This window comes from Streptococcus sp. FDAARGOS_192, from assembly GCF_002073815.2.
Taxonomy (GTDB): Bacteria; Bacillota; Bacilli; order Lactobacillales; family Streptococcaceae; genus Streptococcus; species Streptococcus salivarius_H.
Map to the genome: position 1 here is coordinate 805233 of NZ_CP020431.2, position 57671 is coordinate 862903.

Sequence of the window (57671 nt, forward strand, 5' to 3'; positions counted from 1 at the left end):
AAACTCTTTCATAAAGTTTAGGCATATCACTCATAGCTACCAAAACATTACGCAAATCCCCTGGAGGTGTCAGTTGCATGATATCACGCAAATCTCCTGAAGAACCACCATCATCAGCTACAGTTACCACAGCAGTGATATCAACATCCTTATGGCGTAAACTACGAAGAATGACTGGAATACCAGTTCCCCCACCTATTACTGTAATTCTTGGTTTTTTCATGAACGATTCACCGTCTCCTTACGTCGATCCTTATCACGATGTGTTTCATTGACTGTCCAATCATTTTTTAGATCTTGGGCTAGACGATGTGCAAAAGCTACACTACGGTGTTGACCACCTGTACACCCAACAGCAATAGTAAGAACTGACTTACCTTCTTTTTTGTAGCCAGGTAAGATTGGTTTAATAAGCTGTGTCAAATGATTGTAAAAGTCTTCTGATTCCGTATGCTTCATGACGTAATCAAAAACCTCTTTATCCAAACCTGTGAGGTTACGAAGGGCAGGATCATAATAAGGGTTTGGCAAAAAACGGACATCAAAAACCAGATCTGCATCCAATGGCAGTCCATATTTAAAACCAAAACTCAAAACTTCAATACGGAAAGAAGATTGGTCTTGCTCAGATGAAAACTGTTCAGAAATAGCCTTACGAAGTTGACGCGGAGTCAATTCTGTCGTATCAACTACGTTTTGACTCAAACTCTTAAGCGGTGACAAAAGCTCACGCTCTAACTTGATGCCATCCAAAACACGGCCATCTGCCGCCAGTGGGTGACTACGACGTGTCTCTTTGTAACGAGAAACCAATTCACCATCCGTAGCGTCCAAGAAAAGAATCTTGAAATTAAGTTCCTCATTGCTTTCTAATTTATCCAAAATATCGTTGATTTCATCGAAGAACAAGCGACTTCGCATATCAACGACAAGAGCAATCTTATCTGTCTCTTCACTATGTTTTACCAATTCGATAACCTTTGGCACCAAAGAAGGTGGCATATTATCAATAGTGAAGTATCCAATATCCTCAAAGGATTGAATCGCTACAGTCTTACCTGCCCCGCTCATCCCTGTTACAACAACTAAATTAATTTTTTTCGTTCCCATGAGACTCCCTTTCTAGTCTTTCTTCTTTCAAGACACGAATATCGTCTGACATTTTTTCAACTTGTTGGCTAACCCCCATAATCATTTCTGTCTGCAATTTTTGAATAGTAAGCAAATCTGATTGGTCTTGTTGCACCAAGTGATCAATTTTTTCATGTAAAAGTCGGATTTCTGCCTTTGATTGCTTATTGACGTTATAGTCATTTCGTGCTTGCAATCGATCGTAATCCGATGCCCGATTCTGACTCATCATAATCAATGGTGCCTGAACGGCAGCTAGAGTGGACAAGGCCAGATTCAACAGAATAAAAGGATACTTATCAAAGGCAATCCCAAAGGGTTGGATGACGTTTAACCCCATCCAAATAGCCATAAAAGCAATGAATGACAAGATAAAAGTCCAAGATCCACCAAATCTGGCCACTTCATCCGCCACTTTCTGTCCAAAAGTAATTCGACTATCCAATTGTTCCTGGACATCCTGGTCCTCGTAGAACAAAGTCTTGGTCACATCATGAACTGTTTCACGCACGTGCTCATTTTTCTCATTAGCATTTGCGATAATCTCGTCGAGAAAAACTAACCTATAATCCAAAAGGCTAATATTACTAATGAAATCATGTCCTTGTAAATCAGGGTAATCTTTTTTCAAAAGCACCTGCAAACGACTATTTAGTCGTTCGAAATAGGAGCCATCGGTTTCATCGAACCACTCTTTAGAGATATAATCCTGAACTCTCTTAACCTGCATATTTTCGCCTTCTTTCTAGGCTCTATTATACCATATTGAAAGCTTAAACGTTCAATAGATAAAGGAAAAGAGTCCAGGACTAACCTCAGACTCCTCCATTATTGGGACAATTAATTTAACATCTTCTTATTGGTAATTCAAAGTCCAGTAGTAAGTACCATCACCTGCGACAACACAAGCGACTGCAGCTTTAGTAGCATCTGGACTCATGAGAAGTTCACGAATACCACTGCTCAACCATTTATTTGCAACAACTGAACCATCAGATTCACGACGGTAAACAATACCGTCACTGTTGTAAGTATGTGAAATATCTTTGGCGTGTGGAAGAGTTGTGCTATTGTAAAGATCATCAGACCATGTAAGCGCTGGTAAACCGGCAGCTGTACGTTGAGCATTGATTTCATTAAAGGCAGCCTTAGCTGAATCAACTTCAACATAATCAGAATTTTCAGTTGGTTCTACATGATAAATAAATTTAACATATCCAAATTCAACATCACTATATTTTTTGTCGTCAACACCGCTCTTGAGATTAGCTGTAATCACATAATCACGTGCCCAAGCACTGCCCTTAGAAGCATTGAAGTTATCAACATCTTCAATTTCCCAAGTTACATTACAATCCCAGCCAGCATTGTCTATGAATTTTGGAGCAAGATTATTAATGACATAGTCTTTGAATTCATCAACATTTTGGAATGGAAGAACTTCTCCCGCTTTACCAGTACCAACTACATTTTCAGAATACAACTTAACACTTGATGCGTTGTCATCGTACATGTATTCGTCGTTTCCTGCTGGTTTATGGAAATCTGGATCAAGCTCAGGGTCATCATTGGCAGTACCATTGTAGAGTTTCCACTTACCATCAACCCATTTGTAGTAACCATCGATACCACGCGCATTTTCCTCATCAGTCATAGCGACACGGTAGTAATACGTACCGTTGTCATCTACAAATCGTGGGTCTGAGTGCATGCGGTAATCTGTTGGTGGCAATGTTGGTTTTGGCAACTTATCATAGTCAATGTTTGTTTCAGGCGCATATGGTGGTTTTTCAAGTTCAGGAGCTTCAGAACTTGTTTCTGATGTTGAACCTGTCTCTGAAGTTGCTGTTGAAGAAGATTCAGAAGTTACAGTCGAACTTGAGTTACCAGTTGAAGCTACTTCTGAACTTGCAGACGAAGTTGAATCTACAGTTGACGCTGCTTCTGAACTTGCAGACGAAGTTGAATCTACAGTTGAAGCTACTTCTGAGCTTGCTGATGACGTTGAATCTACAGTTGAGGCTACCTCTGAACTTGCTGATGAAGTTGAAGATGTTGGAGCTGCTTCTGAACTTGCTGATGACGTTGAATCAACGGTTGAGGCTACTTCTGAGCTTGCTGATGACGTTGAATCAACGGTTGAGGCTACTTCTGAGCTTGCTGATGACGTTGAATCAACGGTTGATGGTGCTTCTGAACTTGCAGACGAAGTTGAATCTACAGTTGAGGCTACCTCTGAACTTGCTGATGACGTTGAATCTACAGTTGAAGCTGCTTCTGAACTTGCTGATGACGTTGAATCCACGGTTGAGGCTACTTCTGAACTTGCTGATGAAGTTGAAGATGTTGGAGCTTCAGAATCTGTGCTTGATGCCTTAACAAGCACCCACTTACCATTTGAATAATAGTAGTAATCGCCATTATCTTTCAAATAATAGTGAGTACCATTTTCGTAACGATAGTGAGGGTCATTTCTCAAAACCTCATAACCTGTCGTTGGTGTATTGTTAGAACCACTATTGTTGTTATTATAGTCACCACCACGAACCCAACGACCGTTATAGTTAACATAGTAGCTACCATCACTCAAGATGTAGTACAAGTAACCATTGCTATAGCGGTAAGTACCTGATTCGTTGTAGTTGTTGTAACGAGGATTATAGTTGTTATAGCCATAATTATAGTTATAATTATAACCATAGTTATAGTTTGGATAGTAATTATTGTAACCGTAGTTATAGCCATAATTGTAATTATAGCCTGGATAATAACCATTGTATCCGTAGTTATAACCATAGTTTGGATAATAGTTGTTATACCATGGATTATAAGAATAGTTATTATAGTAACCTCGGCCATAATAACTATCGGCCTGTGCATGATCATTACCAACTACCGTTGGTGCTAATATTGCTGCCCCTAAAACAGCGCACGAAAATAGACGTAAACTTTTTCTCATTGTCTTCATCCCCTTTTTTAAAAACAAATATACCTTTTATAAGCAAGCGCTTACGCTTCTGTTTTACTTTAATTGTAGGAGATAATACTTCTATTGTCAAATTATTTTAATAATAGAACTTTCTAAGAACAGACCAATAAAAAACTAACAATGAACTTACTTTTACTTGTAAAAAATAATTGATCAGCTTTCTTTCACACCCTAAAGACAGGTGCTTAACAAAATAAAAAAGCCCTTAACATAAGGACTTTTAGCATGATATTAACGATTGTCAATATTTTCTGGATAAAGATCGTGATTAAAAAGACGTTGCTCTGCCATCTTTTCATACTTAGTTTCTGGACGGCCATAATTATAATAAGGGTCAATAGAAATACCACCACGAGGTGTAAATTTACCCCAAACTTCTAAGTAACGAGGGTTCAAAAGCTCCACCAAATCTTTACCAATGGTATTAATACAGTTTTCATGGAAATCTCCGTGATTACGGTAACTAAAGAGGTAAAGCTTTAGAGATTTAGACTCAACGCAGAGCTGGTCTGGAATATAAGAAATATAGATACTTGCAAAATCAGGTTGGCCAGTAATAGGACAAAGTGACGTAAATTCTGGACAGTTGAATTTGATAAAGTAATCATTATCAGTGTGACGATTATCAAAAGACTCCAAGACTTGTGGAGAGTATTCAAAAATATAGGGTGTCTCCTTATTACCAAGGAGAGTAAGGTTTTTCATTTCTTCTTGTTGTGACATTTTTCTTCCTTTGTTGTTAATTTTTCTAGACCTTTATATGGTCGGTTTTTAATCTAAATCTCTAATCTTAATCATCAAAAAAGTCAAAATACTATTAATTCTAATCTTATAGACTGTGAAGATTAGACACCACGCTCATTATCATAGAGTAGGGTATGAAGCTGAGGGAGGACACGCACATTGCCCCACGAATTATCAGCAGCTACAGTCTCCCACAGTTCTTTTAGGCGATCTAATTGATGTTGGACAATATTACCTTCTGCTTTCGGTTCAGGATTACCAGCCGAAAGAAACATGACATCTGGCTGATAACGTTCTTGAATCATTTTAGCAAAGGCTAAATCATCATCGTCGAAAACAGGAACCTTAAAGGTAACTTTATCAGGATCAAGTTGTGAAACAATAAAGTCAAGGGTTTCCATATTGACTTCCATCTTGGATGATGGTGGTTTAGGACTTAAGGTTACTTGATCAATATCCTTTAACCACTCCTGCCAGCGAGAACCCTGTGTCTCAACGGCCAAAGTTACTCCTCTAGCCTTGAGTTTTGAAACGAGTTCAGCCATATTTGCCGCTAAAAGAGCTGGGTTCCCTCCAGACAGAGTAACATAGTCGTAAGTTCCTAGCGCATCCAAAGCTTCAATAACTTCATCAGCTGTCATACGCGTTGGCTTCTCTGACCCATCCCAAGTAAAGGCAGAATCACACCAATCACAATGGTAATCACATCCTGCCGTCCTTACAAACATGGTTTTTTGCCCGATAGCTCGGCCTTCCCCTTGAAAGGTCGGTCCAAAAATTTCAAGCACTGGTAGTTTGAGTACACGTTCTCTAGTCATCCAACCACTCCCGTCTAAACTCTGCAAAGGCTGTTGGTGTTTCATAAAGACGCACATATTCCAAACGAAGTCCTCTCTCCTCAGGCAGATGTTGACTCGTCGTCTGGAAAATCCAGAAAACCATATTTTCCGCAGTTGTGTTCATATAAGGCAAAGTCTCATTGAGATAACGGTGATCTAACTGTGGTTCCAAATAATCCTTATAAATGCTCTTTAGATCACCAAAATCGAAGGTCATGCCACGCTCATCCAAGTAACCACTAACTGCAATCTGAAGATGGTAGGTATGACCATGAAGTGATTTGCATTTGCCTTCATAATTAAAGAGATGGTGGGCAGCATCAAAAGTAAACTCTTTAGAAACCATTGTACGGTGAGGATTGTAAACCAAAGACTCACCTGTTTCTTTTTTGATTTCTTTCGGTGCAAAGAACATTAAGCTTCTCCTCTTTCTGCTAGATATTTTTCAAGGCCTTTTTGACGCAAGTGACAGGCAGGGCATTCCCCACAACCAGTTCCAATAATACCGTTATAGCAAGTTAGCGTTTTTTCACGAACATAGTCAAAAGCTCCTAGTTGGTCAGCCAAAGCCCAAGTCTCAGCCTTATCTAACCACATGAGAGGGGTTTGGATAACGAAATCATAGGCCATGGCTAGATTAAGTGTAACATTAAGCGATTTGACAAAAACATCACGACAGTCTGGATAACCAGAAAAGTCTGTCTCACAAACACCCGTAACAATATCAGTAATACCACGTTGCTTAGCTAGAACAGCTGCAAAAGAAAGGAAAAGATGATTACGCCCGTCCACAAAAGTATTAGGAACTTCACCTTCTTCTGCCTCAATCTCAATATCAGATGTTAAGGCATTTTCAGTGATTTGACCAAGCAAAGACATGTCCAAAACATGGTGTTTAAGTCCTTGTTCTTGCGCAATCTCTTTAGCTACTTCAATTTCCAGGCTATGACGTTGCCCGTAAGCAAAAGTAACTAATTCAACTGTTTCATAATGTTTTAAAGCCCAAAATAGGCAAGTAGTAGAATCTTGACCGCCACTAAAGACGACCAAAGCTGATTGACGTTTCATAATATTCCTCTTAATTCGTGATGTCTGAGACACATAAAAAGGCCCCTTGGGGGAGCCAAAAAAACGCCAGTAATGGTTTTTTTTAGCGATGGTGTCTCCCAAACATCGAAAATGATTTATCTTTAATAGTCTATCATAGTTGAGAAAAAAAGAAAAGAGCCAAGGCTCTCTTCATTAATCAATCTCAGCAATAACTTCGATTTCGATTTTAACATCTTTTGGCAAGCGTGCCACTTCTACCGCAGAACGTGCTGGGAAATCAGATGTAAAGGCAGTTGCATACACTTCGTTAAATGGAACGAAATCGTTAATGTCACTTAGGAAGCAAGTTGTTTTAACAACGTGATCAAAGTCTGTTCCTGCTTCTGCCAAAATAGCACCAACATTTTTAAGAACTTGTTCTGTTTGTTCTTGAATTGTTTCACCAATGATTTCACCTGTTTCTGGTGACAATGGTACTTGACCAGAAGCGAACAAAAGGTTGCCTACAATTTTACCTTGGACATAAGGTCCGATTGCTGCTGGTGCTTTATCAGTATGAATAGTTTTTGCCATGATAGTTCTCCTTTGACTAATATGATGCTATTATAACAAAATATTCTGAAAATTGAAACATATAATTCCAAAAAGAAAAGAATCAGCGCTAGGCTAATCCTTCTCCTACTATTTCAGATACTTTTTGACATAGCTATAGTAGTCTGGTTTTTCTTTTTTATTAAGTGCAAAGAGCATTTGACCCTTAATAGGTTCTTTCTCATCATTTGGTTGTAGAAAAAGAGCAACCTCTTTGGATTGAGTTGGGAAAAATACCGTATAAGTCGTCTCTTTCCCCTGATCTTTTACTTTAAGCGAATAATAGGTAAAGTCATCTTTAGACTTGGGACCATCCACTGTATAGTTATAATCCTGCTCACCAATCTTGACCTTATCTTTCTTGAAGACAATCGTATAATCCTTCTTTAAGGCATCTTGTGCATGCCATTCACCCTCTAGTGAGGGAGCAGACTTGCTGCAAGCTACTATTGAAACCATACAAAGTAAGGCCAAAAGACCAAGTAACCATCTTTTCATACTTTTGCACTCCTAAAGAATTTTACTTATGGTTTGATACGGTGCAACATACGTGGGAATGGAATAGCTTCACGGATGTGTTTTGTTCCAGCTACGAAAGTAACCATACGTTCAATACCGATACCAAAACCACCGTGTGGTACTGAACCATATTTACGTAGGTCAAGGTAGAATTCGTATTCTGAACGGTCCATTCCGAGTTCATCCATTTTAGCTACAAGAGCATCGTAGTCATCTTCACGCATTGAACCACCGATGATTTCACCATAACCTTCTGGAGCCAAAAGGTCTGCACAAAGAACGCGCTCAGGATTACCAGGAACTGGTTTCATGTAGAAGGCCTTGAAGCTTGCTGGATAATTAACAACGAATGTTGGAACACCAAAATAGTTAGAAATCCAAGTTTCGTGTGGTGAACCGAAGTCATCCCCATGTTCAAGGTGCTCGTAATCAGTATCTTCATCATTTTCATGTGCTTGAAGAAGATCGATAGCTTCATCATATGACACGCGCTTGAATGGCTCAGCAATGTATTTCTTAAGAAGATCTACATCACGTTCAAGGATTTCAAGAGCTTGTGGCGCACGATCAATAACACCTTGAATAAGAGCTTTAACATAAGCTTCTTGCAAATCAAGTGACTCATCATGTGACAAGAATGAATACTCAGCATCCATCATCCAGAACTCAGTCAAGTGACGACGTGTTTTTGATTTTTCGGCACGGAAAACAGGACCAAAGTCAAATACACGACCAAGAGCCATGGCACCAGCTTCAAGGTAAAGCTGACCAGATTGGCTTAGGTAAGCAGGTGTACCAAAGTAATCCGTTTCAAACAATTCCGTTGAATCTTCAGCTGCATTTCCTGACAAAATTGGACTATCAAATTTGATGAAACCATTTTTATCAAAGAATTCGTAAGTTGCGTAAATAATCGCATTACGAATTTGTTGGACAGCCATTTGTTTACGTGAACGCAACCAAAGGTGACGATTATCCATCAAGAAGTCAGTTCCGTGTTCTTTTGGTGTGATTGGGTAATCATGTGATTCACCGATGACTTCTACTGCTGTCACATCCAACTCGTAACCAAATTTTGAACGTTCGTCTTCTTTAACCACACCAGTCACATAAACTGATGTTTCTTGGCTAAGGCGTTTAACAGTATCAAATTTTTCAGTACCTTCTTCTTCACCGTATTTTTCGATGAAGTTAGGTTTGAAAGCTACCGCTTGGAAGAAGGCAGTTCCATCACGCAATTGAAGAAAGGCTAATTTTCCTTTACCTGATTTGTTAGCTACCCATGCACCGATAGTGATTTCTTCGCCCACGTGTTTAGGCACATCAATAATTGAAACTAATTGTTTAGACATGTAATTACTTCTCTTTTCTTTTGATCTATATTAATTCTATTTTTCCATAAAGGCTTTGATTCGGCGGACTGCTTCTTTCAAAGTATCCAAGTCTGTTGCATAGCTAAGACGAATATTTTCAGGTGCGCCGAATCCTGCACCTGTTACCAAAGCCACTTCAGCCTCTTCAAGAATAGCATTTGTAAAATCATTGACATCTGTATAACCCTTGATTTCCATCGCTTTTTTAACATTAGGGAAGAGGTAAAAGGCACCTTGAGGTTTGATGACTTCAAAACCAGGTACTTCAGCTAGGAGTGGATAAATTGTATTCAAACGTTCTTCAAAGGCCTGACGCATTTCTTCAATAGAAGACTGATCTCCAGTTAAGGCTTCAATAGCAGCGTATTGAGAAACTGCTGTAAGATTTGATGTCGTTTGACTGATAATCTTAGCCATACCTGAAATAATTTCTGGATCTCCGACAGCAAATCCCACGCGCCAACCTGTCATAGCATAGGTCTTAGAAACACCATTAATCACAATTGTTTGCTTACGAATCGCATCTGACAAGCTTGAAATTGGGGTGAAAGTATTGCCATTATAGACCAAACGTCCATAGATATCATCTGCTAAAATCAAGATATCGTGCTCAACCGCCCAGTCACCGATTGCTTGCAATTCTTCCTTGCTGTAAATCATTCCTGTTGGATTTGATGGAGAATTAAGCAAGACAACCTTAGTTTTTTCAGTTCGAGCAGCTTCAAGCTGTTCAACCGTTGCTTTAAAGTGATTAGCTTCAGTCGTTTGGAAAGTAACCGGAACACCCTCAACCATTTTAACTTGGTCTACGTAAGAAACCCAGCAAGGTGTTGGAATAATGACTTCATCACCAGGATTAATGACCGTAGCAAAGAAAGCATATAAGATAAACTTAGCACCAGTGCCGACAACAACCTCATTTGGTTTCACAGCATAACCATAGAAATTTTCCATGTAAGTGCTGATCGCATCCTTGAGTTCCGGAAGTCCAGAAGCCACGGTATAAAAACTTGCTTTACCATTTTCAATAGAAGCAATGGCCGCATCTTGAATGTTCTTAGGTGTTACAAAATCTGGTTCACCAAGTGTCAAACTCAAGATATCACGTCCTTGAGCTTTAAGAGCTTTAGCACGCGCACTGGCAGCTAAAGTAACACTTTCTTCCATTTGTAATACACGATTTGATAATTTTGTCATTTCATTATAGTCCTTCCACTTTAATAACCTGACCTGAGATAAAATCAACCAGATAATACTGGGTTCCTGACTTCACTTCCCAAATAGGAGTTTTGCCATATTTTCCTAGGTGGACATAGGATATCTCCTTAGCACCATAGGCCTTAGCAGCTTTCTTAGCGACTGACTTACTAATACCATCAGATTGCTTGTAGATATCAACCACACCTGAATCAGGACTCATGATAACAGCCAGCTTCTCACCTTGACTAGACTTTCCAAGAAGTCCGTAATAGGTAGACTCACCATGGTAAATATCAAATTCAGTAACGGTCCTTATGTCTGCTTTGCTCTCTGCTATGGCAATAACCTTCTTTTCAGCGTCTACGTAAGGCTTAGTCGCTACAATAAGAATAGCAGTCACAGAGGCAATTAAGGTCACAACGATTACAATTATTCCAAAAATGAGCTGTTGCTTTTTTGTCCAAGGTGAACGTTGTTTACGCATAATGCCTCCTAAAAAAGTTTCTGAATTTATTATATCAGAAAATGATAAATCTTTACATAGCAATATAGCTAGTATTGAGCAATTAAGTCTATCTTTTTTATAACTCAGTAAAATTCATAAAGCCTGAGTAATCTTAGAAAAGGTTTGTTTTAAAAAGTTAACTTTCTTTTTCTAAGAAATCCTTAATATCCTCTTTGACTTGCTCAAACTTAGCATACTTAAGCGCCACTTCTTGTGTGACTTCTTTTAGAAATAGTTTTCCATAGCTCTTAACGAGTGGGCGATTGTCCATAAGAAGAATAGCTGAACGCTGTTCTGGGCGTCTTTGGGCACGTCCGATAGCTTGTTTGAAACGTAAAACCGTCATTGGAAGACTGTAACTCTCAAAGGTACTCTTTCCTTGCTTAGAAAACCAAGATTCAATCTTTTGATAGAAAGGATCCTTAGGATTGTCAAACGGCAGACGTGCAATAACCTCAATTACCCTATCTTGTTGAGCAAAGTCAACACCTTCCCAGAATGACCCCATACCAAGAAGGAGATTGGTCTCACCTCTATCAAAACGTTTTTTGACATTAAAAGCTGTCCCATTTTTCTCTTGAGTTAGGTGACGAACTTCCCTATGATCCAATAAATCCGAAACAGCCATCATACTCTTTCGAGACGTGAATAGTACTAAAATTGGATATTCCATTTCAGATAGCTTCTGGAGACGCTTTGCAAGAGCAACTTCATACTCCTCCTCAGAAGAAACTCCAATCATAGGCATGCTTTGATCAATCCAAATAGCTTGATTGGGTAAAGTGTCCATTGGAAGGCTAACCTTGCGTACCTGTTCTAAGCCCAACAAATCAGCCACGTCAACATCAGGTCCTACATCAATAGTTGCTGAAACAATTATCACTTTTTGAGCACTTGGTAGATAAGCTGAAAGTTCTAAGAGTTCTTGACGTGACGCCTTTAAATAAGTCACACGATGTTCCTGATAATAGTCTGTTTCAAGCCAAAAATGGCTGTAAAGGGGTGTCTTCAGTGGAGACAACATCTCCATCAAATCACTTTCACCTTCCAGTTCAGAAATGGTTTGTAGCAAACGATCTAATTGCTGTCGATTATACTGCTTCTGAGGAAAATGTTGGTGTTCTTGGATTAGATGGCTAACTTCAAACTGCAAATTTTCGAGCAAGCGTTGTTGAAGTAAGGCTTGATTACCACTATCAAGGATACGATGGATATGTTGCAAAAGGACAGTAAGATTGACTTGATGACGTGAAAATTGTTCCAAAGCCAGAACCATCTTTTGTCCCTCATCAATCACAAGGGTTTTTCCTCGAACAAAATCATGATCATCTTCCATACGCGTCAAAAGATAAGCATGATTGGTCACAACTACCCTAGCTTCTTGGGCTTTTTGGTAGGACTGTTGCCAAAAATCATATTCAGCAAAAAGACTATCCACCTTTAACTTACCATCGTGCTTAATCTCATCAAAATAAGCCATATAGCGCTGTTTTTGTCTGATTTCATCAAGATCTCCTGTCTTCGTTTCAGTCAACCAAACTAAGAGTTGCATTTTGTAACGATTAATCAAACGGTTACTGTCCTGACGAAGTAAGGTTTGGTAGAAAGCATCTAACTTGATATAATTCTGAGGTCCTTTGAGACTATGAAAGTTAATATTAAAGACATCCGATAAGGCTTTAGCTTCCTGATTCATAATCTGATTTTGAAGGAGCTTGGTCGGAACAGCCACCACCACTTTATCGACATCAGATTGCGCCAACAAGGGAATCAAATAGCCATAGGTTTTCCCAATTCCAGTCTGCGCCTGAATCATGGAAATATCAGTATTATCAAGTTCCTTTCTTACTGCCTCAGCAAACTCTCTTTGTTTAGGTCTTGATTCCAAATCCAAGAGAGCAATATTGGTAGCAAAATCTTGAGACAGCTTTCGTTCCGCCTTATAAGCCACAGGTCTACGGAGAACAATTCCAGATTCTTCAAGCATGACATATTCCTTTGAAAGACCTAAATTTTGACCTCTTATAGCGTCACGAATAACCAACTCAGTCTCAAAAAGTAGATTATCTGAAAAAGTCAAAAGCATCTCAATGGTCTGTCTAGGTAGGCTGGCAATCTTATCCATCAAATGAAACAAAAGCTGTCCGGTCGCTCTCGCATCTTCAATAGCGGTATGGGCTTGAGCTAAGTCAAGATTAAGAACCTTGGATAAATGAGATAACTTATATTGTTCTAGCGTCGGATAAAAAACCTGAGCCAATTCGACAGTATCCACACGAGGAGTCCTTAGTTCGAAGCCCTCCATGAAAAGTGCCTCTGCAAGCAAATTAGCGTCAAATTTAACATTATGGGCAACAAAAATACAGTCCTCAATCAGTTCAAAAATGGTTCTAGCAATTTCTGAGAAATCTGGGGCTTGAGCCAACTGCTGATCGGTAATCCCTGTTAAATGAATAATGTGATCATCGAGTTCTTGGTGTGGGTTGACATCGCTCGCAAATTCGTCAATCACCTGACCATTTTGCATGATTACGATTCCCACCTGTATAATACTAGCCGTTGACGAAGCGGAGGTTGCTTCCAAGTCAACAATGGCATATTTATTCGTGTTTTTTTCACTCATAGTGACCCTATTATAGCATATCCAAAGCCCCAAAAAAAGACAAAGCCATCATTCTGATATTGGAAAAAGCCTGAAATTCGTGCTACACTAGAGCTATGAAAATAAGACGAATTTTAAATCCTGTTGCTCAGGAAAACACCTATATTTTAGAAAACGATACAGCCTGTCTAGTCATTGATCCAGGAAGTGATACTTCTAGTATCTTAACTGAACTTAAAGCAATCGACAAACCAGTTGCTGCTATCCTTTTGACACATACACACTACGACCACATTATGAGTGTTGAAGCAGTCCGTCAGGCATACAATCATCCTCCTGTTTACGTTGCTGAAGCTGAAAAAGACTGGTTGCTGAATCCTATTGATAATTTATCTGGACTACCTCGTCATGACGATATGGAAGACGTTATTGTCAATCCGGCAGAATACTACTTCGATTTCACTCAGGACTATAAGATCGAGGATTTCCAGTTTAAAGTTGTTCCAACCCCAGGACACTCTATCGGAGGTGTTTCTTTTATCTTTGATAAAGAAGAAACTGTATTTTCTGGTGATGCCCTCTTTAAAGAAACAATTGGACGCTGGGACCTTCCAACAGGGAACCACGAACAATTACTCACTAGTATTAAAGAGCAACTCTTTACACTTCCTAACCACTACAGAGTTTTCCCAGGTCATGGATGGGACACCACTATTGGTCATGAGAAGGTCTTTAACCCACATTTTTCATAAAAACAAAAAGCTTGTCGACACCTACTTTAGTAAGCACTGACAAGCTTTTTTTCTCAAATAAAAAGAAGGCCGATAGACCTTCTTATCTGAAACACTGTAGTGTGTTTATTTAGATTTGATGTAGTTAACACCATCTGCTTTAGGTGCAACGGCTTTACCGAAGAAAGCAGCCAAGACAATAATTGTCAAGATATATGGTGCAATTTGCAAATACACATTTGGTACATGTGAAATAAGTGGAAGCTGTTTTCCAATGATTGCCAATGATTGTGACAATCCAAAGAACAAACTTGAAAGCATAGCCCCGATTGGACTCCATCGACCAAAAATCATAGCAGCCAAGGCGATGAAACCAGGACCTGCAATTGTTGTAACAGCAAAGTTGTTAGAGATGGATTGAGCATATACCGCACCACCAACACCACCAAGGAAACCTGAAATCATAACGCCATAGTAACGCATACGGTAGACGTTAATCCCAAGTGTATCGGCTGCCTGTGGGTGTTCACCAACTGAACGAAGTCGCAAACCAAAGCGTGTCTTGAAGATAAGCCACCATGATGCTACTGAAACCAAGATAGCAACATACGCTACCAAAGAAACGTTAGTGAAGAAAACTTTACCCAAGAAAGGGATATGATCCAAGATTGGGAATGATACAGTCTTAAAGTTATGACTGATAGCAGGTGTTTGACCAGCACCATAGATAACACGTGTCAAGAAGACCGCCAAAGATGGTGCGATAAGGTTCAACACTGTACCAGAGACAACATGGTCAGCACGGAAGTTAATTGTCGCAACCGCATGGAGCAATGAATAGAGAACACCAATCAGACCTGCTACAATCGCAGCAATCCAAGGTGTCGCATTTCCAAAACTTTCTGCAAAAGTCAAGTTAAAGAGAACACCTGCGAAAGCACCAATTACCATAATTCCTTCAAGGCCGACATTTACGATACCGCCTCGTTCAGAGAAAGTTCCACCGATACTTGTAAAAATCAATGGTGCTGAGTATTTCAACATAGAGGCAACGATCAAGGCTATAATTGTAATAAAGTCCATATTAGTTCTGTCCTCCTTTAGCTTTCACTGATTTATGACGAGGGCGAACCCAATATCTAATGATGTAGTTAGCACCAACAAAGAAGATAATCAAGGCTGAAACAACATCAATGATTTCAGGTGGCACGCCAATCATACCACTCTTACCAATAGACAAGACACCATAAAGAAGGGCGGCAAATGGAATACCGATAGGGGAGTTAGATGCTAACAGCGCAACCGCCATACCGTTCCAACCGATAGCCAATGAAGAGTTTTGAACGAAGACATTTTGGAATGTACCAAGTCCTTCTACTGTTCCTCCAAGACCACATAGAGCACCTGAGATAATCATTGACATGATAATAACACGTTTAGATGACATCCCTGCATACTCTGATGCATGAGGATTAAGACCTACAGATGTAATTTCAAAACCAGTTGTTGTTTTCTTAAGCAAGAACCAAACTAAGAAGGCAGCTGCAAGAGCCAGGAAGAAACCAATATTGAAACGCGAACCACCAGTTATTTGAGATAAGAACTCTGTTTGATAACTAGCTGAGGCTACAACCTTGTTAGATGCTTCTGAAGAACGCAACATATCAGCTGTAAATCCAAAGCGAATAATATTGTTTCCCACATACAAAATGATGTAGTTCATCATGATGGTTACAATGACCTCACTTGTTCCCAAGTAAGCACGGAGAATACCTGGAATAGCCCCAGCGATACCACCTGCAACCAAACCAATAATGACTGTACAGATAACTGAAACCACCTTTGGCAAATCAGGGAATGACAAGGCAAACCATACAGCAGAAACCCATCCTGCCAAGGCCTGTCCTGGCAAACCAACGTTAAAGAAACCTGCCTTAGAGGCAACAGCGAATCCAAGTGCAATCAGAATCAGCGGACTCATGGCACGAAGAATTTCACCAATATTTTTCAATGAACCAAAGGCCGTTGTGAAGAGATCGTAGTAAGCCCAGAATGGATCGTAACCAAAGATTAACATCAAAACGGCTCCAATCAACATTCCCAAGAGGACAGCAATTAAAGGAACTGCCCAATTTTGTACTTTTTTAGACATTTGCTTCCTCCTTATTCAATTGTCCACCAGCCATAAGAATACCAAGATCTTGCTTATTCGTTTCAGCAGGATCTAGAATACCCTGAATTGCGCCATCATAGATAACCGCAATTCTGTCTGACATATCAAGAATTTCATCCAATTCAAAGCTGACAACAATAACAGCCTTACCTTTATCACGTTCAGCGATAATACGTTTACGGATGTACTCAATAGCACCAACATCAAGACCACGAGTTGGTTGACTTACAATAAGAAGTTCTGGGTCACGGTCAATCTCACGAGCGATAACAGCTTTCTGTTGGTTACCACCTGACAATTCACCACCAGCAATTAATTCTCCCGCACCACGAACATCAAATTCTTTCATCAATTCACGCGCTTTTGCATTGATGACACTATAGTTCAAGATACCATTCTTAGAATTTGGTTCTTTGTAGTAGGTTTGAAGAGCAATATTTTCAGCAACTGTCATTTCAAGGACCATACCATCACGGTGACGATCTTCAGGAATATGACCAACACTCATTTCAGTAATCTGACGCGTTGTCTTATGAATAATCGATTCACCCTTGATGGTAATATCACCTGACTTAACTTTACGAAGTCCTGTAATCGCTTGGACAAGTTCTGTCTGACCATTGCCATCGATACCGGCAATACCGATGATTTCACCAGCTCGAACATCCAATGACAAGTTTTTAACAGCAGGAACTCCACGGTTCTCGTTAACCACCAAATCTTTAATAGAAAGAACAACTTCTTTCGGATTTGAAGGAATTTTCTCTGTTTTGAAGGAAACCTGATGGCCAACCATCATTTCAGCCAAGTCAGCATTTGTTGACCCTTCAATCGTTACTGTATCAATTGATTTACCACGTCTAATGACAGTGACTCGATCAGATACTGCACGGATTTCATCCAACTTATGTGTAATCAGAATAATCGACTTGCCTTCCTTAACCAAGGTCTTCATAATGTTTAGAAGTTCAGTAATTTCAGACGGAGTCAATACCGCAGTCGGTTCATCGAAGATCAAGATATCAGCCCCACGATACAGAGTCTTAAGGATTTCAACACGTTGTTGAGCACCAACAGAGATATCTGCTACTTTGGCAGTTGGATCTACTGCAAGACCATATCTTTCAGAGAGTTCAGTAATTTCCTTGATAGCCTTCTTCATATCAAGGACACCACCAGCTTTGGTTACCTCACTACCCAAAATGATATTCTCAGCAACTGTAAAAGCTTCAACCAACATAAAATGTTGGTGAACCATCCCAATCCCCAGTTTCGTTGCTTTAGATGGTGAATCAATCGTCACCTCTTGTCGTTTTACCTTAATGGTTCCGCTCGTAGGTTGCAAAAGACCTGAAAGCATATTCATTAAAGTTGACTTACCTGCACCATTTTCACCGAGGAGGGCGTGGATCTCTCCTTGTCTCACATCAAGATTGATATGATCATTTGCCACGAATTCACCAAATTTTTTGGTAATATCGTGCATCTCAATGACATTTGGCTTCGTCATACAATCTCCTTTCAAGAATAATTTTTATTTCAGCAAAGGGGATCATTTACTGCTTCCCTTTGCTGAGACAAAAATTGTCTCAGTTTAAGCTCTATAAAGACTTATGCTTAACTATTATTTGCTAAGACCATCAGTTGGTTTCAATTCACCATTCTTGATTTGTTCTTTAGCTTTTTCTACTGCATCCTTGATATCTGAAGGAAGATTAGACGTTACAATGTCAACACCACCGTCTTTGATACCGTAAGTTTTAGTTTTACCACCTTCGAATTTATCGCCTTTGACTTGTCCGTTAGCGATATCTTTAACAACTGTACCAACTTGTTTGATTGTTGAAGTCAAAACAAAGTTAGATTTTTTCTTGTCTGAAGATGTGTAATCACCTTCTGCTGTTTGGTCACGGTCAACACCGATTACCCATACTTTCTTATCGCTGTCAGCATCAAGTTTTTCGTTAACATCTTTAGCAGCTGTAAAGACACCAGTACCAGTACCACCAGCAGCTTGGTAGATTACGTCAACGCCTGAAGCGTACATTGTTGAAGCGATTGTTGTACCTTTAGCCGCATCAGAGAATGATTCAGCATATTGAACTTGTACATTGATGTCAGGTTTTACTGACTTGGCACCGGCTGTGAAACCAGCTTCAAAACGTGTAATTGTATCTGATGTTTGACCACCGATGAAACCAACTTTATTTGTTTTTGATTGCATTGCTGCTGCGATACCTGCAAGGTAAGCACCTTCGTTATCGGCAAACAAAACGCTCTCAACGTTCTTTTGGTCTTTAATCACATCATCAATGATTACATAGTTAACATCTTCGTGTTCTTTAGCTGCATCTGCAACAGCATCATGAAGAGCGAAACCAACACCAAAGATGAGGTTGTAGCCTTGACTTTGTGCTGAAGACATGTTTGTTGCAAAGTCAGACTCTGAACCAGATTGGAAGTAAGTGAAGCCAGAATCTTTTTTAAGTTTGTTAGCTTTACCCCATGCTTGGAGTCCTTCCCATGCTGATTGGTTAAATGATTTATCATCTACCCCACCAGTATCTGTAACGATAGCAGCTTTAACTTTTGAATCAGCTGATGATCCGCCGCGTCCGCCACGTGCACATGCTGCAAGACCAAGTGCTGCAACAGCAACAAGGCCAAGACCGATAATTTTCTTGTTCAATTTCATCTTGAACACTCCTCCTATAACTTGCAAGAAAACTTGCTTAATAAAGAATAAAACAACTAGACTATTGTAAGTCCGTAAAAGAGTATGGTAACAACTCTCCGACTGTCATCTCGACTGTCGATTTATCTTCAGCGATAAGAATCACTTTAGAATCAGATTTTAAAAATTCGACCATCACTTGGCGACAAGCACCACACGGTGAGATAGGCTCTTTGGTATCTCCGTATACTGCGAGACATTCAAAGTCTCTATACCCTTCAGATACCGCCTTAAAAATGGCTGTTCTTTCTGCACAATTGGTCAATCCGAATGAGGCATTCTCAATGTTACATCCTTGAAAAATGCGCCCATTCTTTGTAAGCAATGCAGCTCCGACTCTAAACTGAGAATAAGGAACATAGGCATTTTCAGCTGCCTCTTGTGCTGCTTTTATTACTTTCTCTTTTTTAGTAGCTATCATGACTTTCTTGCCCTTTCATAATGGCCACTCCTGACGAAGTACCAATACGGGTTGCACCAGCTTTGATAAAGGCTTTAGCCGCCTCAAGTGTACGTGCTCCACCAGATGCCTTGACTCCCATAATAGGACCAACAGCTTCTCGCATAAGCTCAATATCTTCAATGGTAGCACCACCAGTAGAAAACCCTGTCGATGTCTTCACAAAATCTGCACCTGCCAGTTTTGCTAATTGGCAAGCTTCGACCTTTTCTTCATCAGTCAATAGACAAGTTTCAATAATAACCTTTACAAGTTTACTTCCACTAGCTTCAACAACAGCTTTAATATCATCTTCAACTAATTTTAGATTTCTAGATTTAAGAGCACCGATATTGATTACCATATCAATTTCATCCGCCCCATTGGCAATAGCATCCTTGGCTTCAAATGCCTTAACTGCAGAAGTCGATGCTCCCAAAGGAAAACCAATAACTGTACAAACTTTAACAGAACTATCTTTAAGCAATTCAGATGCCGTTTTGACCCAAGTTGGATTAACACAGACGCTGGCAAACTCATACTTCTTAGCCTCATCAATTAAGGAAAGAATCTGTTCTTTATTAGCATCAGCTTTTAGTAAGGTATGGTCAATATAGCTATTAACAGACATAAACAAACTCCTTGATTAGAATTAAATTAAGGGTTAGCGAATTATCTTTAATATTTCTGTCGTTTCTTTACATTCACTACCCATAATAACATTTTTTTCGAATTCAGTCAGCATTTTTTCAGATAAAATTTCTTGGCTATAGACCTTGGCAATAAGGTCTCCCTGAGTCACAGAATCGCCAACTTTCTTTTCAAATACAATTCCTGTTTCATAATTAAGACTATCTGACTTCGTAGCTCGACCTGCTCCTAATTGCATAGCAAATTTTCCAAATGCCATAGCAGGTAACTCTTTAATGTAACCTGTTTCATGAGCATGAATATCTGTCACGACAGGCGCACTGCTATAACGATAAAGATCGGTCAAATCACCACCTTGAGCTTGAATGAGTTCTTCAAACTTAGCAAGGGCTTTTCCACCCAATAAGTGCTGACGAATCTCTTCCTGGCTAGCTTCAACCTGAGCTAAATCTAATAGAATCTCAGCCAACTCACAGATAAAGTCAGTGATATCTTCACGTCCCTTACCTTGCATAATTTCAATAGCCTCTGTGATTTCTAAACGGTTACCAATAGCCTTACCTAGTGGCTGACTCATATCTGTAATAACTGCAATGGTTTCACGATTGACCTCATGACCTAGTGCAACCATGGTCTCAGACAACTTCTCAGCGTCAGACATATTTTTCATGAAAGCGCCTTGACCAACAGTAACATCCAGTAAAATCTTATCAGCGCCTGCTGCTATCTTTTTGGACATAACAGAGCTTGCGATTAGAGGAATGGAATCTACTGTTGCAGTGACATCACGCAAGGCATAAAGAAGTTTATCAGCCTTAACCAAATGCTCAGACTGACCAATAAGGGAAATCCCAATGTCTTTAACTTGCTGAATGAATTCTTCCTTACTACGCTCAACCTGATAGCCTTTGATAGACTCTAATTTGTCAATCGTTCCACCTGTGTGTCCGAGACCACGACCACTCATCTTAGCCACTGGAACACCAAAGCTAGCTACAAGCGGCATCAGAATGATGGTTACCTTATCACCAACGCCTCCGGTCGAATGTTTATCTACCTTAACACCTGGAATTTCTGACAAATCATATTGTTCGCCTGAAGCAACCATATCAGTGGTCAAATCATGGATTTCACGAATAGACATACCTTGATAATAAATCGCCATCGCCAGAGCAGCTATCTGATAGTCAGGTATTTCCCCAGACACATAGCCATTAATGAGATATGAAATTTCCGCTGTGCTTAACTCCCCACCATCTCTTTTCTTTTCAATTAAATCAACTGTTCTCATATTTTCTCACTTCTAAGGATATAATATCCTTTATCCTTTTTAACGACTTCAGCATTACCAAACACATCCTCCATCTTAGCCTTAGCTGACGGAGCACCTTGTTTTTTCTGAATAACAATAGTTAGGTTACCACCTTGATTGAGATAATCATATGCCTCCGCGATCACTTGATGAACCACCTTCTTGCCCGCACGGATAGGTGGATTAGAAATAATATAGTCAAAACTTCCAGTGACATTTTCATAGATATTTGATTGGAAGATAGTAGCTTCAACCTTATTTCGTTGAGCATTTTGTCTAGCTAAATCAATCGCCCTACTATTGATGTCAATCATAGTGACTTTAACTCCTTGGACCTTGGCTAAACTGATACCGAGAGGACCATAGCCACAACCCACATCTAAAAGCGTTTTGCCAGCTTCCAAATCTAATGCACTCAAAAGCACTTGACTCCCAAAATCAATCATTTTTTTAGAGAAAACCCCAGCATCTGTATAAAACTGAAAACTTTCTCCTAATAAATTAACCTTTAAATCATGAATATCATGAGCCGCATCTGGCGTCTCAGCATAATACATTTTTGACATTATTTTTTCCTTCTAGATAGTACTTTTTCTTTATCGTATCATAAATACTAAAGTAAGGCTAGTGAAATGACAAGGCTTACATTCGACCTTTTTTTCTGCTATAATGTTATTTATGCTAAATGAATTTATCAATTTCGAAACGATATCACGCAAGGAATGGCAACGCCTTCATAAAGAGGACAATGCCCCATTGACTGCAGAAGAACTGGATTCCATTCGAAGCCTTAATGATAAGATTGATGTGCAAGAAGTTAGTGACATTTATCTTCCCCTTATCAATCTCATTCGTATCTATCAGAAAACTGCCAACGATCTAACCTTTTCTAAGAGTATCTTTTTACAAAAATCACAGACTAACCGTCCATTTATTATTGGGGTATCTGGTTCAGTTGCTGTTGGCAAATCCACTACCAGTCGTTTGCTTCAACTCTTGTTGCAGCGTACCTTTCCCCAATCTAATGTTGAACTTGTGACAACTGATGGCTTTCTCTATCCTAACCAAACCTTGAAAGAAAAAGGCATCCTTAATCGTAAGGGCTTCCCTGAGTCCTACGATATGCCACTTCTTCTCAACTTTTTAGATACTATAAAAAATGGTGGTGATGTCAATATTCCTGTTTACTCTCATGAAATTTATGATATTGTACCAGGACTTACCCAAGAAATCAGACAGCCCAATTTTCTAATTGTCGAAGGGATTAATGTTTTCCAGAACCCTATTAACCAACGACTTTACATGAGTGACTATTTTGATTTTTCTCTCTACATTGACGCTGAAGTTAATAATATCGAATCCTGGTATCTCGAACGTTTTCAAACCCTTCTTGAGCTCGCCAAAAAAGATGAAAACAACTACTACCATCGTTTCACTAAATTTAGTAAGGATGAAGCTTTATCTTTAGCACAAAAAACCTGGCGTGATATCAATTTAGTTAACCTGGAAAATTATATCGAACCTACACGAAGTCGAGCTGAACTGATTCTTCACAAGGGAGACAATCATAAAATCGACTTCATCCACTTAAAAAAATAGAAAAAGCTTGCCAAGGGGCCTAAAATAACGTATAATGACATAGTTAGATAAATTTTGGAGGTGAAAACATTGGCAAATATTAAATCAGCTATCAAACGCGCTGAACTTAACGTTAAACAAAACGAAAAAAACTCAGCTCAAAAATCAGCTTTGCGTACTGCTATTAAAGCATTCAACGCTAACCCAACTGAAGAAGCTTACCGTGCTGCATCAGCTAGCATCGATAAAGCCGCTTCTAAAGGTTTGATTCATAAAAACAAAGCAAGCCGCGATAAATCACGTCTTGCAGCTAAATTGGCTAACTAATTGAAAGCTCCATTTAGGAGTTTTTTTATTACCTAAAAAACCTGCTAGCTTATCGCCTAGCAGGTTTTCTTTATTGATTAAACTCCGGTAATCTTAACTTCAAAAATCGTTCCCTTTGGTTGATTATCTTTAACAACAATTGTTCCTTTAAGAGCTAAAACAATTTGTTGCGCTAGGGATAAGCCAAGTCCAAACCCACCTTTTTGTCTGGTTCTAGCCTTATCTACGCGATAAAATCGATCAAAGATTTTTTTCTTATCACTATCTGATATCCCAGGACCATTATCAGCTACAGAAATATAAAGATGGCGGTCATTAGTGCGAACAGTAAAGGTAACATGTCCGTCATCTTCCGTATATTTAATAGCATTATCAAATAAGATGGTCATTAACTGTTTCAATAACGTTTTATCAGTCTGGATTGGACGACCAACTTGGTTTTGAGCCGTGAAACCTTTCTCATTTTCTTCTGCAATCATGGCATAGTTGGTAAATACTGTATCAAAGAAAGCAGGTTCTAAGGTTTCGATTTCTGGTTTAATACCATCGTCACGACGAGCCAAGTTCAAGAGATTAGTCGTCAACAGACGCATATTACGTACTTCATCAAGACTTGATGCAATATTCTCTGAATTATCTAGAATGGTGCTCTCAGGCTTGCGGAAAAGAACTTCTAACCTGTTTTGAATCACAGCAAGCGGTGTCCGTAACTCATGACTAGCATTTTCAACAAATGCTTTCTGCTTCTCCAAGCTTTCCTGGATAGGACGTCTTGACCACTTGGCCAAATACATACTAGCTGCAACTGACAAGAGCCAGAAGAAACTCATCATGATGACAATTAGCTTGACATAACGTTCAGTTGCTTCTTCCAATTGAGTTGTATTAATCGCAATAACAAGGTACTTAGCATCAGGATAGAGACTATTGTCTACTTTCTCAGTGATCAGACGATACTTTTCCGTTTGATCGAAATAATTCTGAGCACTTCCCTTGCTGATAACATCAATGTTATTTTTATCTATTGGTAAATTGGATAAGCTTGAAAATTTATCAACGACATTGAGGACTTTTCCATTCTTATCAAGCACTAAGACACTGGTGTTTGCCGCAACAGATAAATCGTGAGGGGCATCTTCAATTTTTGATTTCTTCTTAGGTTCTTTTTTAGAGCCACTCGAGTCAGGTGTTTCAGCTGTCGACTCTTTAGTATCATAGGCTTGGTAAATGGTTGTCGTATTATTTTGATCCACCTCAGAAGTCAGAAAAAGTTCCCGTTTTAGCATTTCCATTTCTAAATAAGAATTGGTCTTAGTGGCTGCCATTTTCAGACTAGAGTCCACATTGGAATAAACGCCGTAACTCAGAATCTGTAAAATCATGACAGTCATGATAAGGAAAATACCAGAAAAAGTGGCAAAGAAATGAATGAAGGACTTAAATCCGTCTGACTTGATTCTCCTAAAGAGATAATTGAAAAATTTAGTCAGCATTCTTCAAAATATACCCCACACTTCTCAAGGTTTGGAGGTTGGCAGCAAAGTCCGTTCCTTTAAGTTTCTTACGAATTTTAGAAACATAAACCTCGACAACTGATACCGTGGTATCACTATCAAATCCCCAAAGACGGTCAAAAATTTGTGACTTAGGCAAAATCACGTTTTGATTTTGTAAGAAGTAAACTAATAAATCAAACTCTTTACCAAGAAGTTCTACTTCTTTATCCCCCACAAAGGTTGAATTTGTAGCAAGATTGACACGAACATCACCAAAAGAAAGTGTGTTTTGGTCAAATTTACCAGAGCGTTTCAAAAGTGCTTGAATACGCATCTTCAACTCTTCTAAATAGAAAGGTTTGGTTAGATAGTCATCTGCACCCAGTTCAAAGCCGTGCCCCTTATCGTCTAGACTTTCCTTAGCCGTCATGATAAGTACAGGAGTTGTTACACCTTTTTCACGTAATTCTCTAAGAACAGTGAAACCATCTTTTTCAGGCAACATAAGGTCTAAAAGAATCAAATCATAGACGCCACTTTCAGCTTCGTAGAGGCCTTCATCTCCATCAAAGACTTGCATCACATCAGCAAAGTCATCTAAAAAATCAAAAACTGAGTTGGACAAACTCAAATCATCTTCTACTAGTAGTATTTTAATCATAGTTATCCCCCTTGTTAGGTGTCAAAGATACAAAGAACACTTTGACTAAGTTTTATCATTATATCTAAAATACACATAATCATCTAGTGCTTTGATCTTCTTTTATTTAGATTCAGTCTACTATACTTTCCTTAAGTTTTTCATAACTGAAACGAAAAAACAGCACCAATAGGTACTGTTTTATATCGATATTTCTTCTTAGAACAAACCAACAGCTGTTCCGTCTTCAGAAACGTCCATTTTAAGGGCTGCTGGAGCTTTTGGAAGACCTGGCATGGTCATAACATCACCTGTAAGAGCCACGATAAATCCAGCACCTGTTTTAGGAACAAACTCACGAATAGTGATATCAAAACCTTCTGGTGCTCCAAGCAAGAATTGGTTATCTGAGAAACTATATTGTGTTTTAGCCATACATACTGGCAATTTATCCCAACCAAATTCGGCAAATTGTTTAAGTTGGTTCTTAGCTTTTTTCTCGAAGACAACTGATTTACCACCATATATTTCAGTAACAATCTTAGTGATTTTTTCTTCCAAGCTATCATCATCAGAATAAAGACGTTTATAGTCAGCATTCCCATTTTCAACAGCATCAACTACCGCGTTGGCAAGGTCAATACCACCATCAGCACCATTAGCCCAAACGCTAGCCAATTCAACAGGAACATCGATTTCTGCACAAAGTTCTTTAAGGGCTGCAATTTCAGCTTCTGTATCAGCAACAAACTCGTTAATAGCAACGACTGCAGGAAGACCGAATTTACGAACATTTTCCACATGACGTTTCAAGTTAGCGAAGCCATCACGAACAGCTTGAACATTTTCTTCAGAGAGGTCCGTTTTGGCTACCCCACCGTGCATTTTAAGGGCACGAAGTGTCGCAACAATAACAACAGCATCAGGAGTTGTTGGGAGGTTTGGAGTCTTGATATCAAGGAATTTTTCAGCACCAAGGTCAGCACCGAAACCTGCTTCCGTAATTGTATAATCTGCCAAACGTAGCGCTGTAGATGTAGCTAGAACTGAGTTACATCCATGAGCAATGTTGGCAAATGGTCCACCGTGTACCAAAGCTGGTGTCCCATAAATTGTTTGTACCAAGTTAGGTTTGATGGCATCTTTAAGAATAAGTGTAAGCGCACCTTCGATTTCAAGATCACGCACATAAACAGGTGTACGGTCATAACGGTAAGCAACTACAATGTTAGCCAAACGTTCTTTAAGGTCTTTAATATCAGTAGCTAAGCAAAGAATCGCCATGATTTCAGACGCAACAGTAATATCAAAACCATCTTCACGTGGAATACCATTAAGTGGTCCGCCAAGACCAACGTTTACATGACGAAGCGCACGGTCATTAAGGTCAACCACACGTTTCCAAATGATACGACGTTGGTCAATGCCGAGAGCATTTCCTTGATGAATATGGTTGTCAAGAAGGGCTGACAAAGCATTATTTGCTGTAGTAATAGCGTGCATATCCCCTGTGAAGTGGAGGTTGATATCTTCCATCGGGAGCACTTGAGCGTAGCCACCACCTGCAGCACCACCTTTGATTCCCATAACCGGACCAAGTGATGGTTCACGAAGGGCAATCATTGTTTTCTTACCAATTTTGTTAAGAGCGTCTGCAAGGCCGATTGACATGGTTGATTTACCTTCACCTGCTGGTGTTGGGTTGATGGCTGTTACCAAAATCAATTTTCCTGGCTTATTGTCTTTGACTGCATTGATTTTATCAAATGACAATTTTGCCTTATATTTTCCGTAGAGTTCCAAATCGTCAAAGCCGATTCCAACTTTTTCAACTACTTCTGTGATTGGTTTTAATTCTACACTTTGAGCAATTTCGATATCTGTTTTCATGAGACACTCCTCTATATTTTTCTAAAGTCTATTATATCAGAGTTTGATAAAAAACGCATTATTTTTGGTTAATTACTTTTCAATGTTCGGTTTTTGTTTTGTTATAAATCGTTATAACTTTAATTTATAGGGGTACACCTCAAAAATACTTACTTTTTATTTACTAAAGACCCAATTTTTAGTACAATACTACTATGAAAATTTTGATTACATCGGGTGGTACCACTGAAAAGATTGATGCTGTACGTGGAATCACAAACCATTCAACAGGTTATCTAGGAAAGGAAATCGCTGAACTTTTCTTGGCTAAGAGTCACCAAGTAACCTTAGTAACGACCAAGACAGCGGTTAAACCAGAACCGAAAGAAAATCTAAAGATTACAGAAATTACGAACGTAGAAAGTCTTCTCAAAAAGATGGAGCCACTCGTCAAAGAGCACGATGTTCTTATACATAGTATGGCAGTCTCTGATTATACTCCTATTTATATGACGGATTTTGCTGAACTGGAGGACACCGAAGATCTCGCTCAATTCTTGCATAAATCTAACACTGAAAGCAAGATATCATCGGCTTCTGATTATCAGGTTCTTTTTCTTAAAAAAACACCGAAGGTCATTAGCCTCGTCAAACAATGGAATCCTGATATTCAATTGATTGGCTTCAAACTTTTGGTTAATGTAAGAAAAGAAGAGCTTTTTGAGGTTGCTCGTGCAAGTCTAAAACGCAATAAAGCTGATATTATTGTTGCCAACGACTTGAGTGATATCACTCAAGATCAACATATTGCCTATCTCGTTGATGAAAAAAACGAGGAGAAAGTTACGACTAAATCTGCGATTGCTCGAGCCTTATTTGAAAGGATATGCCATGACTAAACGTATCATCCTTGCTGTTTCAGGATCAATATCTGCCTATAAAGCAGCTGATCTAACAAGTAGGTTAAAGAAAAAAGGTTATGACGTTCACGTCATTATGACTGAAGCTGCTCAAGACTTTATCACCCCTCTGACACTTCAAGTCCTTTCGAAGAATCCTGTTCACACTGATGTCATGGAAGAAAAATTGGCTGAACGTATTAATCATATTGACTTAGGTAAAGAAGCTGACCTCTTTGTTGTAGCTCCAGCTTCAGCAAATACCATTGCCAAATTAGCATATGGTCTAGCCGATAATATGCTTACTGCTACTGCTTTAGCTTTACCTAGCACCACCCCAAAACTAATTGCCCCTGCAATGAATACGAAAATGTATGAAAATCCACTGACTAAGAAGAATCTAAATACTTTGCATGACCTTGGCTACCAAGAAATTCTTCCAAAATCAGGTTTACTGGCTTGTGGAGATACAGGACGTGGTGCCTTAGCTGATATTGATGACATTATTGAATCCATTGACAATGCTTTAACAAAATAGCCTTGCATAGAATAAAAAGGAGTTTATGATGAATAAGAAAAATAAAGCAAACCAAACGGCTCAGTTATCCCTCTTGATAGCTACAATGGTTGTAATCGAAGTACTCAGTCAAACCATCTTTGCTGCTTTTGTACTTCCAATCAAACCAACCCTAACCCATATCCCAGTTATTATCGCTAGCATCGTCTACGGTCCTAAAATTGGAGCTTATTTGGGTGGCTTCATGGGAATTATGAGTATTATTCGAAACACTGTTATCTATACGGTTAGTAGCTATCTCTTTAGTCCTTTTGTTGAAGGGGGAACTTGGGCATCTGCAGTCATTGCCATCGTTCCTCGTATCCTGATCGGTATTTTCCCTTACTTTGTCTACAAATTACTTCAAAACCGTCTAGGTCTGATGCTATCTGGGGTTTTAGGTGCTTTCACAAATACATTTTTCGTACTTCTCGGCATCTATTTCCTAATCCCTAACTTCTACACAGCAGGTGGCAAAACACTGATGGCAACCATTTTCACAACAAATTCGATTGCTGAAATGATTATCGCCGGTCTGTTAACTCTAAGTATCACACCAGTGTTACTGCGATTGAAAAAATAAAGAAAAAACATGGTAATTACCATGTTTTTTTTCTTTAATTATGGTATAATGTAAGCGTTTAAAAATATAAAGGAGATTGCTATGTCTTACACTGAAAATTATCAAAAATGGCTCGACTTCGCTGAATTGCCTGCTTACCTTCGTGATGAGTTGGTCGCAATGGATGAAAAAACGAAAGAAGATGCCTTCTATACCAACCTTGAATTCGGTACAGCTGGTATGCGTGGATTGATTGGTGCTGGTACTAACCGCATTAACATTTACGTTGTTCGCCAAGCAACTGAAGGTTTGGCCCAATTGATTGACTCAAAAGGGGAAGAAGCTAAAAAACGTGGTGTTGCTATTGCTTACGATAGCCGTCACTTCTCTCCTGAGTTTGCTTTTGAATCTGCTCAAGTTTTGGCTGCTCATGGTATCAAATCTTATGTATTTGAAAGCCTACGTCCAACACCTGAATTGTCATTTGCTGTTCGTCATCTCCACACATTTGCTGGTATCATGGTAACAGCTAGCCACAACCCTGCTCCGTTTAATGGATACAAGGTTTATGGTGAAGACGGTGGACAAATGCCACCTGCAGATGCCGATGCTTTGACAGATTACATCCGCGCTATCGAAAATCCTTTCACTGTGCAATTGGCTGACCTTGAAGAAAGCAAAGCTAGCGGCTTGATTGAAGTTATCGGTGAAAACGTCGACGCTGAATACTTGAAAGAAGTTAAAGGCGTTAACATCAACCAAGACTTAATCAATGAATACGGTCGTGACATGAAGATTGTCTACACTCCACTTCATGGTACTGGTGAAATGTTGGCACGTCGTGCTCTTGCGCAAGCTGGATTTGAAGCTGTTCAAGTTGTTGAAGCTCAAGCTGTTCCAGATGCTGACTTCTCAACTGTTAAATCTCCAAACCCTGAAAACCAAGCTGCCTTTGCTCTTGCTGAAGAACTTGGTCGCAAAGTAGACGCTGATGTATTGGTTGCAACTGACCCAGATGCTGACCGCCTTGGTGTTGAAATCCGCCAACCAGATGGTTCTTACCTCAACCTTTCTGGTAACCAAATCGGAGCTATCATTGCTAAATACATTCTTGAAGCTCACAAAACAGCCGGTACACTTCCTGCAAATGCTGCCCTCTGTAAATCAATCGTATCAACTGAGTTGGTAACTAAGATTGCAGAAAGCTACGGCGCAACTATGTTTAACGTCTTGACTGGTTTCAAATTTATCGGTGAAAAAATTCATGAATTTGAAACACAACACAACCACACTTACATGCTTGGTTTCGAAGAAAGCTTCGGTTATCTAATCAAACCATTCGTACGTGACAAAGATGCTATCCAAGCCGTTCTTATCGTAGCTGAAATTGCTGCTTACTACCGTTCACGTGGTATGACTTTGGCAGATGGTATCGAAGAAATCTACAAACAATACGGCTACTTCGCAGAAAAAACAATCTCTGTTACCCTTTCAGGTGTTGACGGAGCTGCTGAAATTAAGAAAATCATGGATAAATTCCGTGGAAATGCTCCTAAACAATTCAATAACACAGACATTGCTAAGACAGAAGACTTCTTGGAACAAACAGCTACTACTGCTGACGGCGTTGAAAAATTAACAACTCCTCCAAGTAACGTACTTAAATACATCTTGGCTGATGATTCATGGTTTGCCGTTCGTCCTTCAGGTACAGAACCAAAAATCAAATTCTACATTGCTACAGTTGGTGAATCTGAAGCAGATGCTAAAGAAAAAATTGCTAACATCGAAGCAGAAATCAATGCTTTCGTAGGCGAATAATACTTAAGACTTAGAGCTAAGCTCTAAGTCTTTTTTATACATGACAATACTAGGATTAGGTAAGCAAGTCACCTTTTTCATACTAAAACCACGAAACCACCTATAGATTGATCTATAGGTGGTATTTTTATGATTCAATTATAGAGCACCAACTTGTGAATGATGCTTAAACAAGGAATGAGTAGCTTCATGAATCTGACGAGCAGTTTCTGCATTATTCATGGTATAGAGGTGAACGCCTGCAACATCTTGCGTAACAAGGTCGACAATCTGGTCAATAGCATAGGCAAGACCTGCCGCTCTAAGTGACTCAGGATCATGTTCATACTTATCCAAAATGGCACGGAACTTACGTGGCAAATGGATATTTTCACAAGTCTTAAGCAAACGTAGAGCTTGGTTACGATTCAAGATAGGCATAATCCCAGCATGAATTGGTACGTCAATACCTGCCAAGGTACATTTATCTTGAAAATCATAGAAACGTTCATTGTCAAAGAAGAGTTGGGTTACAAGGCTAGAACAACCTGCATCAACCTTTTTCTTGAGGTTTTGGATATCAGAGATTTGATTTGCTGAATCGGGATGCCCTTCAGGATAGCAGGCACCGATGATATCAAATTGAGGAGCTTGGTCCTTGATAAACTCAATCAAATCAGTGGCATATCTAAAATCTTTAAGAGGTTCTACCCCTGGTATAATATCGCCACGTAGGGCTAAGATACGGTGTACACCAACAGCATCCAAGTCACGTAAGGTATCAGCAACCTTTTCTTTACTCAAATAGATAGCTGGAAGGTGAGCAATCGTTGGGATAGCTAGGTCATTTTGAATATGATCTGCCAAAGGAACCGTCGTCTCTTTGATATTATATTTGTTATTACTAGCTGTCACACTGATAAAGTGTGGGGCCAATCCTTGCATATCCTCGAGGGCACGTAGAATTTTTTCATTACCCACTGCTGGGTTGGGTGGAAATACTTCAAAAGAGAGTGATGGAGTTTGGCTTGTCATATTTTATACCTTCTTCTTTTTAGATTTTTGTTAAGACAAAAGCAGTTTTAAGTGCCTACTGACTTCATAAGTAGAGTACACTTGTTAATCATAGCCTGCTTGCAAAAATCTTTAGAATATTATTAGCTATTGAAAACCTTCTACACTTAAGGAAGAAGGTCTTCAACGTATGATAACTTCTGCTTACAAGTTTTCGCGAGCTGCTTTTGCAGCTTCCACAAGCTTGATCAAGCTTTCTTTAGTTTCTTTGATTCCGCGAGTCTTCAAACCACAGTCAGGGTTAATCCAGACTTTACCACTTGGTACTTTAGCCAAGATTGCTTCGATAGTGTGGTCAATTTCACCGTCTTGTGGGACACGTGGTGAGTGGATATCGTAAACCCCAGGTCCAACTTCTGTTTGAAAGTTTTGTGCTTTAAGTTCATCCAAGATTTCAAGATTTGAACGACTAGCTTCAAATGAGATAACGTCAGCATCCAAGTTGTCGATGGCTGGGATGATATCTGTAAATTCTGAGTAACACATGTGAGTGTGGATTTGTGTATCTGGTGCTACAGTTGAGTGTACCAAACGGAAAGCTGGAATTGCCCAGTCGAGGTAGTCTTCATACCAGTCACTACGACGGAGCGGCAATTTTTCGCGAAGAGCAGCTTCGTCAATTTGGATAATTTTCACGCCTGCAGCTTCAAGGTCAAGAACTTCATCTTTGATTGCAAGAGCAATTTGAAGAGTTGAATCCTTGATAGAGATATCTTCACGTGGGAATGACCAGTTAAGGATAGTAACAGGTCCAGTCAACATACCTTTAACAGGTTTGTCTGTACGGCTTTGTGCGTAGCTAGACCATTTCACAGTGATTGGGTTAAGACGAGTCACATCACCCCAGATGATTGGTGGTTTAACCCCACGCATACCGTATGATTGAACCCAACCATTTTTAGAGAAGAGGTAACCTGACAAGTTTTGACCAAAGTATTCAACCATGTCGTTACGTTCGAATTCACCGTGTACAAGCACATCAAATCCAACTTCTTCTTGCCATTTAATCCATTCATCAGTGATTTCAGCAAGGAAAGCATCGTATTCTTCTTGTGACAATTCATTCTTACGGAAAGCCAAACGTTTCGCACGAACTTCCTTAGTTTGAGGGAATGAACCGATAGTTGTTGTTGGAAGCAATGGAAGTTTGAAAGCATCTTTTTGAATCGCTTCACGTTCTGCAAATGCTGGCAAACGAGTATAATCAGCTTCAGTCAACCCTGCAATACGAGCACGAAGTTCAGCATTTTCACCAACACGCTCAGTCGCAAAGAGTTCTTTGTTAGCAGCAAGGGCTTCTTCACCTTGACCATTGCGGATAGCATCCAAATCACGCAATTCGTCCAATTTTTCAACTGCAAAAGCAAAGTGGTTCAAAATAGCTGGTTCAAATTCTTCATTAGCAGTTGTAAATGGCACATGAAGAAGTGAGCAAGATGTTGTCAAAACAACATTTTCAGCTGGCACTTGTTCAAGAATTGCAAGACTCTTCTCGTAGTTGTTACGCCAGATGTTTTTACCATTGACGATACCGGCATAGAGAGTCTTATCAGCTGGGAAACCACCTTTAACCAATTCAAATGTTTTCTTACCTTCAACAAAGTCAAGACCAATACCATCAACTGGCAAGTTCACAAGGTCATTGTAGACATCACGAACATCACCAAAGTAAGTTTGAATCAAAACTTCAAGGCCTTTCTTATCAGCCAAGAGCTTGTTGTAGAGGTTCAAGAAGAGAGCTTTTTCTTCAGATGTCAAATCTTTAACAAGAGCTGGCTCATCGAGTTGAATACGAGTAGCACCAAGCTCTGCCAATTTTGCAAAAACATCTTGGTATGCAGAAACAAAGCTATCTACGAAGTCTTCAGCTTTTACACCATCTTCAAAGTCAGACAATTGAAGGAAAGTGAATGGTCCAACCACAACTGGACGTGTATTAAGACCCAATTCTTTTGCTTCTTGGTACTCATCAAAAATCTTGTGACCAGCAAGTTTAACTTCTGTTGTTTTTTCAAATTTAGGAACGATGTAGTGGTAGTTAGTATTAAACCATTTTTTCATAGGAAGGGCACGAACATCCCCTTTTTCACCTTGGTAACCACGCGCCAAAGCAAAGTAACGTTCAAGATCTGTCAAATCCAAGTTTTGAACAGATTCAGGTACGACGTTGAAAAGGAAAGCTGCATCAAGGAAGTTATCGTAATGTGAAAAATCATTTGAAGGAATTTCAGTGATTCCCTTCTCTTTAACAATATTCCAGTGTTTTGCACGCAAGTCTTTGGCTGCTGCTAAAAGTTCATCTGCAGTAATTTCATTTCTAAAGTATTTTTCTGTTGTAAATTTTAATTCGCGGAATTCACCCAAACGTGGGAAACCAATGATAGTAGTTGACATCTTGTGTCCTCCTCTTTGTTGTTGAACTTATCTTACCAAAGAAATGGGTAGCTGTATAATTGCTATTAGTTTTCTCTATATATAGTTTTAGACTATACCCTATAAAATAAAGGGTTACCGACTTCTGTTATCTCCTTTTGCTTAGATATCGTTATAGTTAATAACTATATATTGACTTACTAAATCCCTTTTTATATCAAAAAATCCCTAGACTTTTGTCTAGAGACTCTATTATTTACTAGGATCAGAACACTAAGCTCTATAAGTGCTCAGTACCCTCTCTTGAAGCCAAGATGATGTATAAGACATATTCTCACTATTGTAACTATTCCAAATAAAATAACCAAAAATTGCCAATACTAATAAGAAACAAATTCCCAAAACGGCTAACCATATGATTTGTTTCTTTAAGCTATCATACTCACTCATATAGCCATTATGAAGTTTAATGAGTTCATTTCTTTTTTTGTTACTTGACTCTTTAGCAATAGCTATTTCTAGCTCGTACATCTGGTGCTTCCATGAATTCTTAGAAGTGCCTTTTTTCATTTTATTGTTTGAAAGGTTGCTGTTGCCTTTCTCAAAGTTATTTTTTTCAGTCATATTTCCCTCTAAAATCTTCTTTTAGTCCCTATCATTATAACATATGTAAAACTATCTGAAAAGTTCATTTTTGGTTAAAATTTTGAGAAAGATAATTAAAACATGAAAAAGAACCAGAGGGAAACTTCTTATGTTATACTCTATGTATGCATAAGAAAACTGTTATTGATTTTAAAGAACTTGGTGTCAGACAAATCTTTACAGACGCCATTAAAGAACTAAAAACAAAGGACATTAAGGAAGTCAAACCCCTTTTAGATGAACTCGAAGCCTATCAAAATGAAGGTTATTATGCAGTAGGTTATGTTTCCTATGAAGCAGCCCCTGCCTTCGAGACAAAATTTCAGGTTATTGATGGTCCATTAATGTCTGAGTATCTCCTCTACTTCACTGTTCATGAAACTGTTCAAACAGAGCCTATTCCACTTACTTATGACCCTATTACCTTACCAAAATCTTGGCAAGAGCTAACTTCTGCTGAGGAATACAAGGCTGCTATTGAGCATATACACCACCATATTCGACAAGGTGATACTTATCAGGTCAATTATACTGTTCAACTTCAACAGAACCTGACAGCTGATCCCTTTGCCATCTATAACCGATTGGTTGTTGAGCAAAATGCCCATTACAATGCCTTTATTCAGCACGATGATGTTTCTATCATTTCTATAAGTCCAGAACTCTTCTTTAAAAAAGATGGCGATAAGTTGACTACTCGTCCTATGAAAGGTACTACCAATCGAGGTTTAACAACTGAAACTGACCTTGCACAAGCAAGATGGCTAGCTCAGGACCAGAAAAATCGCTCTGAAAATATGATGATTGTCGATCTTCTTAGAAATGACATGAATCGTATTTCTAAAATAGGAAGTGAAGATGTCAAGAGCCTTTGCCAAGTTGAACAATACTCTACAGTTTGGCAAATGACTTCGACAATTGAAACGCAACTCCTGACAAATAGAAGTTTATGCGATGTCTTCCAAGCCCTTTTTCCATGCGGATCGATTACAGGTGCCCCAAAAATAGCAACCATGGAGATTATTAAGAAGGTTGAAAAACAGCCTCGAGGTGTTTATTGTGGAGCTATTGGAATCTTGGTGCCACAGGGACCTAGTATTTTCAACGTAGCCATTCGGACACTACAAATGGAAGAAACCAAGGCTATCTATGGTGTCGGAGGGGGGATTACCTGGGACAGTAACTGGGAATCCGAATACGAAGAAACCAAGCAAAAAGCTGCTGTTCTATACCGTCAGAACCCAAAATTTGATCTCATTTCTACCGGTCGTATTCATCAAGGAAAACTTATCTTTCTGGAGGAGCATATAAAACGTTTACAAGAGAGTAGCCGATACTTTGACTATCCTTTCAATGCAGAAAAAGCTCACAATCAAGCCACAGCTCTGTGCCAATCACTAGATCTTGACACAGACTACCGTCTTAAATTGTCCCTTAAAAAAGATGGTGAACTGAAGTTTGAACATAGCCAATTAACAAACTTATCTGATGACTTTTGCCAAGCACGGTTAGTTGAGCAAAGACATCCGTTGGATAGCCCCTATACCTTCTTTAAAACAAGTTACCGTCCTCACCTTAGTATCGAACCTCACGAACAAATCTATTATAATCACGAGGGACAACTCCTAGAAACCTCTATCGGTAACATCGTTCTTAAAATCGAAGACCAACTCTACACACCACCAGTTCACCTCGGCCTCTTAAATGGCATCTACAGACAAAGTCTTATAGCTGAAAATAAGCTGAAAGAAAAAGTCCTGACTGTAAAAGACCTGAAACAGGCTCAGGCCATCTACGGATGTAATGCGGTGAGAGGGTTGTATGAATTGAAGGTGGAAGGATAGAATTGTATTTAACGAAAAAATACAAGTTTTTTGTTCTCCCCTACTCTTGCTAAAGACAAAAGAATCTTCAATATTCTATTGGTAAAAAATCAACAATTTAATAGTAAAATAAAGTATAATACTTACTGATAGTTATTCAGTTATCGTGACTGTAATGATAAACTTTTTGGCTTATAATTTACTAGCCTTAAAATTCAGTAATAATTTAGAAAGGATACAAACCTTAAATGAAAAAATTTAAAGGCTTGACTTCTGCTGAAGTTCAAGCAAGTAAAAATGCCCATGGCGATAATAGGCTATCTAGTAAAGAGGCTAACTCGCTCCTCTCAATCTTTGTCGAAGCCTTCCAAGATCAATGGATTCTTATCCTCTTGGCTGCCTTAGGATTAAAAATCATCTTCAACTTTGTTGGAATGATTTTCCCTGCTATTGGTGAAGCCAATTGGTATGAGGCTATTTCACTAATTTTTGCCATTTTGATGTCTACAGGATTCTCAGCAGTCTCACAATACCGAAATGAGCAAAAATTCAACACTCTTCAAGAAGAGGCTTCAAAAACTAATGCTAAGGTTTATCGTGATGGTAAACTTAAAGAAATTCTCGTTGATGATATTGTAAAAGGTGATCAAATTCTCCTTCAATCAGGGGACAAGATTCCAGTTGACGGTATCATACTGGAAGGTGAGTTAAAAGTAAACCAAGCTGTCCTTAATGGTGAAAGTGAAGATGCTAAGAAACTTCCTCTTGGTGATCAAGCAGAACCAGACTCTTCCGACCTCTTTACAGAGCTCAAAGTCTTCCGTGGTACAGTTGTTACTTCAGGTGAAGCCGTTATGGAAGCTACACAAATTGGTGATAATACTGTTCTAGGAAGCATCAATACTTCTCTTCAAGAAGATAGTAAAGATTCACCATCCAAAGAAAAACTCAACAAGCTTGCTGGAAACATCGGTGTCCTCGGTTATAGTGCAGGTGCTGCATATTCAGTAATCAACCTTGTTTTAGGCTTTATTGCCCTCAATAAGGCTAATAACCTCAATGGTGGTTCAATCTTCCTTCTTATCATTGAAACGATTCTCTTTGCGGTTACAATCATCATCATGGCCGTTCCAGAAGGTCTTCCGATGATGTTGGCACTCGTTTCTTCAATGAACTCAGGACGACTTTTAGCTCAAAATATCCTGGTTCGCCATCCTGATACCATTGAAACAGCCGGATACATGAATATACTCTTCAGTGATAAGACTGGTACTATCACTGAAGGTAAACTATCTGTAGTTGACTTCTTCCTTGCTGATGGAACACTTTATGCAGCTACTGGTGAAACTGAGGCTCCTGATTTTGACACTATGTCAGATAGCCTTAAAGCTGAAATGATTAATGGTATCGGTCTTAATAACGACGCCATGGTAGCTGATGGCAGTGCTGTTGGTAGTAACGCCACTGACCGTGCACTTCTTGATTTCCTTATTGGTCGTTCTCAACTTGATTTTGATACAAATACAATTACTGAGAAGCAACAATTCAACTCAGCAACAAAATTCGCAAGTGTAACGACTAAGGACGGAAAAACTTACATCAAGGGTGCTCCAGAATTCATCCTAAATGACTGCTACTACTATCTTGATAAAGATGGTAATAAACAAAACTTTACAGATGATATTAAAGCTCGTTTCCAAGAATTATCATTGGAACAAGCTAACCGTTCAATGCGTTTACTTGCTATCCTCAATACAGATGGTAATGATAAAGTCTTGATTGGTATCGTATGTATCCGTGATAACGTTCGTTCTTCAATCAAACAAACTGTTGAAACAATGAACCGTGCAGGTGTTCAAGTAGTTATGGTAACTGGTGACCGTAAAGAAACCGCTGTTGCTATCGCTAAAGAAGCCGGTATCGTTACTGGTCAAAATGACCTTGTTCTTACTCACGATGAACTTTCTGCCCTTTCAGATCAAGAACTTAAACAACAATTGCCTCACTTAAAAGTGGTCAGTCGTGCCCTTCCAATGGATAAAAAACGTCTTATTGAGGCAGCTCAAGACCTCGATATGGTCGCTGGTATGACGGGTGATGGGGTCAATGACTCACCTGCCCTCAAATCAGCTGATGTCGGATTCTCAATGGGTGATGGTACTGAAGTCGCACGTGAAGCCTCAGATATCGTTATCTTGAATAACTCATTGACTTCTATTGAGAAAGCTGTCCTCTATGGACGTACTATGAGTAAGTCAGTAAGTAAATTCATTATCTTCCAATTAACCGTTAACGTGACTACAATTGCTATGTCACTTCTCTCACCACTTTTGGGCCTCAAAGAACCATTTACAATTATCCAAATTCTCTGGATTAACCTTATCATGGACACACTTGCTGCCCTTGCCTTTGGTGAAGAGCCTACCCTAGATCGTTACATGAATGAAAAGCCAGTTGCTAAGAAGGCAAATATTCTTACTGGCTATATGAAATCTGCTATTGGTGTAGCTAGCGTCTTCATTACTCTTGTATGTTTAGCTATTCTTAAAAATGTTGGTGGTATCCAAGGCTTTATCACAAATGGAACTGGCAACTTTGAAATGGTAACAACATTCACCTTTACAGTATTTATCTATGCTGTCATTTTCAACTCACTTAATACACGTAGTAATGGATTCAATGTTTTTGAACATATCGGCGAAAACAAGAAATTCTCAATTGTAATGATTTCTATTGCTGTCGTTCAAACCTTGATTATTCAATTCGGTGGTAAAGTATTTAGTACCGTTCCAATGGACGTTCAACACTATATCGTTGCACTTCTTATCGCGGTTTTGATCATCCCTGCAGATTTAATTCGAAAAGCTCTAACTAAAAACAAATAACTATCTGTTTAACGTATTATAAAACTTAAAAGGATAAAAAGGATTGGGATAACTCCCAAACCTTTTTTAATAATTTCCGAAGGTAATACCGTGGAAAGATCATAACATAAAAAGGCTTTAACAAGCCTTTTTGATTTATTAAGTAACACTACTTAAATTGACTAGGAGTCCCTGTATAACCTGCCCAATCCTTACTATAAAAGCGGTCGTTCAAGTTATAGCTAGGTGCAGGTGTTGGATTACTTACAAATGGATCAACAGCCTTGTCAAAGGCTACCCACCCTTTCCATCCCATATGAATGGTGTCTTGCATAAAGTAAGGTTGATCTCCATCTTTTGAGAAGTCTGCAATATTGGTAAAGCCTTGACTTTCCAATTGATAACGGATTTTAGAAACCGTAGCATCATACATTTCTTGACTAAGTCCCGTATAAGCCATCCACTTGCTATTAACAGGTGGGATGACAAAAATGACATTAGTATTTGACTTAGCAAATTGATTTAGCACCAACTGTAGGTCACCGTATTCTTGTGAAACTTCATAAGAAAGATTTTTCTGGAAACCTTTAAGTTTACCAATCTTCTTAGACAAACGTTTCTTATAGAAACGGTCATCGATACCAAAGTCGTTTGACTTAGTATGAGCTTCTGCATCTCTTACAGCAACCTGATCAAGTGCCTCATAAGAGAGCTTGTCTGGCAACTCTTTAAGATAAGGAAGAACTTTCTTCTCGTAATTAGCGTTATTTGATGCTGCTAAAGGACTAAACAAGGCATCTTCTCGCTTATTAAGCTCTGCCATAAATTGAATATAAGTCTTATCAAGTGAATTTAACTCTTGCCCCTTAGCCACTTTAGAAAGTTGAGATTTCATAGTAATCTCAGGCTTCATCTCTAAGATACGCTGAGCAGCATATTGAGAATTTGCATCCGTCTGATTTTGACTTAAGAAACTACTAAGTTGGTCGTTATTGTAGAACTGCTGGAAAGCCGCAGAATTGTAACCTTTTTTAGTAAACCACTGTGGTGACAAGACATAGACTGCTGTCCCATTTTTCAATTCGGGAAGCATTTGTTGCATTCCCAAATATTGGTTTAGAGAGGCAGCCCCACGTTGTCCAATAAAATATGGGCGATAGTTACGGTCATATTTTTCAGCTAAAACAGCTGGATGAAGGGCATCAAAACGCAACCACTCACTAGACCCAAAGAAAGGGACAAATCGATGATTCTTATCAGAAAGAGCTGTCGTCTTATTAATACGGCTCTTAAAGTTCTCAGTTGTCAAGGTTACCGCGTTACGTTTTTCAACCTCATAACTATGTTTTCTGCCTTGAGGGTAGGAAAAAATAACTACTACTACCAAGACTAAGGCACAGATTATAGGGCCAAAAATTTGCCATAAACGCTTAAGCATTGCGAAGCTCCGTTACCCCTTCAACAATCTTATTAGCTGTGTTCCAGTCATCACGACCAAATTCTGAAACTGGCACACGAATATCGAAACGTGATTCCAATTCAACGATAAGCTCAACTGTTCCCATAGAATCAAGAACACCAGCATCGAAAAGGTCTTCATCCATCATGTCTGAAACATCTTCCATGAAGAGTTCATCAATAATTTCAATAACTTCTGATTTTACATCCATTTTTATAATTCCTTTACTTATTTTTTAGTGAACCAGAGGTCATTCAAGAATCCAGAGAAAATCAAGAATGACAACATAACAGTGTTAAATGTAATAAAGATTCCCAAAGCCTTCGTCCATTTATTATCAGGAAGTGGCTCAAGACCAGCTTTCTTACGCTCTTTATTAATAGTCTTCTTCTTACGTAACCAGGCATCATTGATTCCTAGACCAATACCATGGAAAATACCATAAGCAATGTAGTACCAAGTAACCCCATGCCAGAATCCCATAACCATCATATTAATGACATAGGCCACATTTGAAGTCGTGTTACGGTTTTTGAAAACCTTGTTTCGCATCAAAACCATAACCAAACGCATAAAGACAAAGTCACGGAACCAGAAAGACAAACTCATATGCCAACGATTCCAAAATTCTTTCAAGTCTCGTGAGATGAAAGGTTTGTCAAAGTTGATTGGGCTCTTTATCCCCATAAGGTTTGATGCTGCCAAGGCAAACATCGAGTAACCCGCAAAGTCAAAGAAGAGATCAAAACCGAAAACATACATGACACCAAGTGTTGGTAAATTAAAGATACCACCTTGAGCTAAAGCTTGTGTTTTCAGTGAAGGTAAAAGCATACTTCCAAAAATTTGAGCCAAGACAAATTTATAGAGAAAACCAAGCATGATATATTTTACAGCTTGCTCCAACATATTCATCAGCTCGTCTCGCTCAGGAATCGCCTGGTAATCTTCGTTAAAGCGTTTGAAGCGATCAATAGGACCACTCGTAAAGGTTGGCATAAAGAGCATGAATCGGAGAAATTCTCCAAGTGTAAACTCTTTAAGGACACCATCCCGCATCTCGATAATCATACCAACTGATCGGAAGGTCAAGTAAGAAATACCAAGAAAGTTTAAGACTGACTGAGTACCATTTATCGCAGGCTCTACCTTAACAAAAATCAAGGGAAGGACTACAAGAAATGAGTGTAAATAGAAAACCCATTTATTGTCCTTTTTACTGCGGTAATGTTTGTAGGAATAAACCCAGATGATTTGCCAAACAATATAGAAGAGTAAGGCTAGTAATTGGCTAGCATGTGTTCCTGTCAGAGCGAGAACAATAAAGGCTAGACTTACCAAACACTCATAAATCGCAAAACGCTTTTTAAAGAAGAGACCCACAAAGATTGGCAATAGAGCTAATCCAAGATAGATAAAATAGAAGGGATTACCGTAGGCTTCTAAATGGGGGAGCTGTTTCAAGAAGTCAATCATCGGTTGTTAACCTCACTGATAAGACCCTTGATATCGATTTTCCCATTTGGTGTTAAAGGCAAGCTCTCACGATAGAGGAACTTAGTAGGCATCATGTAAGACATCATGATATCTTCTAAGTCAGCCTTAATCGCCTTGGTGATATCAATTTCACGTTCAAACTGCTCACGAACACCATCCTTAAGAATCACATAAGCCAAGAGGTTCTGAACCTTATGGTCTTTATTGTAACGTGGCACAGCTACTGCTGAATCAATATACTTAGACTTATTAAGGTTTTGTGAAACATCCTCTAACTCAATACGGAAACCATTAAATTTAATCTGGAAGTCCATACGACCACCGTAAAGAAGGAGACCTTCATCAGTCATCGTTCCTACATCACCAGTATGGTAAGCAGGAAGGCCATTAAACTCGAAGAAGGCTTCCGCAGTCTTTTCAGGATTGTTCATATATCCTTTTGAAACTGCTGGTCCTGAGACGATGATTTCACCTTGTTGACCATTTGGAAGGATATTGCCATCCTCATCGATAATATAAGTCGGTGAATCTTCCTTGGTATAACCAATCGGCAAACGCTTAAGGTTAGCCAGCATCTCATCAGTTACTGCTACTGCTGATAAGGCTACAGTTGCTTCAGTTGGTCCGTAAGCATTGATAATACGTGCTTCTGGGAAACGTTGGCGAAGCTTTTGAGCAGTCTTGACAGTCAACTCTTCTCCGTCAAAATAGAAATGCGTAATTTCTGGCATCTTTTCTGAATTGAAGTCTTCAGACAACATTGCCATATCTGCAAAAGATGGTGTTGATGTCCAAATGGCAATTGGAAGTGAGAAGATCGTTTCAAAGAGCTTCTTGAAGTCCTGTGTAATAGCTGAAGGAAGCGCATAGAGTGTTCCTCCAAGTGCCAATGTAGGTGCCCAGTACATTACCGATAGGTCAAATGAATAAGGCGGTTGAGCCAGCATTTGTGGACGTTTTGGAGTCGCAAATTCCTTATCCGTAATCATCCAGTTGGTGAAACTAAGGAGATTATTGTGTGAAATTTGGACCCCTTTAGGCTTACCTGTAGTTCCTGATGTGAAGATGATGTAATAAGTATCATCCCCCTTAACAGGATGAGTCACTTCGTAGCTAGTCTTGCTTTCAAAAGCTGTTGTCACTTGATCCAATGTTAGAATTGGAGCTTGGACTTCCTCAAGTGGGAAGTCATTGATAGCAATAATCAGACTAGGCTCTGCTACTTCAACGATAGCCGTCACGCGCTCAAGAGCTGAGTGACTATCAATTGGAATATAAGCGTGACCAGATTTAGTCAAAGCGACAAAAGTTGCCAACATTTCATACTCTTGACCGCCATAAACCACAACAGGTGATTTTTCTGGAATATCAAGACTATCAATCTTGGCAGCTAGGCTATCCGAGTCAGCTTTTAAGTCACCGTAAGTGTGAACTTCCCCTAAAATATTGTAAACAGGAAAGTCAGGTTGTGATTGAGCAAACTGCTCAATCGTTTCGATCATATCTTTAATTTTTGTATTCGTCATTATTCTTCCTAAAATTCGTTATAGATAAAATTACCTTGACCTTGTCCTAGGTAATTGTAGAGATAAATTAGGGCCATAAAAATGGCGAAATAAAGCAAGGTTTGTCCTAAAAACACTAGGACGTTTTTATGTTTTAACATTCTAATTTTCGATACCTTTTTTTATATAATACCCTCTTTAGTTTACCATCTTATCAGTATTTTTTCCAATAAAAAAGAAAAAATAACTAAATTTCATTTCTTTTTCATTAATAAGCTTCCGTGATAAATGATTGGCTAAAATCATAAAAAACAGAGCTTAAAAGCTCTGTCGGATTTAACTATTTTGTGTCTTTTGGGCCGTCTGCATACGATAGTACATTCCCTTAGCTTGCATCAGTTGTTCATGGGTTCCGTGTTCAACGATATCTCCATTATTCATGACCAAAATAAGGTTCGCATTCTCTATGGTAGATAATCGATGGGCAATGATGAAACTTGTTCGACATTTCATTAATTTAGCGAAGGCCTCTTGAATGAGAAGCTCTGTACGAGTATCGATACTAGAAGTGGCTTCATCCAAAATTAAGATTTTAGGCACATTGACAAATATGCGAGCAATGGTCAAAAGCTGACGTTGTCCCTGAGAAAGGGATTGCCCCGCATCATTCAAGTAGGTGTCGTAGCCTTGAGGCAACTGCTGAATAAAGAAATCAGCATTGGCAGCCTTGGCCGCTGCTATAACTTCTTCACGACTGGCTTCTGGATTTCCATAGGCAATATTATCATGAATAGTACCGACCTCAAGCCAAGTTTCCTGCAAGACCATCCCAATCTGTTTCTGAAGACTCTCACGAGTATAATCTGTAATAGGTCTACCGTCCAGTAGAATGTTCCCCTTGTCCAAATCATAGAAACGCATAAGCAGGTTAATCAAGGTAGATTTTCCCGCTCCTGTTGGACCAACAATGGCAACAGTACTTGCGGCAGGGATATCAATGCTCAAATCCTTGATAAGAGGTTTATTAGGCAAATAGCCAAACTGGACATGGTCAAATTGAAAACGTCCCTTCACATCTGCTTCTTCTAAGACCACCTTACCTGTTTCTGTTATTTCCTCTTCATCCAATATCATATAAAGCCGATCAGCACAGGCCAAAGCACTTTGAAGTTCAGATAGAACGGATGAGATATCATTAAAAGGTTTGGTATACTGAGTCACATAATTTAGGAAGGTAGTCAATTGTCCCACTGTAAAAGCGCCACCCGACATGATTCGATAAGCACCAACACCTGCAATAAGAGCATAGATCAGACTATTGACAAAACGTGTAGCTGGGTTAACCGCTGACGAATAAAAGATAGCACCCTGTGAATAATCAGCATACTTACCATTGACGTCTTTAAAACTCCTAACCATCTGGTCTTGAGCATTTAGACTCTGTACTAAAACTTCTTGAGTCAGACTTTCCTCAATCAACTGAGTCTGCATACCTCGCCATTTAGTTTGATTGCGATAGAGTTGATAGCTCTTCTTTGCGATAAAACGTGCCACAAGCATTGACAGAGGCGTCATCACTAGAACTAAGAGCATCATGAACCAGTCTAAGCGAGCCATGGTAATGATTATGACAAAGATAGTCAAAAGCCCAACGAAAAATTGGTTAAAGACCATGAGAAGTCCGTTGTTTAACTGATCGCTATCTGTAGTCACACGGCTAACCATGTCTCCAGTTCCTTGACGATCAAGGTAACTAAGAGGCATAGCATGAATTTTCATCATGACTCGTTCACGTAAACTTTCGCTATATGAATAAATTAATCGATTATAAATCAAAGGGTTAAGCCACTGGATTGCACTATTAGCTAAGATAACTACAAGCATCTGCCAAATTAAACGTGACATCAATAGAACGGCGTTCATCTTAAGAACAGCATCCACTGCATCACCAATTAAGATAGGTAAGTAAACCGTTAAGGCAACTTGAATAATGGTCCCAACAGTTGCTAAGGCAAAGAGGTAACGCTGACTTAAGATATCTCTACTTAAACGTTTAAGCGTTGATTTATTATTTCTAGCCTTCATCAGCGACCTCCTTTTGGTGTTGAGAATAATGAATGTCTTGATAAAGTTTATTTGTGGCAAGCAATTCTTCATGATTACCCAAGCCAACTTGATGTCCCTTATCAAGCACCAAAATTTGATCAACAGCTTTTAGACTATTTGTTCTTTGCGAAATAATAATCAAACTCGTTGATTTAAGATTGTCTCTGATAGCCGCTAGTAGGCGACTTTCAGTCAAGTAATCTAGGGCTGAGGTGGAGTCATCCAAAATCAAGAATGGTGCTGGTCTCATCAGCGCACGCGCAATAGTCAAACGTTGACGTTGACCCCCCGAAAAATTACGGCCAAATGACTCAACTGGCTCATCTAAACCAAGGTCCTTATCTCTTACAAAATCAGCAGCCTGAGCCATGTCAAGCGCATGCCAGAGTTCTTGCTCACTCGGTTCGTAGTCAAGTCCTAATGACAAGTTTGAACGAATGGTTCCTCTAAATAACTCAGCTTTTTGCGGGACATAGGCAACCCAAGAACGCCACTCTTTAAGTTTTTTTGGTGATTTTTGATCTTTGAAAATAGCTAATGAACCAATCTGAGGCTGATATAAGTTCATGATTAAGTTCACCAATGTCGATTTACCTGAACCTGTACCACCAATAATACCTAGTGACTGACCTTGAGTAAGACTTACATGAATCTCTTGAAGTGATGGCGAACTAGCTGTAGGATAGGTAAAGGTCATCTGATCAATAGCTAGCACCGTGGAAGCCTGACTAGAAGTTCGAACTTCTAAAGGTGCCTCAATATCCTCATCTTGGAGTTCAAAAATAGCTTGTACTCGCTTCGCTGAAATAAAACTTTGATTCAGATTGGTCAACATCATGGCTAATTTAAGAAGCTCCGTCAAAATTTGCAAGAGATAATTGACCAGAGCAATCAGCATCCCTTGAGACAAAAGTCCACCTTGAATTTGTAGATTTCCTTGCCAAAGGATAGCAATCAAGGTCATATTAACAACCAAGAAAGTCAAAGGACTAATGAGACTTGCTATCACTCCTGTTTTGAGCTGCCACTTCTTCAAGTCTTTATTAACAGCAGTAAAGTTATCTAATTCACGCTCACTTTGATCAAAAGCCCGAATAACCCTCATACCTTCAAGTTGTTGACGCGTATTGGTAACAATTGACTCATTAATTACTCGAATCTTGGCATATAAAGGATTGACGATGCGACTGGCTAGTACAATAATAAGGGTCAATACCAAGACCATGCCAAGAAACCATAGGGTCAAACGTGAACTGATACGGAATGCCATAATAATGGCTCCTGTCACGATAATTGGCGCCCTCAAAAAGAGCCTCAAAAATTGATTGATACCCGTTTGAATTTGAAAGGTATCACCAGTCAAACGTGTCACCAAACTTGACGTTCCAATCTCATCCCGCTTTTCCTTTGATAAACGCATGATTTTCACATACAAATCATTGGTTAAACCTCGGGCATAGCCAACTGCTGCTCTGGATGAAAAATACTGTGCTGAAATAGCAACAACAACCCCAATAACGGCAAGTCCGAACAAGAGAAAAATCATCATAAACAGATGATTTTGGTCTTTATTTGGAATAGTTGTGTCGACAATTCCAGCAATTACTAGAGGGACCAAGAGTTCGAAACTGGCTTCGATTAATTTAAAAACGGGTCCCAGGATACTGTCTTTGACGTATCCTCTAAAATAAACTAATAATGCTTTCATTTGTCTTTCCTAAGTTTAACGTCCTCACTCTTAGAGGCGTGAGAACATACGCATCAAAAAGAGATTAAACTGTACTTCCTTAGCGTAGTAAATATTTCCGCCATTTGTATAAAGTTTTCCGCCACCATAATACATGGCAACTGGTTGGTAATAGGTGTATGCTTGCCCGCTAGTGTTTCCTAGACTCGGAGCAACGACATTTTTAGAGTAAGCCTTTGCGAGTTCGACGGTGTTCACTCCACCATTATCAGCCACATAATCGATATAGGCCTTACCAAAATTATAGGCTTGTACTGCTGTCCAAGGATCCACCTTATGGTGGGCAGCTTCTTCCAGATTTTCCGACAGCACCGTCACCCCTTGACGAATACTTTCTTTTCGATCTGTTATGGAGTTGGTCACCCCTGTAGAACTTTCACTGGACTGCATCACGTCATCTGTCTTCCCCTTGGTTTCTGTGTAGATCATAGCCAGAACCAAATCGACATTGGTTGTATTATCAATGTCGTCCTCAGCCAAAACCTCCTTAACCATGGATTCATAGGTTAAGACATGTTGAATATTGGCATGGATTCGATAGCATTGGATACCTATGATGAGGACTACGACAAAAACCGCCAGACGTCTTATCCATTTAAACATATTATTTATTGATGATATCCTCGATATTTTTGATGAGAATAGAGTAGGTGCCATCAGGATTTCGAATAAACTCAACACTATCAGCATCCTGATACACATTATTAGGCACGATTAACTCAATTCCGTTCGATAACGATAATTTTTGATTCTCCAATTTCTTAATTTGACGCGAATGGTCAATATCTGATACCGAGATAGGCTCAGGTATGGCCTCTTTGAGCTCATCAACAAAAGTCAAACGAGCTGTCAAATTATTATCAAAGAGCTGGTCTGCCAATTTTTCAGGTGATAACTCTTGGTCTTCTTCCAAATTATTAAAAATAGCAGATTTCATTTTTCCTTGGAAATTAAAGTCATCCTGATTAAAATTCTCGGCAATCTTCTGGGCAGTGTCTTCAACCATCTTAATCGATTTCTTGAAAGATTGTTCAGGCTGGACCTGCAACAGATTTTCAGAGAAATAATTGGCAAAGCTTCCATTATGTTTGATTCGCTTTTCAATCAAATAATACTGCTTACTACTACGATTGATTACCAAAGCTTCATCAGGTGTCTGGGCTGCAGAAGGCAAATTATTTTGTGACAATTGAATAGGATGTTGGCTATCTCCCAAAGAATGAATCAAACTGTCCTTGAGAGCAATACGCAAGAAAGCAAAATATTCTTGCCCTTCTTTGTCAAACTGAATAAAGACCAAATCATTGGTCTTTTGATCTTCAGAAATGACAAATTCTTCCTTCCAAAGTTGGGCAATCTTAACTGAGCTTTCCATCAAATCATCTCCTAGATGACTAATGAAAACATTCTCTGCATCGAAATAGCCACGTTTAGCCTCATCAGAGAAAACTTTAGAGAGTTTCTTTCGAAAATACTCATCTAAGCGTGGCGTTATTTCAAGAGGCCCTTCTGCTAAAACCAGCTCCGTATCATTTGGCGAAAACTGGTGAATGATAATGCGTTTAATATATAAATCTAACATAGTTTTTAATAGAGTGGGAAGGCATCTGTAAGAGCTTTAACTTCTCCACGAATGCGTTCCAAAACTTCAGGTTTATCGTGATTTTCCAAAGCTTCAACCATTAATTCAGCAATTTTACGGCTCTCAGCTTCACCCATACCACGACTTGTAATGGCTGGACTACCAACACGGATACCTGATGTCTTAAATGGAGACAATTGCTCGTAAGGAATACCATTCTTATTCAAAGTAATATTAACTTCTTCAAGAACGTTTTGTGCAACTTTACCATTTTCAACAACTTTAGTCACATCAACCAAGAAGAGGTGATTGTTTGTTCCGCCTGAAATAACTCGGAAATCTGGATGTTGATTGAAAACGTCAGCCATGGCAGCAGCATTCTTGATAACATTTTCACCATATTCCTTAAAGGCAGGATCAAGTGCCTCTTTAAGAGCAACAGCCTTAGCAGCAATAACGTGTTCCAAAGGACCACCTTGCAAACCAGGGAAGACTGCAGAATTCAATTTCTTAGCGATATCTTCATCATCAGTCAAAATCAAACCACCACGAGGACCACGAAGTGTCTTGTGGGTTGTTGTTGTTGTCACATGTGCATGAGGAACTGGACTTGGATGATGACCAGACGCTACAAGACCTGCAATATGAGCCATATCTACCATGAGGTAAGCACCTACAGCATCAGCAATTTCACGGAATTTAGCAAAATCAATGATACGTGAGTAAGCTGAAGCTCCAGCCACGATGAGTTTTGGTTGTACTTCTTTAGCTTGAGCCAGAATCGCATCGTAATCAAGAAGTTCAGTTTCCTTATCAACGTTGTAAGCCACGAAGTTATAAGTCTTACCAGAGAAGCTAACTGGTGCACCATGTGTCAAGTGACCACCCGCTGACAAATCCATTCCCATAACCGTATCACCTGGTTGAATCAAAGACATGTATACTGCTGCATTAGCTTGGCTACCTGAGTGAGGTTGCACGTTGGCAAATTTTGCTCCAAAAAGTTCTTTGGCACGCTCAATAGCAAGTGACTCAACCACATCAATCACGTCTGTACCACCATAGTAACGTTTACCTGGATAGCCTTCTGCGTACTTGTTAGTCAAGAGTGTTCCTTGAGCAGCCATTACAGCTTTAGATACCACGTTCTCAGAGGCAATCAACTCAATATTGTTTTGCTGACGTTCAGCCTCGGCATCGATGGCGTTCCATAGTTCAGGGTCAAATGCTTTGTAATCTTCTTTATCAAAAATCATAGAGGTCTCCTTTGAGGTCTAATGGGGTTCAATCAACTCACCCACATACAGTCGGAAATTATCTCACACTTCCATAGGTCTCTGTTAGTCATTTATTCTATGGTCAACTCGGGTAGAGCCGCCAATAGGTCTTCTTTTGTAATCTTCCCTTGTCTGAGAATCCTAGCAGGTGAGACCGACAAATCCAAAATTGTCGAATCTACACCTAACAAGGCTTCATCATCTTGATAGCCAGTCACCTGAAAATCAAATTGGTCTCTTATTTGATCAAAATAACGACCACTAGCCTTCCCAGACTTATTGGCTGAGGGGCCAATCAAGGGCCCTTCTGCTTGAATCAGTTCTCTAGTGACAGGATGATCTGGCAAACGAAAGCCAACTGTCGCCAATCCTGAATTAATCCACTTAGGGACTCGATCATTAGCTTTTAAAATGATAGTCAAAGGTCCAGGCAAAAAAGCATCATACAATTGTTTCAAATATTTGGGTTGCTCTTTTGAATAAGACAGGATATCTTCATAAGAAGCGACATTCAAATTCATAGCTTTATCTCTAGGACGATTTTTCAGCTCATAGACATGGTTTACAGCTCTCTCATCCATAGCCTTAGCAAATAAACCATAGACAGTCTCTGTAGGAAGAACGACTGCACCACCATCAGCCAAGATTTCTCTTAACACTTTCTTACTTTTCATCATCAATCACGACCATTCTATCTTGTCCAAATTGGTCCTTAAGGACACGCACTCGCTTATCAGGAAAATGTAGAGACAAGAGCTTTTTCAAATCCATTCCCTGCTTATAGCCAATTTCAAAGTAGAGCTTTCCACTAGGAGTCAAATACTTATCTGCCTCCTCAATAATCTGTCTATAAATGGCAAGTCCCTCTTCATCAGCAAACAAGGCCATCTTTGGCTCGCTAGCCAAGACATTGACCCCAACTTCGTTCTTATCATTTTCAGAAATATAGGGAGGATTTGACACAATGATATCAAAACTGCCAGAAATATTTTCGAAAACATCTGATCGAACAAAGCTGATGGCTACCTGATTTTGCTTGGCATTCTCCTTAGCAAGTACTAAGGCATCAGCTGACAAGTCACTAGCTGTTACTTGCCAAAGGGGACGACTCTTTTTCAGGGATACCGAAATAGCACCACTCCCAGTTCCAATATCAAGAACCTTAAGCTCTGTGCTTGGGTTTTCCGCTAAAATCAAGTCCACTAATTCCTCAGTTTCAGGGCGTGGAATCAAGACACGCTCATCAACCTGAAAACGTAAGCCATGAAAGTCTTCATAGCCCAAGATATACTGGGCAGGCTGGTGATTCTTTAGTTGGCTAAATGCATGAGCTAATAGCTCAGCATCCTCCTCTGAAACTTCCTGACGCAATTGAAGAACAAAATGAGTCAAGTCCCATTGCTTCAAACCACGATAAACAAAGGAAAGGGCCTCTGGCTCTTCTCCAACAGCCTCAAGCTGCTTTTCATAGTCAGCCAGAACATCCGCTAAAATCATTTGTTAAGCTCTTCCAATTTTTGAGTTTGATCGTAAAGAACAAGAGCATCAATGACTTCATCCATTTTCCCAGCCAAAATCGTATCTAATTTTTGAAGGGTCAAACCAATACGGTGATCCGTTACACGGTTTTGTGGGAAGTTGTAAGTACGGATACGCTCTGAACGATCCCCTGTACCAACAGTAGATTTACGCTCAGCATCTTGTTCATCTTGAGCAATCTGTGCAAAGTGGTCCGCAACACGCGCACGAATAATCTTCATGGCTTTATCACGGTTCTTCTGTTGTGTACGTTCTTCTTGCATCTCTACTTTGATTCCAGTAGGAATGTGAACCATACGAACCGCAGTCGCAACTTTATTGACGTTCTGACCACCAGCACCAGATGCGTGATAGATATCGACACGAAGGTCCTTAGGATCAATTTCGTACTCTACTTCTTCAACTTCTGGCATAACCAAAACAGTTGCTGTTGAGGTATGAACACGACCTTGGCTCTCAGTCACAGGCACACGTTGCACACGGTGTGCTCCAGATTCATATTTGAGTTTAGAGTAGACTGATTGTCCTGAAACCATGGCAACCACTTCTTTGATACCACCGACACCATTATAAGAGGCTTCCATGACCTCAAAGCGCCAACCTTGTGTCTCTGCGTATTTTTGGTACATAGCTAAAAGGTCACCTGCAAACAAGGCAGCTTCATCACCACCTGCAGCCCCACGGATTTCGAGGATGATATTTTTGTCATCATTAGGGTCTTTTGGCAAGAGAAGAATTTTCAAACGTTCTTCATACTCTTCTTTAGCGGCTTTAGATTCTTTAAGCTCTTCCTTAGCCATTTCTTCCAAATCAGGATCACCGCTTGCTTCCTTAATCATCTCTTCAGCATCTGAGATACTTTGAATGACTTGCTTGTACTCACGGTAAGCTGTAACAGTTTCACGAGTATTTGCCTCTTCACGTGACAACTCCATGAAACGTTTAGTGTCTGAAACGACTTCAGGGTCACTAAGCAATTCACCCAATTCCTCATAACGGTCTTCAACCGCTTGTAACTGATCATAAATGTTCATTTGTTATTTTTACTCCTTATATAACTAATAGTCGTTTTTAGGCCTTATTCAAAGGGATTATGTTTTCTTGAGGGGGATTAAACCAGTGCTTTCGACAAACGGAGATATAACTCTCGTGTCCTCCAATTTGAACTTGTGCTCCCTCATAAACTGGCTTCCCATCCTCCATACGAAGAACCATGGTTGCCTTTCTCGAGCAATAATGACAAATGGTCTTGATTTCATCAATCTTATCAGACAAAAGCAAGAGATATTTAGAACCTTCAAAGAGATTGTTCTGAAAATCATTTTTGAGACCAAAAGCCATCACTGGGATATCTAACTCATCAACAATTCGTGCCAAATCATAGACATTCGCACGGGTCAAAAACTGTGCCTCATCAACTAAAACACAGTAAGGTCGTGGATCCATATTAGCAATGTAACCAAAAATATCCGTATCATCACCAATAGGATAGGCCTTCCGCTTCATGCCAATACGACTCGAGATATAGCCGACCCCATCTCGATTATCCAAACGACTGGTCAATAGTACCACTGGTTTTCCTTGTTCTTCGTAATTATAGGCAACCTTAAGAATCTCAATGGATTTCCCAGAATTCATGGTGCCGTAGCGAAAATAAAGTTGTGCCAAACCAGTCTCCTCTAAAATATGTATTGTACTTATTTTATCATAATTCCAAGCGTAAAAGGGAGGGAGACTGAACAATTTTTGAAAAAAGTTCGCCTCACTCCCTTATTTTTATGATAGGTTTAACTTGTGTTTCAAACGGCTCAATCTTATCACCCTAATATAGTTTTACCAGTCTAATAACTTCTTATGAATAGGCTTTAGCCAATTTTTCAAGGAGTTCTTCTTTCTCCTCATCACTAGCAAATGAAGCTTCGATTGCTGTCTTATTATGAGCATAGAAGTCTTGAACTGAGCTATCAAAATGCTTGTGATAGAGTTCGTACTCTTTGGTCAGGTTTGTATCAGAAACGGTACGATTGTCCGTATTAATGGTAATATTAGCACCTGCCGCTTTCATTTTTAGATAAGGAAAATCAGCAACTGTAACGGCTGCCTTGGTCTGGAGATTACTTGTTAAACATAACTCTCCTGTGACACCATTTTTGACAAACTCTTCCAAAAGCTTAGGCTCCTGAGCCAAGATCGTTGCATGGCCATTACGCTTAATTCCCATGGCAATCGACTCAGCCAAAAAGGCAGGGCAACCACACTCACCAGCATGAAAAGTCATCGGACGGTTGTAACTTTGGACTTGTTCAATCAAAGGTTTAATCGCTTTAGGTCCATAATGATGTTCATCTCCAGCAAAATCAAAACCAACAAAGTCACTATCTTCAACTTCATTTGCTTCATCAAGAATACGAGCCGTTAATTCTTGATCTGATTGGCGCATACCACAAACTAGGGCCTTGGCTACAATACCAAATTCTTCTTGGGCTTGACGTAAGCCTTGACAAACAGCATCAATGGTCTCAGCGACAGTCAATCCCTTATCCATTGACAATTCTGGAGCAAAACGCACTTCAATATAGATGACATTTTCAAGAGCAGCCTGTTTAGCAACATCATAAGCCGCAATGGTCAATGCTTCCTTTGTTTGAAGCAAAGGACGAATATAATCAAAAGCCTCAAGATAATCTAGAAGACTCTCACAGGTAGCCGGTGCTGTCACATGGTGTTTAAGCTCCGTATCGTCCTCAGGTAACTCAATCTGTGCCAAGTCAGCTAGGTGACGAATGGTTTCCAACGATAATGAACCATCCAAATGGCAGTGTAATTCTGTTTTAGCCAACTTATGAAAATCAATAGCAGTCATTCTTTTCTTCCTCTCTAAACAATATGTTTTTATCAGATAAAAATTAATTTTTACTATCTTATCATTCTTATAGAAAAAGTCAAGGTGTCGCGTCTAATCGGACGTAGTAGATTCTTGAAATGCCATTAGCATTTTGTTAGGATGTAACTATCAAGAATACAAGGAGAAACTTTATGTCTGACTATATTTTACCAGAAGTTTGGGAAAACCCAACCTCTATGGGAGGTGCCTGGGGTGGCCTCAATCAACCTACAGCTGGTGCACGTTTTGAACAAACTTTACCTAAAGGTGACCAACCTTTCCAACTCTATACTCTTCCGACACCAAATGGTATCAAGGCAACTATCATGCTGGAAGAATTGAAAGAACTTGGTGTAACTCAAGCGGGTTATGACGCTTATCGTATTAAGATTGGTGACGGTGACCAATTCGGCTCAGACTTTGTTTCAATCAATCCAAACTCAAAGATTCCAGCCATGATGGATTACTCTGAAGACCAACCAGTTCGTGTCTTCGAATCAGCTAACATCCTCCTTTACTTGGCTGAAAAATTTGACAAACTCATTCCAACTGATCACGCAAAACGTACAGAAGTTCTCAACTGGCTCTTTTGGCAAACAGGTGCTGCGCCTTTCCTAGGTGGTGGCTTTGGGCACTTCTTCCACTATGCACCTGAAAAAATCGAATATGCCATCAACCGTTTTGCCATGGAAGCCAAACGCCAACTTGATTTGCTTGATAAAGAATTAGCAACCAAACCTTATATTGCTGGTGATGAGTATACTATCGCTGATATCGCCATCTGGTCTTGGTATGGCCGTCTTGCTCAAGATAAGATTTGGGACAAGGCTGGTATTTTCCTTGATGTTAAAGAATACAAGCATCTTCAGGCTTGGACTGAAAAAATTGCCGACCGTCCAGCGGTTAAACGTGGACTTGAAGTCGACTATAAAGATATCTAATTTTTATAACGGTTTGCCTAGGCCAACCGTTTTTCTATTGTTTCATGATATAATAGAAGCAAAATCACAAGGAGACATTCATGACTGTATTTCAAGCTATTTTAGAAAAAATCAAAGCCTACGACACTATTATTATTCACCGCCACCAAAGACCTGACCCAGATGCCATTGGTAGTCAGGTAGGACTGAAGGAAATTTTAAAAACAAACTTTCCAGATAAAAAGGTTCTTGCGACTGGTGTCAATGAGCCTACCTTATCTTGGATTGCTGAGATGGATGAGGTAGCTGACCAAGATTATGAAGGGGCGCTTGTTATTGTTACCGATACAGCCAATACCCCTCGTATCGATGACGATCGTTATGATAAAGGTGACTTCCTTATCAAAATTGACCATCATCCTAACGATGATGCTTACGGAGACCTCCTCTTAGTTGATACGACTGCTTCAAGTGCCAGCGAAATTGTGACAGACTGGGCCCTCAGCCTGGGCCTTTCCTTGTCAGATGCCGCTGCGCGTGTTCTCTACAATGGTATTGTTGGCGATACAGGCCGCTTCCTCTTTCCATCTACTACTCCTAAAACACTTCAAATCGCGGCTAAACTTCGTGAATACGACTTTGATTTTGCAGCAATGGCTCGTCGTATGGACAGTTTTCCTTTCAAAATTGCTAAACTACAAGGTTATGTTTTCGATAATCTAGAAGTAGATGAAAATGGTGCAGCTCGAGTTGTCTTGACACGAAAGATTTTGGATGAATTCAATGTCACTGATGCTGAAAGTTCTGCCATTGTTGGCACTCCAGGACGTATTGATTGTGTCGAATCTTGGGCTATTTTCGTAGAGCAGCCTGAAGGGCATTACCGTGTCCGTCTACGCAGTAAAAGCATTGTCATCAACGAGATTGCCAAACGCCATGATGGTGGCGGCCACCCACTTGCTAGTGGGGCCAATTCCTACAGCTTAGAAGAAAACGAACAAATCTATCAAGAAATCAAGGATACAGTTGCCCATGCAACTCACTAATCGTCGTGTACGTCTCATGG

Annotated in this window: 55 protein-coding genes (2 of these 55 cut by a window edge); 12 read left to right on the forward strand and 43 right to left on the reverse strand. The window is 39.5% G+C overall.

Annotated elements, in window-relative coordinates; translation table 11 throughout:
* The 14 genes from A6J31_RS04880 to A6J31_RS04945 all read right to left on the reverse strand — a co-directional run.
* On the reverse strand, nt 1–223 hold the 5' portion of the coding sequence (locus A6J31_RS04880) for a YvcK family protein (protein WP_002891102.1). The gene continues 752 nt to the left of window position 1, outside the view; 223 of the gene's 975 nt are visible here — the first part of the coding sequence; its start codon is at nt 221–223; its stop codon lies beyond the left edge, outside the window.
* Complete coding sequence (gene rapZ, locus A6J31_RS04885) at nt 220–1110, reverse strand: RNase adapter RapZ (protein WP_037603141.1); 891 nt, start codon at nt 1108–1110, stop codon at nt 220–222. Before rapZ ends, A6J31_RS04880 begins: the two co-directional genes overlap by 4 nt.
* Nucleotides 1091–1861 (reverse strand): DUF1003 domain-containing protein, encoded by a 771-nt coding sequence (locus A6J31_RS04890; protein ID WP_080610574.1) that lies wholly within the window; start codon nt 1859–1861, stop codon nt 1091–1093. Before A6J31_RS04890 ends, rapZ begins: the two co-directional genes overlap by 20 nt.
* Before the next feature lie 126 nt (nt 1862–1987).
* Nucleotides 1988–4090: a CAP domain-containing protein gene (locus tag A6J31_RS04895; RefSeq protein WP_080610575.1), complete on the reverse strand. Its 2103-nt coding sequence runs from the start codon at nt 4088–4090 to the stop codon at nt 1988–1990.
* Between the two features lie 261 nt (nt 4091–4351).
* Nucleotides 4352–4843 (reverse strand): preQ(1) synthase, encoded by a 492-nt coding sequence (queF, locus tag A6J31_RS04900; protein ID WP_003097375.1) that lies wholly within the window; start codon nt 4841–4843, stop codon nt 4352–4354.
* A 122-nt stretch (nt 4844–4965) separates the two neighbouring features.
* Nucleotides 4966–5682: a 7-carboxy-7-deazaguanine synthase QueE gene (gene queE / locus A6J31_RS04905; protein WP_080610576.1), complete on the reverse strand. Its 717-nt coding sequence runs from the start codon at nt 5680–5682 to the stop codon at nt 4966–4968.
* A complete protein-coding gene (queD, locus tag A6J31_RS04910; protein ID WP_105291376.1) occupies nt 5675–6118 on the reverse strand; it encodes a 6-carboxytetrahydropterin synthase QueD in 444 nt (147 codons plus the stop codon). The genes queE and queD overlap by 8 nt, the downstream gene beginning before the upstream one ends.
* The gene (gene queC, locus A6J31_RS04915) at nt 6118–6771 is read right to left on the reverse strand and encodes a 7-cyano-7-deazaguanine synthase QueC (RefSeq protein WP_004182407.1); all 654 of its coding nucleotides are present in this window, start codon (nt 6769–6771) and stop codon (nt 6118–6120) included. Before queC ends, queD begins: the two co-directional genes overlap by 1 nt.
* A 174-nt stretch (nt 6772–6945) precedes the next feature.
* A complete protein-coding gene (locus A6J31_RS04920; protein ID WP_002891112.1) occupies nt 6946–7326 on the reverse strand; it encodes a RidA family protein in 381 nt (126 codons plus the stop codon).
* 108 nt (nt 7327–7434) lie between these two features.
* On the reverse strand, nt 7435–7842 hold the full coding sequence (locus A6J31_RS04925) for a hypothetical protein (RefSeq protein WP_080610577.1): 408 nt from the start codon (nt 7840–7842) through the stop codon (nt 7435–7437).
* A gap of 26 nt (nt 7843–7868) precedes the next feature.
* Nucleotides 7869–9215, reverse strand: coding sequence for an asparagine--tRNA ligase (gene asnS / locus A6J31_RS04930; protein ID WP_002891115.1), 1347 nt, complete (start codon nt 9213–9215; stop codon nt 7869–7871).
* A 36-nt stretch (nt 9216–9251) separates the two neighbouring features.
* Complete coding sequence (locus A6J31_RS04935; RefSeq protein ID WP_037600734.1) at nt 9252–10433, reverse strand: pyridoxal phosphate-dependent aminotransferase; 1182 nt, start codon at nt 10431–10433, stop codon at nt 9252–9254.
* Nucleotides 10434–10437: 4 nt separating this feature from the next.
* Nucleotides 10438–10920, reverse strand: coding sequence for a DUF5590 domain-containing protein (locus A6J31_RS04940; protein ID WP_037600738.1), 483 nt, complete (start codon nt 10918–10920; stop codon nt 10438–10440).
* Nucleotides 10921–11077: 157 nt separating this feature from the next.
* On the reverse strand, nt 11078–13564 hold the full coding sequence (locus A6J31_RS04945; RefSeq protein ID WP_080610578.1) for a bifunctional DnaQ family exonuclease/ATP-dependent helicase: 2487 nt from the start codon (nt 13562–13564) through the stop codon (nt 11078–11080).
* A gap of 95 nt (nt 13565–13659) precedes the next feature.
* Between A6J31_RS04945 and A6J31_RS04950 the strand changes: the two genes are divergently transcribed.
* Complete coding sequence (locus tag A6J31_RS04950; protein ID WP_002891121.1) at nt 13660–14295, forward strand: MBL fold metallo-hydrolase; 636 nt, start codon at nt 13660–13662, stop codon at nt 14293–14295.
* 105 nt (nt 14296–14400) lie between these two features.
* On the opposite strand, the gene A6J31_RS04955 is transcribed toward A6J31_RS04950, so the two are convergent.
* The 8 genes from A6J31_RS04955 to A6J31_RS04990 all read right to left on the reverse strand — a co-directional run bounded on the left by A6J31_RS04955 (nt 14401) and on the right by A6J31_RS04990 (nt 22149).
* Nucleotides 14401–15357 carry an ABC transporter permease gene (locus tag A6J31_RS04955; RefSeq protein WP_004182401.1) on the reverse strand — a complete coding sequence of 319 codons (957 nt, stop codon included), beginning with the start codon at nt 15355–15357 and terminating at the stop codon, nt 14401–14403.
* Between the two features lies 1 nt (nt 15358).
* Nucleotides 15359–16426 carry an ABC transporter permease gene (locus tag A6J31_RS04960; protein ID WP_080610579.1) on the reverse strand — a complete coding sequence of 356 codons (1068 nt, stop codon included), beginning with the start codon at nt 16424–16426 and terminating at the stop codon, nt 15359–15361.
* The gene (locus tag A6J31_RS04965) at nt 16419–17957 is read right to left on the reverse strand and encodes an ABC transporter ATP-binding protein (protein WP_013990473.1); all 1539 of its coding nucleotides are present in this window, start codon (nt 17955–17957) and stop codon (nt 16419–16421) included. Before A6J31_RS04965 ends, A6J31_RS04960 begins: the two co-directional genes overlap by 8 nt.
* A 114-nt stretch (nt 17958–18071) precedes the next feature.
* Nucleotides 18072–19136 carry a BMP family protein gene (locus tag A6J31_RS04970; RefSeq protein ID WP_318655383.1) on the reverse strand — a complete coding sequence of 355 codons (1065 nt, stop codon included), beginning with the start codon at nt 19134–19136 and terminating at the stop codon, nt 18072–18074.
* Nucleotides 19137–19203: 67 nt separating this feature from the next.
* On the reverse strand, nt 19204–19602 hold the full coding sequence (locus A6J31_RS04975; protein ID WP_037600754.1) for a cytidine deaminase: 399 nt from the start codon (nt 19600–19602) through the stop codon (nt 19204–19206).
* Nucleotides 19589–20251 (reverse strand): deoxyribose-phosphate aldolase, encoded by a 663-nt coding sequence (gene deoC / locus A6J31_RS04980; RefSeq protein ID WP_013990470.1) that lies wholly within the window; start codon nt 20249–20251, stop codon nt 19589–19591. The genes A6J31_RS04975 and deoC overlap by 14 nt, the downstream gene beginning before the upstream one ends.
* A gap of 33 nt (nt 20252–20284) precedes the next feature.
* Nucleotides 20285–21562, reverse strand: a complete 1278-nt coding sequence (locus A6J31_RS04985; RefSeq protein ID WP_080610581.1) for a pyrimidine-nucleoside phosphorylase — start codon at nt 21560–21562, stop codon at nt 20285–20287.
* A complete protein-coding gene (locus A6J31_RS04990) occupies nt 21559–22149 on the reverse strand; it encodes a class I SAM-dependent methyltransferase (RefSeq protein WP_013990468.1) in 591 nt (196 codons plus the stop codon). Before A6J31_RS04990 ends, A6J31_RS04985 begins: the two co-directional genes overlap by 4 nt.
* Nucleotides 22150–22261: 112 nt before the next feature.
* On the opposite strand from A6J31_RS04990, the gene coaA reads away from it, so the two are divergent.
* Together coaA and rpsT are read left to right on the forward strand one after the other, a co-directional pair.
* Nucleotides 22262–23182, forward strand: coding sequence for a type I pantothenate kinase (coaA, locus tag A6J31_RS04995; protein WP_013990467.1), 921 nt, complete (start codon nt 22262–22264; stop codon nt 23180–23182).
* A gap of 69 nt (nt 23183–23251) precedes the next feature.
* Complete coding sequence (gene rpsT / locus A6J31_RS05000) at nt 23252–23488, forward strand: 30S ribosomal protein S20 (protein WP_004182129.1); 237 nt, start codon at nt 23252–23254, stop codon at nt 23486–23488.
* 77 nt (nt 23489–23565) lie between these two features.
* On the opposite strand, the gene A6J31_RS05005 is transcribed toward rpsT, so the two are convergent.
* The 3 genes from A6J31_RS05005 to A6J31_RS05015 all read right to left on the reverse strand — a co-directional run bounded on the left by A6J31_RS05005 (nt 23566) and on the right by A6J31_RS05015 (nt 27514).
* Entirely contained in the window at nt 23566–24981 is a 1416-nt protein-coding gene (locus A6J31_RS05005) for a sensor histidine kinase (protein ID WP_080610582.1), read from the reverse strand.
* Nucleotides 24971–25645, reverse strand: a complete 675-nt coding sequence (locus tag A6J31_RS05010) for a response regulator transcription factor (protein WP_002891134.1) — start codon at nt 25643–25645, stop codon at nt 24971–24973. The genes A6J31_RS05005 and A6J31_RS05010 overlap by 11 nt, the downstream gene beginning before the upstream one ends.
* 198 nt (nt 25646–25843) lie before the next feature.
* Nucleotides 25844–27514, reverse strand: coding sequence for a formate--tetrahydrofolate ligase (locus tag A6J31_RS05015; protein ID WP_013990464.1), 1671 nt, complete (start codon nt 27512–27514; stop codon nt 25844–25846).
* 194 nt (nt 27515–27708) lie between these two features.
* Between A6J31_RS05015 and A6J31_RS05020 the strand changes: the two genes are divergently transcribed.
* The 4 genes from A6J31_RS05020 (at nt 27709) to A6J31_RS05035 (ending at nt 31331) form a co-directional block, all read left to right on the forward strand.
* Nucleotides 27709–28392: a phosphopantothenate--cysteine ligase gene (locus A6J31_RS05020; protein ID WP_013990463.1), complete on the forward strand. Its 684-nt coding sequence runs from the start codon at nt 27709–27711 to the stop codon at nt 28390–28392.
* A complete protein-coding gene (gene coaC, locus A6J31_RS05025) occupies nt 28385–28930 on the forward strand; it encodes a phosphopantothenoylcysteine decarboxylase (protein WP_013990462.1) in 546 nt (181 codons plus the stop codon). The genes A6J31_RS05020 and coaC overlap by 8 nt, the downstream gene beginning before the upstream one ends.
* 28 nt (nt 28931–28958) lie before the next feature.
* Complete coding sequence (locus tag A6J31_RS05030; RefSeq protein ID WP_022496698.1) at nt 28959–29531, forward strand: ECF transporter S component; 573 nt, start codon at nt 28959–28961, stop codon at nt 29529–29531.
* 81 nt (nt 29532–29612) lie between these two features.
* On the forward strand, nt 29613–31331 hold the full coding sequence (locus A6J31_RS05035) for a phospho-sugar mutase (protein WP_037600760.1): 1719 nt from the start codon (nt 29613–29615) through the stop codon (nt 31329–31331).
* 138 nt (nt 31332–31469) lie between these two features.
* Here the strand turns inward: A6J31_RS05035 and metF are convergent, their stop codons facing one another.
* The 3 genes from metF to A6J31_RS05050 all read right to left on the reverse strand — a co-directional run bounded on the left by metF (nt 31470) and on the right by A6J31_RS05050 (nt 35381).
* Nucleotides 31470–32345 (reverse strand): methylenetetrahydrofolate reductase [NAD(P)H], encoded by an 876-nt coding sequence (metF, locus tag A6J31_RS05040; protein WP_080610583.1) that lies wholly within the window; start codon nt 32343–32345, stop codon nt 31470–31472.
* A gap of 183 nt (nt 32346–32528) precedes the next feature.
* The gene (gene metE / locus A6J31_RS05045; protein WP_080610584.1) at nt 32529–34778 is read right to left on the reverse strand and encodes a 5-methyltetrahydropteroyltriglutamate--homocysteine S-methyltransferase; all 2250 of its coding nucleotides are present in this window, start codon (nt 34776–34778) and stop codon (nt 32529–32531) included.
* 252 nt (nt 34779–35030) lie between these two features.
* Nucleotides 35031–35381, reverse strand: a complete 351-nt coding sequence (locus A6J31_RS05050) for a hypothetical protein (protein ID WP_037600816.1) — start codon at nt 35379–35381, stop codon at nt 35031–35033.
* A 146-nt stretch (nt 35382–35527) separates the two neighbouring features.
* Here A6J31_RS05050 and pabB point away from each other — a divergent pair, with 146 nt between their 5' ends.
* Both pabB and A6J31_RS05060 read left to right on the forward strand, forming a co-directional pair.
* Nucleotides 35528–37246: an aminodeoxychorismate synthase component I gene (pabB, locus tag A6J31_RS05055; protein WP_080610585.1), complete on the forward strand. Its 1719-nt coding sequence runs from the start codon at nt 35528–35530 to the stop codon at nt 37244–37246.
* Between the two features lie 227 nt (nt 37247–37473).
* A complete protein-coding gene (locus A6J31_RS05060) occupies nt 37474–40110 on the forward strand; it encodes a calcium-translocating P-type ATPase, PMCA-type (RefSeq protein WP_048675528.1) in 2637 nt (878 codons plus the stop codon).
* A gap of 148 nt (nt 40111–40258) precedes the next feature.
* On the opposite strand, the gene dltD is transcribed toward A6J31_RS05060, so the two are convergent.
* From dltD to add, 15 genes are all read right to left on the reverse strand, one after another.
* Nucleotides 40259–41527: a D-alanyl-lipoteichoic acid biosynthesis protein DltD gene (gene dltD, locus A6J31_RS05065; protein WP_080610586.1), complete on the reverse strand. Its 1269-nt coding sequence runs from the start codon at nt 41525–41527 to the stop codon at nt 40259–40261.
* The gene (dltC, locus tag A6J31_RS05070) at nt 41520–41759 is read right to left on the reverse strand and encodes a D-alanine--poly(phosphoribitol) ligase subunit DltC (protein ID WP_002891149.1); all 240 of its coding nucleotides are present in this window, start codon (nt 41757–41759) and stop codon (nt 41520–41522) included. Before dltC ends, dltD begins: the two co-directional genes overlap by 8 nt.
* A gap of 17 nt (nt 41760–41776) precedes the next feature.
* On the reverse strand, nt 41777–43024 hold the full coding sequence (gene dltB, locus A6J31_RS05075; protein WP_080610587.1) for a D-alanyl-lipoteichoic acid biosynthesis protein DltB: 1248 nt from the start codon (nt 43022–43024) through the stop codon (nt 41777–41779).
* The gene (gene dltA, locus A6J31_RS05080; protein ID WP_014634613.1) at nt 43021–44571 is read right to left on the reverse strand and encodes a D-alanine--poly(phosphoribitol) ligase subunit DltA; all 1551 of its coding nucleotides are present in this window, start codon (nt 44569–44571) and stop codon (nt 43021–43023) included. The genes dltB and dltA overlap by 4 nt, the downstream gene beginning before the upstream one ends.
* An 8-nt stretch (nt 44572–44579) precedes the next feature.
* Nucleotides 44580–44711 carry a teichoic acid D-Ala incorporation-associated protein DltX gene (locus A6J31_RS05085; RefSeq protein WP_002885174.1) on the reverse strand — a complete coding sequence of 44 codons (132 nt, stop codon included), beginning with the start codon at nt 44709–44711 and terminating at the stop codon, nt 44580–44582.
* 175 nt (nt 44712–44886) lie between these two features.
* Nucleotides 44887–46635, reverse strand: coding sequence for an ABC transporter ATP-binding protein (locus A6J31_RS05090; protein WP_080610588.1), 1749 nt, complete (start codon nt 46633–46635; stop codon nt 44887–44889).
* On the reverse strand, nt 46625–48364 hold the full coding sequence (locus A6J31_RS05095; protein WP_080610589.1) for an ABC transporter ATP-binding protein: 1740 nt from the start codon (nt 48362–48364) through the stop codon (nt 46625–46627). Before A6J31_RS05095 ends, A6J31_RS05090 begins: the two co-directional genes overlap by 11 nt.
* Nucleotides 48365–48394: 30 nt before the next feature.
* On the reverse strand, nt 48395–49006 hold the full coding sequence (locus tag A6J31_RS05100; RefSeq protein ID WP_080610590.1) for a lysozyme family protein: 612 nt from the start codon (nt 49004–49006) through the stop codon (nt 48395–48397).
* Nucleotide 49007: 1 nt separating this feature from the next.
* The gene (locus A6J31_RS05105; protein WP_080610591.1) at nt 49008–49985 is read right to left on the reverse strand and encodes a nucleoid-associated protein; all 978 of its coding nucleotides are present in this window, start codon (nt 49983–49985) and stop codon (nt 49008–49010) included.
* Between the two features lie 5 nt (nt 49986–49990).
* Nucleotides 49991–51241 (reverse strand): serine hydroxymethyltransferase, encoded by a 1251-nt coding sequence (gene glyA, locus A6J31_RS05110; RefSeq protein WP_002891158.1) that lies wholly within the window; start codon nt 51239–51241, stop codon nt 49991–49993.
* 92 nt (nt 51242–51333) lie between these two features.
* A complete protein-coding gene (locus A6J31_RS05115; protein ID WP_080610592.1) occupies nt 51334–51939 on the reverse strand; it encodes an L-threonylcarbamoyladenylate synthase in 606 nt (201 codons plus the stop codon).
* A complete protein-coding gene (gene prmC / locus A6J31_RS05120; protein ID WP_080610593.1) occupies nt 51926–52759 on the reverse strand; it encodes a peptide chain release factor N(5)-glutamine methyltransferase in 834 nt (277 codons plus the stop codon). The genes A6J31_RS05115 and prmC overlap by 14 nt, the downstream gene beginning before the upstream one ends.
* Entirely contained in the window at nt 52756–53835 is a 1080-nt protein-coding gene (gene prfA / locus A6J31_RS05125; protein ID WP_004182370.1) for a peptide chain release factor 1, read from the reverse strand. The genes prmC and prfA overlap by 4 nt, the downstream gene beginning before the upstream one ends.
* Nucleotides 53836–53872: 37 nt before the next feature.
* Nucleotides 53873–54469 carry a thymidine kinase gene (locus tag A6J31_RS05130; RefSeq protein WP_021144015.1) on the reverse strand — a complete coding sequence of 199 codons (597 nt, stop codon included), beginning with the start codon at nt 54467–54469 and terminating at the stop codon, nt 53873–53875.
* A 184-nt stretch (nt 54470–54653) separates the two neighbouring features.
* On the reverse strand, nt 54654–55664 hold the full coding sequence (gene add / locus A6J31_RS05135; protein WP_080610594.1) for an adenosine deaminase: 1011 nt from the start codon (nt 55662–55664) through the stop codon (nt 54654–54656).
* A gap of 173 nt (nt 55665–55837) precedes the next feature.
* Between add and yghU the strand changes: the two genes are divergently transcribed.
* The 3 genes from yghU to A6J31_RS05150 form a co-directional block, all read left to right on the forward strand.
* Complete coding sequence (gene yghU, locus A6J31_RS05140) at nt 55838–56626, forward strand: glutathione-dependent disulfide-bond oxidoreductase (RefSeq protein ID WP_080610595.1); 789 nt, start codon at nt 55838–55840, stop codon at nt 56624–56626.
* A gap of 80 nt (nt 56627–56706) precedes the next feature.
* Nucleotides 56707–57651 (forward strand): DHH family phosphoesterase, encoded by a 945-nt coding sequence (locus A6J31_RS05145; RefSeq protein WP_004182107.1) that lies wholly within the window; start codon nt 56707–56709, stop codon nt 57649–57651.
* On the forward strand, nt 57638–57671 hold the start of the coding sequence (locus tag A6J31_RS05150; protein WP_080610596.1) for an FAD:protein FMN transferase. It continues 899 nt past the right edge of the window; only the first 34 of its 933 coding nucleotides appear in the window; it begins with the start codon at nt 57638–57640; its stop codon lies beyond the right edge, outside the window. Before A6J31_RS05145 ends, A6J31_RS05150 begins: the two co-directional genes overlap by 14 nt.

Excerpts from the sequence above, each read along its gene's own strand:
- rapZ (WP_037603141.1), bottom strand. The coding sequence starts at position 1,110 with ATGGGAACGAAAAAAATTAATTTAGTTGTTGTAACAGGGATGAGCGGG.
- A6J31_RS04890 (WP_080610574.1), bottom strand. The coding sequence starts at position 1,861 with ATGCAGGTTAAGAGAGTTCAGGATTATATCTCTAAAGAGTGGTTCGAT.
- A6J31_RS04895 (WP_080610575.1), bottom strand. The coding sequence starts at position 4,090 with ATGAGAAAAAGTTTACGTCTATTTTCGTGCGCTGTTTTAGGGGCAGCA.
- queF (WP_003097375.1), bottom strand. The coding sequence starts at position 4,843 with ATGTCACAACAAGAAGAAATGAAAAACCTTACTCTCCTTGGTAATAAG.
- queE (WP_080610576.1), bottom strand. The coding sequence starts at position 5,682 with ATGACTAGAGAACGTGTACTCAAACTACCAGTGCTTGAAATTTTTGGA.
- queD (WP_105291376.1), bottom strand. The coding sequence starts at position 6,118 with ATGTTCTTTGCACCGAAAGAAATCAAAAAAGAAACAGGTGAGTCTTTG.
- queC (WP_004182407.1), bottom strand. The coding sequence starts at position 6,771 with ATGAAACGTCAATCAGCTTTGGTCGTCTTTAGTGGCGGTCAAGATTCT.
- A6J31_RS04920 (WP_002891112.1), bottom strand. The coding sequence starts at position 7,326 with ATGGCAAAAACTATTCATACTGATAAAGCACCAGCAGCAATCGGACCT.
- A6J31_RS04925 (WP_080610577.1), bottom strand. The coding sequence starts at position 7,842 with ATGAAAAGATGGTTACTTGGTCTTTTGGCCTTACTTTGTATGGTTTCA.
- asnS (WP_002891115.1), bottom strand. The coding sequence starts at position 9,215 with ATGTCTAAACAATTAGTTTCAATTATTGATGTGCCTAAACACGTGGGC.
- A6J31_RS04935 (WP_037600734.1), bottom strand. The coding sequence starts at position 10,433 with ATGACAAAATTATCAAATCGTGTATTACAAATGGAAGAAAGTGTTACT.
- A6J31_RS04940 (WP_037600738.1), bottom strand. The coding sequence starts at position 10,920 with ATGCGTAAACAACGTTCACCTTGGACAAAAAAGCAACAGCTCATTTTT.
- A6J31_RS04945 (WP_080610578.1), bottom strand. The coding sequence starts at position 13,564 with ATGAGTGAAAAAAACACGAATAAATATGCCATTGTTGACTTGGAAGCA.
- A6J31_RS04950 (WP_002891121.1), top strand. The coding sequence starts at position 13,660 with ATGAAAATAAGACGAATTTTAAATCCTGTTGCTCAGGAAAACACCTAT.
- A6J31_RS04955 (WP_004182401.1), bottom strand. The coding sequence starts at position 15,357 with ATGGACTTTATTACAATTATAGCCTTGATCGTTGCCTCTATGTTGAAA.
- A6J31_RS04960 (WP_080610579.1), bottom strand. The coding sequence starts at position 16,426 with ATGTCTAAAAAAGTACAAAATTGGGCAGTTCCTTTAATTGCTGTCCTC.
- A6J31_RS04965 (WP_013990473.1), bottom strand. The coding sequence starts at position 17,957 with ATGACGAAGCCAAATGTCATTGAGATGCACGATATTACCAAAAAATTT.
- A6J31_RS04975 (WP_037600754.1), bottom strand. The coding sequence starts at position 19,602 with ATGATAGCTACTAAAAAAGAGAAAGTAATAAAAGCAGCACAAGAGGCA.
- deoC (WP_013990470.1), bottom strand. The coding sequence starts at position 20,251 with ATGTCTGTTAATAGCTATATTGACCATACCTTACTAAAAGCTGATGCT.
- A6J31_RS04985 (WP_080610581.1), bottom strand. The coding sequence starts at position 21,562 with ATGAGAACAGTTGATTTAATTGAAAAGAAAAGAGATGGTGGGGAGTTA.
- A6J31_RS04990 (WP_013990468.1), bottom strand. The coding sequence starts at position 22,149 with ATGTCAAAAATGTATTATGCTGAGACGCCAGATGCGGCTCATGATATT.
- coaA (WP_013990467.1), top strand. The coding sequence starts at position 22,262 with ATGCTAAATGAATTTATCAATTTCGAAACGATATCACGCAAGGAATGG.
- A6J31_RS05005 (WP_080610582.1), bottom strand. The coding sequence starts at position 24,981 with ATGCTGACTAAATTTTTCAATTATCTCTTTAGGAGAATCAAGTCAGAC.
- A6J31_RS05010 (WP_002891134.1), bottom strand. The coding sequence starts at position 25,645 with ATGATTAAAATACTACTAGTAGAAGATGATTTGAGTTTGTCCAACTCA.
- A6J31_RS05015 (WP_013990464.1), bottom strand. The coding sequence starts at position 27,514 with ATGAAAACAGATATCGAAATTGCTCAAAGTGTAGAATTAAAACCAATC.
- A6J31_RS05020 (WP_013990463.1), top strand. The coding sequence starts at position 27,709 with ATGAAAATTTTGATTACATCGGGTGGTACCACTGAAAAGATTGATGCT.
- coaC (WP_013990462.1), top strand. The coding sequence starts at position 28,385 with ATGACTAAACGTATCATCCTTGCTGTTTCAGGATCAATATCTGCCTAT.
- A6J31_RS05030 (WP_022496698.1), top strand. The coding sequence starts at position 28,959 with ATGAATAAGAAAAATAAAGCAAACCAAACGGCTCAGTTATCCCTCTTG.
- A6J31_RS05035 (WP_037600760.1), top strand. The coding sequence starts at position 29,613 with ATGTCTTACACTGAAAATTATCAAAAATGGCTCGACTTCGCTGAATTG.
- metF (WP_080610583.1), bottom strand. The coding sequence starts at position 32,345 with ATGACAAGCCAAACTCCATCACTCTCTTTTGAAGTATTTCCACCCAAC.
- metE (WP_080610584.1), bottom strand. The coding sequence starts at position 34,778 with ATGTCAACTACTATCATTGGTTTCCCACGTTTGGGTGAATTCCGCGAA.
- A6J31_RS05050 (WP_037600816.1), bottom strand. The coding sequence starts at position 35,381 with ATGACTGAAAAAAATAACTTTGAGAAAGGCAACAGCAACCTTTCAAAC.
- pabB (WP_080610585.1), top strand. The coding sequence starts at position 35,528 with ATGCATAAGAAAACTGTTATTGATTTTAAAGAACTTGGTGTCAGACAA.
- A6J31_RS05060 (WP_048675528.1), top strand. The coding sequence starts at position 37,474 with ATGAAAAAATTTAAAGGCTTGACTTCTGCTGAAGTTCAAGCAAGTAAA.
- dltD (WP_080610586.1), bottom strand. The coding sequence starts at position 41,527 with ATGCTTAAGCGTTTATGGCAAATTTTTGGCCCTATAATCTGTGCCTTA.
- dltC (WP_002891149.1), bottom strand. The coding sequence starts at position 41,759 with ATGGATGTAAAATCAGAAGTTATTGAAATTATTGATGAACTCTTCATG.
- dltB (WP_080610587.1), bottom strand. The coding sequence starts at position 43,024 with ATGATTGACTTCTTGAAACAGCTCCCCCATTTAGAAGCCTACGGTAAT.
- dltA (WP_014634613.1), bottom strand. The coding sequence starts at position 44,571 with ATGACGAATACAAAAATTAAAGATATGATCGAAACGATTGAGCAGTTT.
- A6J31_RS05085 (WP_002885174.1), bottom strand. The coding sequence starts at position 44,711 with ATGTTAAAACATAAAAACGTCCTAGTGTTTTTAGGACAAACCTTGCTT.
- A6J31_RS05090 (WP_080610588.1), bottom strand. The coding sequence starts at position 46,635 with ATGAAGGCTAGAAATAATAAATCAACGCTTAAACGTTTAAGTAGAGAT.
- A6J31_RS05095 (WP_080610589.1), bottom strand. The coding sequence starts at position 48,364 with ATGAAAGCATTATTAGTTTATTTTAGAGGATACGTCAAAGACAGTATC.
- A6J31_RS05100 (WP_080610590.1), bottom strand. The coding sequence starts at position 49,006 with ATGTTTAAATGGATAAGACGTCTGGCGGTTTTTGTCGTAGTCCTCATC.
- A6J31_RS05105 (WP_080610591.1), bottom strand. The coding sequence starts at position 49,985 with ATGTTAGATTTATATATTAAACGCATTATCATTCACCAGTTTTCGCCA.
- glyA (WP_002891158.1), bottom strand. The coding sequence starts at position 51,241 with ATGATTTTTGATAAAGAAGATTACAAAGCATTTGACCCTGAACTATGG.
- A6J31_RS05115 (WP_080610592.1), bottom strand. The coding sequence starts at position 51,939 with ATGATGAAAAGTAAGAAAGTGTTAAGAGAAATCTTGGCTGATGGTGGT.
- prmC (WP_080610593.1), bottom strand. The coding sequence starts at position 52,759 with ATGATTTTAGCGGATGTTCTGGCTGACTATGAAAAGCAGCTTGAGGCT.
- prfA (WP_004182370.1), bottom strand. The coding sequence starts at position 53,835 with ATGAACATTTATGATCAGTTACAAGCGGTTGAAGACCGTTATGAGGAA.
- add (WP_080610594.1), bottom strand. The coding sequence starts at position 55,664 with ATGACTGCTATTGATTTTCATAAGTTGGCTAAAACAGAATTACACTGC.
- yghU (WP_080610595.1), top strand. The coding sequence starts at position 55,838 with ATGTCTGACTATATTTTACCAGAAGTTTGGGAAAACCCAACCTCTATG.
- A6J31_RS05145 (WP_004182107.1), top strand. The coding sequence starts at position 56,707 with ATGACTGTATTTCAAGCTATTTTAGAAAAAATCAAAGCCTACGACACT.